General features: G+C 71.5%; 49 protein-coding genes and 1 tRNA gene (1 of these 50 only partly in view). 30 read left to right on the plus strand and 20 right to left on the minus strand.

Annotated elements, in window-relative coordinates; translation table 11 throughout:
• The coding region (locus LUU90_RS18550; RefSeq protein WP_275005188.1) for a hypothetical protein at window positions 1-549 on the plus strand (549 nt) is incomplete at its 5' end.
• Between the two features lie 280 nt (window positions 550-829).
• Window positions 830-2,140, plus strand: coding sequence for an MFS transporter (locus LUU90_RS18555; RefSeq protein WP_275005189.1), 1,311 nt, complete (start codon window positions 830-832; stop codon window positions 2,138-2,140).
• A 96-nt stretch (window positions 2,141-2,236) separates the two neighbouring features.
• Here LUU90_RS18555 and LUU90_RS18560 read toward each other — a convergent pair whose 3' ends face one another.
• From LUU90_RS18560 to LUU90_RS18570, 3 genes are all read right to left on the minus strand, one after another.
• Window positions 2,237-3,709: a flotillin family protein gene (locus tag LUU90_RS18560; protein ID WP_275005190.1), complete on the minus strand. Its 1,473-nt coding sequence runs from the start codon at window positions 3,707-3,709 to the stop codon at window positions 2,237-2,239.
• 90 nt (window positions 3,710-3,799) lie between these two features.
• Window positions 3,800-4,261 (minus strand): NfeD family protein, encoded by a 462-nt coding sequence (locus LUU90_RS18565; RefSeq protein ID WP_275005192.1) that lies wholly within the window; start codon window positions 4,259-4,261, stop codon window positions 3,800-3,802.
• Window positions 4,262-4,305: 44 nt separating this feature from the next.
• The gene (locus LUU90_RS18570; protein WP_275005193.1) at window positions 4,306-5,589 is read right to left on the minus strand and encodes an MFS transporter; all 1,284 of its coding nucleotides are present in this window, start codon (window positions 5,587-5,589) and stop codon (window positions 4,306-4,308) included.
• A gap of 100 nt (window positions 5,590-5,689) precedes the next feature.
• On the opposite strand from LUU90_RS18570, the gene LUU90_RS18575 reads away from it, so the two are divergent.
• Window positions 5,690-6,010, plus strand: a complete 321-nt coding sequence (locus LUU90_RS18575) for a GNAT family N-acetyltransferase (RefSeq protein ID WP_275005194.1) — start codon at window positions 5,690-5,692, stop codon at window positions 6,008-6,010.
• Window positions 6,011-6,204: 194 nt separating this feature from the next.
• Complete coding sequence (locus tag LUU90_RS18580; protein WP_275005196.1) at window positions 6,205-7,905, plus strand: glycoside hydrolase family 10 protein; 1,701 nt, start codon at window positions 6,205-6,207, stop codon at window positions 7,903-7,905.
• A gap of 42 nt (window positions 7,906-7,947) precedes the next feature.
• On the opposite strand, the gene LUU90_RS18585 is transcribed toward LUU90_RS18580, so the two are convergent.
• Entirely contained in the window at window positions 7,948-8,283 is a 336-nt protein-coding gene (locus LUU90_RS18585; protein ID WP_275005197.1) for a rhodanese-like domain-containing protein, read from the minus strand.
• 74 nt (window positions 8,284-8,357) lie between these two features.
• Here LUU90_RS18585 and pgm point away from each other — a divergent pair, with 74 nt between their 5' ends.
• Both pgm and LUU90_RS18595 read left to right on the plus strand, forming a co-directional pair.
• Window positions 8,358-10,052: a phosphoglucomutase (alpha-D-glucose-1,6-bisphosphate-dependent) gene (gene pgm / locus LUU90_RS18590; RefSeq protein ID WP_275005199.1), complete on the plus strand. Its 1,695-nt coding sequence runs from the start codon at window positions 8,358-8,360 to the stop codon at window positions 10,050-10,052.
• A gap of 214 nt (window positions 10,053-10,266) precedes the next feature.
• Window positions 10,267-11,235 (plus strand): glycoside hydrolase family 6 protein, encoded by a 969-nt coding sequence (locus LUU90_RS18595; protein WP_275005201.1) that lies wholly within the window; start codon window positions 10,267-10,269, stop codon window positions 11,233-11,235.
• 15 nt (window positions 11,236-11,250) lie between these two features.
• Here LUU90_RS18595 and LUU90_RS18600 read toward each other — a convergent pair whose 3' ends face one another.
• Window positions 11,251-11,946: a TetR/AcrR family transcriptional regulator gene (locus tag LUU90_RS18600; protein ID WP_275005203.1), complete on the minus strand. Its 696-nt coding sequence runs from the start codon at window positions 11,944-11,946 to the stop codon at window positions 11,251-11,253.
• Between the two features lie 125 nt (window positions 11,947-12,071).
• On the opposite strand from LUU90_RS18600, the gene LUU90_RS18605 reads away from it, so the two are divergent.
• Complete coding sequence (locus LUU90_RS18605; protein ID WP_275005204.1) at window positions 12,072-14,906, plus strand: MMPL family transporter; 2,835 nt, start codon at window positions 12,072-12,074, stop codon at window positions 14,904-14,906.
• Window positions 14,903-17,152 (plus strand): hypothetical protein, encoded by a 2,250-nt coding sequence (locus LUU90_RS18610; protein WP_275005207.1) that lies wholly within the window; start codon window positions 14,903-14,905, stop codon window positions 17,150-17,152. The genes LUU90_RS18605 and LUU90_RS18610 overlap by 4 nt, the downstream gene beginning before the upstream one ends.
• Before the next feature lie 147 nt (window positions 17,153-17,299).
• On the opposite strand, the gene LUU90_RS18615 is transcribed toward LUU90_RS18610, so the two are convergent.
• Window positions 17,300-17,674 carry a hypothetical protein gene (locus tag LUU90_RS18615; RefSeq protein ID WP_275005209.1) on the minus strand — a complete coding sequence of 125 codons (375 nt, stop codon included), beginning with the start codon at window positions 17,672-17,674 and terminating at the stop codon, window positions 17,300-17,302.
• A 75-nt stretch (window positions 17,675-17,749) separates the two neighbouring features.
• A complete protein-coding gene (locus tag LUU90_RS18620) occupies window positions 17,750-19,123 on the minus strand; it encodes a M20 family metallopeptidase (protein WP_275005210.1) in 1,374 nt (457 codons plus the stop codon).
• Window positions 19,124-19,226: 103 nt separating this feature from the next.
• Between LUU90_RS18620 and LUU90_RS18625 the strand changes: the two genes are divergently transcribed.
• Entirely contained in the window at window positions 19,227-20,843 is a 1,617-nt protein-coding gene (locus LUU90_RS18625; RefSeq protein ID WP_275005212.1) for an AbgT family transporter, read from the plus strand.
• A gap of 8 nt (window positions 20,844-20,851) precedes the next feature.
• On the opposite strand, the gene purB is transcribed toward LUU90_RS18625, so the two are convergent.
• Window positions 20,852-22,348 (minus strand): adenylosuccinate lyase, encoded by a 1,497-nt coding sequence (gene purB, locus LUU90_RS18630; RefSeq protein WP_275005213.1) that lies wholly within the window; start codon window positions 22,346-22,348, stop codon window positions 20,852-20,854.
• 219 nt (window positions 22,349-22,567) lie between these two features.
• Between purB and LUU90_RS18635 the strand changes: the two genes are divergently transcribed.
• On the plus strand, window positions 22,568-22,822 hold the full coding sequence (locus LUU90_RS18635; RefSeq protein ID WP_275005215.1) for a hypothetical protein: 255 nt from the start codon (window positions 22,568-22,570) through the stop codon (window positions 22,820-22,822).
• The gene (locus tag LUU90_RS18640) at window positions 22,819-24,372 is read left to right on the plus strand and encodes a hypothetical protein (protein WP_275005217.1); all 1,554 of its coding nucleotides are present in this window, start codon (window positions 22,819-22,821) and stop codon (window positions 24,370-24,372) included. Before LUU90_RS18635 ends, LUU90_RS18640 begins: the two co-directional genes overlap by 4 nt.
• Here the strand turns inward: LUU90_RS18640 and LUU90_RS18645 are convergent.
• Window positions 24,362-24,769: a phage holin family protein gene (locus tag LUU90_RS18645; protein ID WP_275005218.1), complete on the minus strand. Its 408-nt coding sequence runs from the start codon at window positions 24,767-24,769 to the stop codon at window positions 24,362-24,364. The genes LUU90_RS18640 and LUU90_RS18645 overlap by 11 nt on opposite strands.
• A 14-nt stretch (window positions 24,770-24,783) precedes the next feature.
• Between LUU90_RS18645 and hisC the strand changes: the two genes are divergently transcribed.
• Window positions 24,784-25,878 (plus strand): histidinol-phosphate transaminase, encoded by a 1,095-nt coding sequence (gene hisC, locus LUU90_RS18650; RefSeq protein WP_275005219.1) that lies wholly within the window; start codon window positions 24,784-24,786, stop codon window positions 25,876-25,878.
• 106 nt (window positions 25,879-25,984) lie between these two features.
• Here hisC and LUU90_RS18655 read toward each other — a convergent pair whose 3' ends face one another.
• Window positions 25,985-26,998, minus strand: a complete 1,014-nt coding sequence (locus LUU90_RS18655; RefSeq protein ID WP_275005222.1) for an acetylxylan esterase — start codon at window positions 26,996-26,998, stop codon at window positions 25,985-25,987.
• A gap of 303 nt (window positions 26,999-27,301) precedes the next feature.
• On the opposite strand from LUU90_RS18655, the gene pdhA reads away from it, so the two are divergent.
• From pdhA to LUU90_RS18670, 3 genes are read left to right on the plus strand one after another with little or no spacing between them, the layout of a single operon-like run.
• Window positions 27,302-28,471, plus strand: a complete 1,170-nt coding sequence (pdhA, locus tag LUU90_RS18660; protein ID WP_275005223.1) for a pyruvate dehydrogenase (acetyl-transferring) E1 component subunit alpha — start codon at window positions 27,302-27,304, stop codon at window positions 28,469-28,471.
• Window positions 28,472-28,476: 5 nt separating this feature from the next.
• Window positions 28,477-29,508, plus strand: a complete 1,032-nt coding sequence (locus tag LUU90_RS18665) for an alpha-ketoacid dehydrogenase subunit beta (protein ID WP_275005224.1) — start codon at window positions 28,477-28,479, stop codon at window positions 29,506-29,508.
• Between the two features lie 35 nt (window positions 29,509-29,543).
• Complete coding sequence (locus LUU90_RS18670; RefSeq protein ID WP_275005225.1) at window positions 29,544-31,025, plus strand: dihydrolipoamide acetyltransferase family protein; 1,482 nt, start codon at window positions 29,544-29,546, stop codon at window positions 31,023-31,025.
• Window positions 31,026-31,243: 218 nt separating this feature from the next.
• Here LUU90_RS18670 and LUU90_RS18675 read toward each other — a convergent pair whose 3' ends face one another.
• Window positions 31,244-31,525 (minus strand): WhiB family transcriptional regulator, encoded by a 282-nt coding sequence (locus LUU90_RS18675; protein WP_308434123.1) that lies wholly within the window; start codon window positions 31,523-31,525, stop codon window positions 31,244-31,246.
• Between the two features lie 158 nt (window positions 31,526-31,683).
• Between LUU90_RS18675 and LUU90_RS18680 the strand changes: the two genes are divergently transcribed.
• Complete coding sequence (locus LUU90_RS18680; protein WP_275005226.1) at window positions 31,684-33,729, plus strand: cytochrome c oxidase assembly protein; 2,046 nt, start codon at window positions 31,684-31,686, stop codon at window positions 33,727-33,729.
• A gap of 117 nt (window positions 33,730-33,846) precedes the next feature.
• Entirely contained in the window at window positions 33,847-36,015 is a 2,169-nt protein-coding gene (locus LUU90_RS18685; RefSeq protein WP_275005227.1) for a S9 family peptidase, read from the plus strand.
• A gap of 57 nt (window positions 36,016-36,072) precedes the next feature.
• Here LUU90_RS18685 and LUU90_RS18690 read toward each other — a convergent pair whose 3' ends face one another.
• Together LUU90_RS18690 and LUU90_RS18695 are read right to left on the minus strand one after the other, a co-directional pair.
• On the minus strand, window positions 36,073-36,417 hold the full coding sequence (locus tag LUU90_RS18690) for a hypothetical protein (RefSeq protein ID WP_275005229.1): 345 nt from the start codon (window positions 36,415-36,417) through the stop codon (window positions 36,073-36,075).
• Window positions 36,418-36,688: 271 nt separating this feature from the next.
• A complete protein-coding gene (locus LUU90_RS18695) occupies window positions 36,689-37,759 on the minus strand; it encodes a hypothetical protein (protein WP_275005230.1) in 1,071 nt (356 codons plus the stop codon).
• Window positions 37,760-38,018: 259 nt separating this feature from the next.
• Between LUU90_RS18695 and LUU90_RS18700 the strand changes: the two genes are divergently transcribed.
• Complete coding sequence (locus LUU90_RS18700; RefSeq protein ID WP_275005231.1) at window positions 38,019-38,234, plus strand: hypothetical protein; 216 nt, start codon at window positions 38,019-38,021, stop codon at window positions 38,232-38,234.
• 10 nt (window positions 38,235-38,244) lie between these two features.
• Complete coding sequence (locus tag LUU90_RS18705; protein WP_275005233.1) at window positions 38,245-40,248, plus strand: NHL domain-containing thioredoxin family protein; 2,004 nt, start codon at window positions 38,245-38,247, stop codon at window positions 40,246-40,248.
• Window position 40,249: 1 nt separating this feature from the next.
• On the opposite strand, the gene LUU90_RS18710 is transcribed toward LUU90_RS18705, so the two are convergent.
• On the minus strand, window positions 40,250-40,894 hold the full coding sequence (locus tag LUU90_RS18710) for an HAD family hydrolase (RefSeq protein ID WP_275005234.1): 645 nt from the start codon (window positions 40,892-40,894) through the stop codon (window positions 40,250-40,252).
• 57 nt (window positions 40,895-40,951) lie between these two features.
• Window positions 40,952-41,485, minus strand: coding sequence for a PTS sugar transporter subunit IIA (locus LUU90_RS18715; protein WP_275005235.1), 534 nt, complete (start codon window positions 41,483-41,485; stop codon window positions 40,952-40,954).
• 187 nt (window positions 41,486-41,672) lie between these two features.
• Between LUU90_RS18715 and ptsP the strand changes: the two genes are divergently transcribed.
• The 3 genes from ptsP to LUU90_RS18730 all read left to right on the plus strand — a co-directional run bounded on the left by ptsP (window position 41,673) and on the right by LUU90_RS18730 (window position 45,707).
• The gene (gene ptsP, locus LUU90_RS18720) at window positions 41,673-43,322 is read left to right on the plus strand and encodes a phosphoenolpyruvate--protein phosphotransferase (RefSeq protein WP_275005237.1); all 1,650 of its coding nucleotides are present in this window, start codon (window positions 41,673-41,675) and stop codon (window positions 43,320-43,322) included.
• Window positions 43,323-43,380: 58 nt separating this feature from the next.
• Complete coding sequence (locus LUU90_RS18725) at window positions 43,381-44,259, plus strand: sugar phosphate isomerase/epimerase family protein (protein WP_275005238.1); 879 nt, start codon at window positions 43,381-43,383, stop codon at window positions 44,257-44,259.
• A 311-nt stretch (window positions 44,260-44,570) separates the two neighbouring features.
• Window positions 44,571-45,707, plus strand: coding sequence for a magnesium and cobalt transport protein CorA (locus LUU90_RS18730; RefSeq protein ID WP_275005239.1), 1,137 nt, complete (start codon window positions 44,571-44,573; stop codon window positions 45,705-45,707).
• 96 nt (window positions 45,708-45,803) lie between these two features.
• Here LUU90_RS18730 and LUU90_RS18735 read toward each other — a convergent pair whose 3' ends face one another.
• Complete coding sequence (locus LUU90_RS18735; RefSeq protein WP_275005240.1) at window positions 45,804-46,415, minus strand: TetR/AcrR family transcriptional regulator; 612 nt, start codon at window positions 46,413-46,415, stop codon at window positions 45,804-45,806.
• Between the two features lie 326 nt (window positions 46,416-46,741).
• On the opposite strand from LUU90_RS18735, the gene LUU90_RS18740 reads away from it, so the two are divergent.
• A complete protein-coding gene (locus tag LUU90_RS18740; protein ID WP_275005241.1) occupies window positions 46,742-47,752 on the plus strand; it encodes a hypothetical protein in 1,011 nt (336 codons plus the stop codon).
• A 537-nt stretch (window positions 47,753-48,289) separates the two neighbouring features.
• Window positions 48,290-49,351: a pirin family protein gene (locus LUU90_RS18745; RefSeq protein ID WP_275005243.1), complete on the plus strand. Its 1,062-nt coding sequence runs from the start codon at window positions 48,290-48,292 to the stop codon at window positions 49,349-49,351.
• Window positions 49,352-49,400: 49 nt separating this feature from the next.
• Here the strand turns inward: LUU90_RS18745 and LUU90_RS18750 are convergent, their stop codons facing one another.
• Entirely contained in the window at window positions 49,401-50,120 is a 720-nt protein-coding gene (locus LUU90_RS18750; RefSeq protein ID WP_275005245.1) for a GntR family transcriptional regulator, read from the minus strand.
• 140 nt (window positions 50,121-50,260) lie between these two features.
• On the opposite strand from LUU90_RS18750, the gene LUU90_RS18755 reads away from it, so the two are divergent.
• Both LUU90_RS18755 and LUU90_RS18760 read left to right on the plus strand, forming a co-directional pair.
• Entirely contained in the window at window positions 50,261-50,560 is a 300-nt protein-coding gene (locus tag LUU90_RS18755; RefSeq protein ID WP_274994446.1) for a hypothetical protein, read from the plus strand.
• On the plus strand, window positions 50,548-50,934 hold the full coding sequence (locus tag LUU90_RS18760; protein WP_275005246.1) for a hypothetical protein: 387 nt from the start codon (window positions 50,548-50,550) through the stop codon (window positions 50,932-50,934). Before LUU90_RS18755 ends, LUU90_RS18760 begins: the two co-directional genes overlap by 13 nt.
• Before the next feature lie 124 nt (window positions 50,935-51,058).
• On the opposite strand, the gene LUU90_RS18765 is transcribed toward LUU90_RS18760, so the two are convergent.
• Window positions 51,059-51,129 (minus strand) — tRNA-Gly (locus LUU90_RS18765).
• A 154-nt stretch (window positions 51,130-51,283) separates the two neighbouring features.
• On the opposite strand from LUU90_RS18765, the gene LUU90_RS18770 reads away from it, so the two are divergent.
• The 3 genes from LUU90_RS18770 to LUU90_RS18780 all read left to right on the plus strand — a co-directional run bounded on the left by LUU90_RS18770 (window position 51,284) and on the right by LUU90_RS18780 (window position 53,640).
• The gene (locus LUU90_RS18770) at window positions 51,284-51,739 is read left to right on the plus strand and encodes a TM2 domain-containing protein (protein WP_275005248.1); all 456 of its coding nucleotides are present in this window, start codon (window positions 51,284-51,286) and stop codon (window positions 51,737-51,739) included.
• A gap of 105 nt (window positions 51,740-51,844) precedes the next feature.
• Window positions 51,845-52,420: a dCTP deaminase gene (gene dcd, locus LUU90_RS18775; protein WP_275005250.1), complete on the plus strand. Its 576-nt coding sequence runs from the start codon at window positions 51,845-51,847 to the stop codon at window positions 52,418-52,420.
• Between the two features lie 101 nt (window positions 52,421-52,521).
• Window positions 52,522-53,640 (plus strand): hypothetical protein, encoded by a 1,119-nt coding sequence (locus LUU90_RS18780; protein ID WP_275005251.1) that lies wholly within the window; start codon window positions 52,522-52,524, stop codon window positions 53,638-53,640.
• Window positions 53,641-53,713: 73 nt separating this feature from the next.
• Here LUU90_RS18780 and LUU90_RS18785 read toward each other — a convergent pair whose 3' ends face one another.
• Together LUU90_RS18785 and LUU90_RS18790 are read right to left on the minus strand one after the other, a co-directional pair.
• Window positions 53,714-54,373 carry a bacterial proteasome activator family protein gene (locus LUU90_RS18785; RefSeq protein WP_275005253.1) on the minus strand — a complete coding sequence of 220 codons (660 nt, stop codon included), beginning with the start codon at window positions 54,371-54,373 and terminating at the stop codon, window positions 53,714-53,716.
• A gap of 94 nt (window positions 54,374-54,467) precedes the next feature.
• A complete protein-coding gene (locus LUU90_RS18790) occupies window positions 54,468-55,553 on the minus strand; it encodes an NAD(P)H-quinone oxidoreductase (RefSeq protein WP_342470683.1) in 1,086 nt (361 codons plus the stop codon).
• Between the two features lie 33 nt (window positions 55,554-55,586).
• Between LUU90_RS18790 and LUU90_RS18795 the strand changes: the two genes are divergently transcribed.
• On the plus strand, window positions 55,587-57,671 hold the 5' portion of the coding sequence (locus LUU90_RS18795; RefSeq protein WP_275005256.1) for a HAMP domain-containing sensor histidine kinase. Its footprint extends 2,052 nt past the window's final position; only the first 2,085 of its 4,137 coding nucleotides appear in the window; its start codon is at window positions 55,587-55,589; the stop codon falls past the right edge of the window.

A 57,671-nucleotide genomic window follows, 5' to 3' on the forward strand; every position in this document is an offset into this window, starting at 1 on the left:
CCGGGAACGGGCAGGCCAGGGACCGAGGAGCCCGGGACCGGTGGCGGCCACGAGGGCGGTCCTGGCACTGACAAGCCTGGCGCCGACCAGCCTGGCGCCGGCGGCACCGGCGACCGGGAACGGGACGCCCAGGATCACCCCGATGAGGTGTCCGGTGGCTTCACGGTCCCCGGCGCCGTCGCCGCAGGACTCGTGGTCGGCGGTATCGCGGACGTCGTGCCGACCGCGGCCCCCGGCCACGAGAACGACGACACACCTTCGGCCGGGCCGGCCGCCGACCGGGACGTTCCCGGCGCGGGCGTCGATCTCAGCTGGGGTGACAAGGGCGGCAGCGTGCCGACGGCCTACGACGGGATCCCCCTGTCGGAAGGCCTGAGCGAGGGGCTGCGCGCCACACCTCCCGAGCCCGAGGCGGAGGCGGAGACGGCACCAGTCGTGGTGCCCGAAGCCGGCCTCGCCGAGACGGGCCACATGATCACGGGGCAGCTTTCGCTGATCTCACTCCTTCTGGGGTTGGGGATCGCAGCGCTCCGCACGCGTCGCCGGTGAGCGTGGCTCGACCACGCTCTGCCGGTTGACAACGATCCGGGTGCGGTCCTTGTTCATGAGCCATCAAGGTGACTCATGACCGAGGGTCGACCAACACCCGGGTCGGCAGGTTCGAAGGGTCGGGGCGCCGCTGGGGGGCGCCCCGGCCCGCGGACCAGGACAGTACAGAGCGGGAGCTCAGGACATCGGGGGGTGTCCTGAGCGCCCGCTCTGTCATGTGCACGAGGTGCACGTCACAGGCGGGCCGACCGGGCGCGAGCGAGGCCTACTATCGGAAACCATGCGCCATCTGCTTGTCGACACCACGCCGTTGAGGGTGTCGCCCGACTACCGGCGTCTCTGGTTCGGGCTCTCGGTCTCGAACATCGGCACCCAGGTGACCATCGTCGCGGTGGGCCTGCAGATCTACGCCCTGACCGGGTCCACGCTGGCGGTCGGCCTGCTGGGCCTCTTCTCGCTGGTTCCGCTCGTGGCGCTCGGCCTGTACGGCGGGGCGCTCGTGGACCACTACGACCGGCGCAAGGTGTCGCTCGTGTCGTCGCTCGTGCTGTGGGTGGTCGTGGCCGGCATCGCCGCGCAGGCGTGGTTCGAGCTGGAGTCCGTGCAACTGCTGTACGGGCTGGTCGCCGTGCAGAGCGCCGCCTTCGCCATCAACAACCCGGCGCGGTCGGCCATCATCCCGCGGCTGCTCCCGAAGGAGCTCATGCCGGCGGCGAACGCGCTGATGACGCTCTCCTGGAACGTCGCGCTGACCGGCGGACCGCTGATCGGCGCGCTGCTGGTCGCCCAGCTCGGGTACTCCTGGGCGTACACCCTCGACATGGTGCTGTTCCTCGCGGCGCTCTGGGCGGTGTTCCGGCTGCCGCCCGTGCTGCCGGAGGGCACGGAGGCCGACGACGGCCCGCGGAACGGCAGGAGCCGCGTCGGCGGCGTCGGCCTGCGGTCGGTCCTGGACGGTCTGCGTTATCTCGCGACCCAGCCCAACGTGCGCACCACGTTCCTCGTCGACATCTGCGCCATGGTCCTGTCCTTCCCGCGCGTGCTGTGGCCGGCTGCCGGCGTCATCTACCTCGGCGGCGGCGAGACGACCACCGGTGTGCTCGCCGCGGCCTTCGCCGTCGGCGGCATTCTCGCCGGCGTGTTCTCGGGCGGGCTGACGCGCATCCGCAAGCAGGGGCAGGTGATCGTCTGGGCGATCACCGCGTGGGCCGTGTCGATCGCTGCCTTCGGGTTCGTCCTCGTGCTCGTGGGCCGAGGTTCGCCGGACGGGCCGATCGTCTGGGCGGTGGTCGTCGCCGGGATCGCGCTGGCGCTCGCCGGTGGTTCGGACAGCGTCTCGTCGGTGTTCCGGCAGAGCATCCTGCAGACCGCGACCCCCGACCACATGCGCGGGCGGCTGCAGGGCGTGTTCATCGTGGTGGTGGCCGGAGGGCCCCGCCTCGGTGAGATGGTCCTCGGCGTCGAGGCGACCTGGTTCGGCGAGGGCTGGGCGGCCGTCATCGGCGGCCTCACGTGCCTGGTGCTGCTCTGGCTGATCGTGCGCCTGACGCCACGCTTCTGGCGCTACGACGCCCGCCACCCGGAACCCTGACCCCCACACGCGTTGAGTGCTGGGTATTTGTGGGATTGAGGCGTTCGATTCCACAAATACCCAGCACTCAGCCAGGTGGTTTGGTAAGCGGGTGGGTCAGTTCTTCGCGGCGGCGTCCGACGAGCCCGAGGCAGCGCCCCCGTTGACCGGGACCGCCAGGCTCGAGATGAGCTGGTTGATGTCCACACCGGTGAGCTGCTTGATGACGCCCTGCCCCTCGCCGAGCACCGACGCGACGTTCTTGGTGATCGCGGAGGCGCCGTCGGTGGAGATGACGGTCATGCCCTGGATCGAGCCGATCGGCTCGGCCGCGGCACGGACGATCTCGGGCAGGCGCTCGATGAGCTCCTGCACGAGCGCCGCCTCGCCGTACTTGCGCAGCGCCTCGGCCTTGGCGTCGATGGCGGTGGCTTCGGCGAGACCCGCGGCCTCGACGGCGATGGCTCGTGCCCGGCCCTCGGCCTCGACACCGGCGGCCAGGGCGACCTGCCGGTCGCGCTCGGCCTCACCGGCGCGGCGCACCGACTCGGCGGACGCCTCGGCGTCCTGCAGCGCCGCGGTCTTGTTCGCCTGGGCGATGGTCGTGCGCTTGTACGCCTCGGCCTCGGTGGCCGCGTTCTCGGCGTCACGACGGGCGTTGGCGCTCTGGACCTCCGCGTAGGCGTTGGCCTCGGCGGGCTTGCGGACCTCGATGTCGAGACGCTCCTGCTCGACGCGCGCCTTCTCGGCCATGGCCTCGCGCTCCTGCTGGGCCACGAGGCGGTCCTGCTCGGCACGAGCGAGCTGGCCGGCGGCGTCGGCCTCGGCGTTCGCCCTGTCGGTCTCGGCCTTGATGGTGGCCTTCTTGAGGTCCAGTGCCTTCTGCCGCACGGCGATCTGCTCCGCGGCCTCGATCACGGCGAACTCCGCGGCGCGGTTGGCCTCCGCCTCGGAGACCTCGGCGAGCTGACGCGCGTTCGCGGCCTCGGCGCGACCGAGGTTCGCGAGGTAGTCCGATCCAGGCGTCGAGATGTCGGAGATGTTCAGGAGGTCGACCTGGAGGCCCTGCTCGGAGAGGTCGGTCTTGGTGGACTGCACCACGCGGTCCGACAGGCCCTTGCGGTCCGAGATGATCTGCTCGATCGTCATGTCGCCGACGATCGACCGCAGGGATCCCTCGAGGGACTCCTTGATGATCTCGGTCAGCAGGTGCTGCTGGGAGAGGAAGCGCTGGGCGGCGCGTCGGACGCCCTCCTCGTCACCCCGGACCTTGAAGTTGATCGAGGCCTTGATCGCGATCTTGATGCGGTTCTTGTCGACACCCTCGACGGTGATGCCGATCTGCCGCTGCTCGAGGGAGATCGCGAAGCCCTGCTGCAGCACCGGCCACACGAAGGCGCGGCCGCCGACGACGACGCGCTGGCTCGCCATCTGAGCCTCGGACTTCCCCGCGCCGCGGCCCACGATGATCAGGGCCTCGTTCGGTGGCACACGCCGGATGCGGCTCGCGATGAACGCGAGGACGAGGAAGATCGCGAGCACACCCGCCACGACGGCGATGATGCCCACTAGTTGACCGGTCAGTTCCATGTCGGCTCCTGGGGATGCGACGGCCAGGCCCGCAGGCGGTCCCGGCCAGATATGTGGTTGTTCGGGGATGGGGGACGGTGGAGCGCTGGCTCAGCGCACCGGCTCGACCTTGACGCGCGCGCCGTGCTGCTCGACGACGACGATCCGCGTGCCCTGTTCGATGGGCTCGTCGGAGAAGGCGAGCCGGGTCTCGAGCTCGGTGGCGGCGTCGAGGGAGACCTCACCGTGGCCGCGGTCGACGTCCGACGTGACGGAACCCTGGATGCCCACGAGGGACACGGGTGTGTCGTCGTCACCAGCGCGCAGGCGCTTGAGCAGCACGTTGACCAGGACGATCACCAGGATGCCGACCACCAGGCCGGCCGGGTAAGCGACCCATGGCTCGAGGCCGGACGAGAGGACCACCATTCCGGTCGCGCCGAACAGCATGCCGCCGGCGCCCAGCGAGGTGCCCGAGAGGGCGCCGTCGGCCAGCTCGAGGAAGTCCCCGAGCAGCAGCGAGGCGACAGCGAGCGCGAGCCCGAGAAGACCGATGATGATGAAGACGAGCATCCCGGGTCCGTTCGTGAAGATTCGGAAAAGTCGGATGCAACGTATCAGGGGGACTCTTGCGATCCGGGCGTTGACCGGGGTGAAACGCTTCCCGTTCGTCGGCGCTCGCGTCGCGCAGCCGACTGCCGGCGGAGCGTGCGGCTCGCGGCGAGCGTCAGCAGGGTGGCGAACCAGCCGGCACCGACGGTGACGAGGAAGCCCGCGGCCGCCCCGGCGTCGTCCACGCGTGCCCCGGCGAACGCGGCGCCGAGCGAGGCGCCGATGCCGATCGAGGTGCCCACCCACGTCAGGGCCTCGGTGAGCTGATGCCTGCCGACCATGTCCTGCACGAGCCCGTTGCCGGTGATGACGGTGGGCGCGATGGCGAGCCCGGCGACGAACATCACCGCCGCCAGTACCCAGAGCGACTGTGCCAGCAGGAACAGGGACACGCCCGGGCCGAGCGCCGCCATCCCGATCACGAACCGGCGGTACGCCGGGCTGGTGAAGTGCCGCGCCCCGTAGGCGAGCCCTGCGACCATCGAGCCGAGCGCGAACACCGCCAGCACGACACCCGACATGCCCTTGCTGCCCAGCTCCTCCGCGAACGCCACGGTGACCACCTCCATGGAGCCGAAGATCACGCCCATCGCCATGAACACGAGCACCATCACCGGCATGCCAGGGGTGAGGAAGACCGGCCGGTGCCGCACCCCGGCGTCGGGCGCCACGACGGGCGGCTCCGTGGCGCGCTGCACCAGGAACAGCAGACCGCCCACCATGGCCGCCACCCCGGCGAGCACCAGGGCCGACGGCGCTGCGACCGCCGTGGCGAGAGTCGTGGCGAGCACCGGGCCCACGATGTAGACCAGCTCGTCGATCGAGGACTCCAGCGAGTACGCGGTGTGCAGGCGGCGAGAGTCGTCGAGCGCATGGTTCCACCGTGCCCGGACCATCGCGCCGTAGGAGCCCTGGCTGCCGCCGGCGAGCACGGCGAACGGCCACAGCACCCACTCGGGTGCGCCGAGGACCGCGGCGGTGACGAGGCCGCCGAGGCCGGTCACCGACACGACGAGGGCCGGCAGCAGCACCCTCCTCTGTCCGTGCCGGTCGACCCAGCGGCCGATCTGCGGGGCGAGGAGCGCCTGTGCCAGCCCGAGGACGGCCGCGACCCGCCCCGCCATGGCGTAGCTGTCGTAGAGGCCCTGCACCATGAGCACGGCGCCGATCCCGACCATCGACATGGGCAGGCGGGCGAGCGCGCCCGCCGTGGAGAACCTGAGTGCCCCGGGGGTGCGGAGCACTGCCGCGTAGGGGTTGGAGCGGGGCGAAGCGGCGGTCTCTGGCACGGAGCGAGTGTCCCACCGACCACTGACACGAGTCCCCAGGGTTCCACCGGCCGACGAGACGGGCTGGCATCCGGCGCCCCCGAGGGCACACGATTGCCCTATGACCGACGAACCGCAGGTGACCGTTGCTGACAACCCCGACCAGTCCCGTTTCGAGGTGAGCGTCGACGGGACGCTCGCCGGCTTCGCCGCCTACGAGATCGACAGCGGGGCGGTCGTCTTCGTGCACACCGAGGTGTTCGAGGAGTACGAGGGCAAGGGCCTGGCGGGGCAGCTCGCGAAGGCCGCGCTCGGCATGGTGCGCGAGGCCGGTGGCAAGGTCGTGGCGCTGTGTCCCTACATCCGCTCCTACGTGAAGAAGCACGCGCCCGAGTACGACGACCTGCTGCGGGACGCCTCGGAGGCCGCTCCGGAGGTGTGAAACTAAGTTTCACACTTTCGAACACGCTGCAAACTTCACATCCGAAGCGACATGTGCGAGAGTTTCCCCACGGCGTCGTCCGGTGGCATTGTTCGTCACCTCAGTGTGCCGACCGACGCCGGCCAACGTAGCAAAACCAGAACACAGAGCACCACGGCACCAACCCCCAGCAGCCAGCACCGGAGGTCACGTACGTGAGGCACCCCGCCAGCCATGAGGCGACACCCCTGCCCGCCTACGCGCGCACCACGTCGCTCCCGCCGGCACAGCTCTCAGGGCTCAGGTCGGGGCTGGGGCGCAGGGAGTTCCTCACGATGGCGGCGGCGGGTACCGCGGCGGCCGCGATCAGCGTCACCATCGCGGCGCTCGACCCGGCCACGGCGCTCGGTGCTCCGGCGATGACGGGGAACGCCACGCCGGAACCGTCGTCGGGCCTCGGCCTGAAACGTGAGCTGCGGGCCATGTGGATCGCCTCCGTCGTCAACATCGACTGGCCCTCCACGAGCGGCCTCGACGCCGAGGCCCAGCAGGCCGAGTTCCTGCACTGGCTCGACGTCGCGGAGGAGAACCGGCTGAACGCCGTGTTCGTGCAGGTGCGACCCACCGCCGACGCCTTCTACGAGAGCCCGTACGAACCGTGGTCCCAGTACCTGACGGGTACGCAGGGGCAGCACCCGGGCTACGACCCGCTCGCGTTCATGGTCGAGGAAGCGCACAAGCGCAACATCGAGCTGCACGCCTGGTTCAACCCGTACCGCGTGTCGATGCAGGCGGACCCGGCGCAGCTCGTCCCGGACCATCCCGCACGGCAGCACCCGGACTGGGTGTGGGCCTACGGCGGCCGGCTCTACTTCGACCCGGGCGTCCCCGAGGCGCAGGAGCACATCCAGCAGGCGATCCTGCACGCCGTCGAGAACTACGACATCGACGGCGTCCACTTCGACGACTACTTCTATCCGTACCCGGTGGCCGGTCAGACGCTGCCCGACGCCGCGACCTACGAGCGGTACGGCGCGAGCTTCGACACGATCGAGGACTGGCGCCGCGACAACGTCGACCGCTTCGTCGAGACGATGAGCGGCCGGATCAAGGCAGCCAAGCCCTGGGTGAAGTTCGGCATCAGCCCGTTCGGCATCTGGCGGAACTCGACCACCGACCCGCTGGGTTCGGACACCGGTGGCTCCCAGTCGTACGACGACCAGTTCGCCGATACCCGCAAGTGGGTGCTGGAGGGCTGGCTCGACTACGTCAACCCGCAGATCTACTGGCAGATCGGGCTGGCGGTCGCCGACTACGCAGCCCTCGTCCCGTGGTGGGCCGAGGTCGCGGCGCAGTCCGGCACGCAGCTGTACATCGGCGAGGCCCTGTACAAGATGACGAGCGGGGTCTTCACCGACCCCGACGAGCTCACCAACCATCTCGACCTGTGCCGGGAGGTCAGCCGCGACGTCGGGCCGATCCACGGCAACGTCTACTACTCGGCCAAGCATGTGCCCGCCGACCCGCAGGGCGGGATGTCGAAGGTCGTCGAGGACCACTACCGGTACCCGGCGCTGGTGCCGCCCATGCCGCACCTGCCGGCCGAACCCGTGGTCACGCCGGTCCTTGCGAACGTGCGCGCGGTGCGCGACGGCATCCGGATCCACGTGGCGGACATCGGTACCAAGGCGGCCAGGGCGACGTCGTTCGCGGTGTACCGCGTGGCCGGGTCCGTGGACTCCGTCGACACGAACGACCCGGCGAACCTCGTGGGGACGTTCCGCTCGGCGGGCGGACGCGTCCAGTCCTGGCTCGACACCTCGGCCCGGCCCGGTACCGCCTACACCTACGCCGTCACCGCGCTGGACCGGGTCTGGAACGAGACCGACCCGAGCCAGCCACGCTCGAGCAGGTAGCGAGCGGCTAGCGCTCCCGGGCGTCGCCCGGTGAGCGCGTCCTCAGCGCTCGACGGGCAGCCCGGCGCCCTGCCAGGCGATGATGCCGCCGTCGACGTTGGTCGCCTCGAAGCCGACCGCGTCGTTGAGCCACTGCGTGGCGCGCGCCGAGCGGCCGCCGGAGTGGCAGATGACCAGGACCGGTGAGTCGGCGTCCAGCTCGCCGTACCGCGCGGGCAGGTCGCTCAGCGGGATGTGCACGGCGCCCGGAGCGTGGCCGGCGTCCCACTCGTCCTGCTCGCGCACGTCCAGCAGGACGGACCCGGCGGGCACCGGGGAGGCCGGGTCGAGCTCGCTGGGGTGGACCGACGGAATCTCGGGCAGCATCTGCGGGAACATGTCTTCAGCCTACGACGGCGGTGCGGCCGCTCCGGCGGAGACGGAGCCGCCCGGTACCTGGCAGTATCGGTTGCATGGATGCGCGTGCCGGAACTCCCGCCCAGCCCAGCGACCTCATCGACGTCGACCAGGTGGTGGGCGCCTACTACGACCTCTCCCCAGACCCGGAGGACCCTGGACAGCAGGTTGCGTTCGGCACCTCGGGCCACCGCGGGTCGAGCCTGGACCACGCCTTCAACGAGGCGCACATCGTCGCGATCACCGCCGCGATCGTGGAGTACCGGCGGAGCCAGGGCACCGACGGACCGCTCTTCATCGGGCGGGACACGCACGCGCTGTCCCGTCCGGCCTGGCAGACGGCGTTGGAGGTGCTCGCCGCCGCCGGCGTCGACGTCATGATCGACGCGCGGGACTCGTGGACGCCGACCCCCGCCGTCAGCCAGTCGATCCTGCTGCACAACCAGACGCGGTTCGTCGAGGGGACGCCCGGCCGAGGCGCCCCGGGCGCGGGACTGGCGGACGGGATCGTGGTGACGCCGTCGCACAACCCGCCCCGGGACGGCGGGTTCAAGTACAACCCGCCGCACGGTGGCCCCGCCGACTCCGACGCGACGGGGTGGATCGCGGACCGGGCCAACGAGATCCTGCGCACGGGCGCCGGGCACGTGCAGCGGGTGCAGCTGGACGCCGCGCTGGCCTCGGACACGACGCACCGGCACGACTTCCTGTCGACCTATGTCGACGACCTCGTCAACGTGCTGGACCTGGAAGCGATCCGCACCTCCGGTGTCCGGATCGGTGCGGACCCCCTCGGCGGGGCGTCGGTCGAGTACTGGGGTGAGATCGCCGACCGGTACGACCTGGACCTCACCGTCGTGAACCCGCAGGTCGACCCCCGCTGGGCGTTCATGACGCTCGACTGGGACGGCAAGATCCGGATGGACTGCAGCTCGCCCTATGCGATGGCGTCGCTGGTGGAGCGGATGACGAGCGGTGCGGACCCGGTCGGTGGGGCACCCTTTGACATCGCCACGGGGAACGACGCCGACTCCGACCGGCACGGCATCGTCACCGCCGACGGGCTCATGAACCCGAACCACTTCCTCGCGGTCGCCATCGAGTACCTCTACGGCGGGGCCCGCCCGAGCTGGCCCAGCGGCGCGGCGATCGGCAAGACCCTCGTGTCGTCGGCGCTCATCGACAGGGTGGCCGGTGACCTGAACCGCCGTCTCCTGGAGGTGCCGGTCGGCTTCAAGTGGTTCGTCCCGGGCCTGCTCTCGGGCGAGGTCGGGTTCGGTGGCGAGGAGTCCGCCGGCGCTTCGTTCCTGCGCAAGGACGGCCGCGTCTGGTCCACCGACAAGGACGGCATCCTGCTCGCACTCCTGGCCTCGGAGATCCTCGCGACCACCGGCACGTCGCCGTCGGCGCACCACGCCGCGCAGGTCGAGCGGTACGGCGAGAGCTGGTACGCCCGGGTCGACGCCGCCGCCACGCGAGAGCAGAAGGCTCGGCTCGGCGCGCTCTCCCCGTCGGACGTCACCTCGACGACGCTCGCCGGACAGGACATCACCGCGAAGCTCACCGAGGCGCCCGGCAACGGCGCGAAGGTCGGTGGCCTCAAGGTGACGACGGCGGACGCGTGGTTCGCGGCGCGCCCGAGCGGCACCGAGGACGTGTACAAGATCTACGCGGAGTCGTTCGTGTCCGCCGAGCATCTCACCGAGGTGCAGGAGGCCGCGAAGGCACTGGTCGACGAGGCGCTCGCCTGAACGCTCGCTGATCGGCCCCCCGGTCGGGGCCCGGCTGTCCGCTGGTCAGGCCCGCCTTCCGCTGGTCGAGCCTGTCGAGACCTTCTCGACAGGCTCGACCGGCGATCTGCCTAAACGATTCGCGGGGTTCCCGCGGCGGCGGCGTCCTTCCTAGCGTCACGGGATACACCTCGACCGGTCCGGCCGGGGTGAGCCCGACTGAACGGAGAGCGCCATGCCTCGCGTACGACGTCGTACCCGAACGGCGGCCCTGGCCGCAGCCCTCGCCCTCGTGACCACCGGCACCGTCGCGGTATCCCAGAGCGCTGCTGCCGGCGTGACCAGCCTGGAGGCCGCACCCGCGGTGTCGGACCTCTACGTGGACCCCGGCACCCAGGCCTATGCCGCCTGGGAGGCGGCGAGCGGCACGGACAAGGACCTGCTGGCGAAGATCGCCCTGACCCCGCAGTCGTACTGGGTCGGCAACTGGGCGGACGCGGACCACTCCCGTGCGGAGGTGGCGGACTACACGGGCCGTGCCGCGGCCGCCGGACAGACCGGGATCCTCACGGTGTACGCCATCCCGGGCCGCGACTGCGGCAACCACTCCGGGGGCGGGGTGCCCGAGAGCGAGTACGCGCGGTGGGTGGACACGGTGGCGGAGGGCATCGAGGGCAGCCCGATAGTCATCCTCGAGCCCGACGCGCTGGCCCAGCTCGGCGACTGCGACGGGCAGGGCGACCGCGTCGGCTACCTGCGGTACGCGGCCGAGTCACTGACCGCCGCGGGCGCCCGGGTCTACATCGACGCGGGACACTCGGGGTGGCTGAGCGCGGGCGAGGCTGCGCGGCGACTGGAGCTGATCGGCTTCACGGATGCCGTCGGGTTCGCGCTCAACACGTCGAACTATCAGACGACGGCCGACACCCAGGCGTACGCCGAGCAGGTGTCCGCGCAGGTCGGTGGACGCCCGTACGTGATCGACACGTCGCGCAACGGCAACGGCTCCAACGGGGAGTGGTGCAACCCGCGCGGTCGTGCCCTGGGGGAGCAGCCGCGGCTCGTCGACGACGCGACGTCGCTCGACGCGCTCCTGTGGGTCAAGCTGCCGGGCGAGTCGGACGGCGCATGCAACGGTGGCCCCGCAGCCGGCCAGTGGTGGCAGGAGATCGCGCTGGAGCTCGCCGCGAACGCGCACTGGTGACGAGCGGGTGCAGGATCAGTCGGCGGTCGACACCAGGAGGTTGACCAGCCGGCTCAGGACGGCGGTGTCGGGTGCGGCATCGCCGTCCTCTGCCGTGGGGTTCGCGACGACGGCGCTTCGGGCGGACGACTCGTAGACGCTGAGCAGCAGATCGACCGCCGTGCGCTGGTCGACCGTGAACCGCAGGCCGAGGTCACTGAGGATTCGGTCGATCGCGGCACCCACCTCGGTGCGCAGCATCTCCTCCTGGGCAAGGAACGGACGGCCGACGGCCGGGTCCCGCATCGCGAGCAGCTCCAGCTCCGCACGCATCAGGGCCCACTGCCGGGCGTCCCCCGGGTCGGTCACCACGACCGCGAGGATGCTGCGGATCGCGTCGTGATCCACGCAGCCGCCCTGGACGATGCCGGGCTCCAGATCCTTGCGGATGGATTCCAGCGAGGCGAGCTGATGGCGCATGGCCCGCTCGGCGAGCGCGAGGAACAGCTCCTCCTTGCTGCTGAAGTTCGAGTAGAAGGCACCGCGGGTGAAACCGGCGGCCTCGCAGACGGCCTCGATCGACGCGCCGCGGATGCCGTGGTGCGCGAAGACGGTGAAGGCGGCGTCGAGCAGGCGCTCGCGGGTTCGTTCACGTCGGGGGGTCAGGGCCGTGGCGAACGCACGCTCGACGGACGACCCGGAGCCGACGTCGGGGGTGTGCTCAGCAGTCACGGAAGCTCCTCGGGGTATCGAGTGGCCAGTCTATCAATACATCTTTGTATCGGATGCATCCGTGTATCGGATACAGTGGTGCATCGTAGGTCTCTCGCCGTACCCCGCCTCGTCCAGGAGTGTGCGTGTCCTCCGTTCTCTACTCGCTCGGCCGCTGGGCCGTCCGTGCCCGCCGCCTCGTGGTGGCCCTCTGGGTGGTGGTTCTCGTCCTCGTGGGCGGTGCCGCCGGTCTGCTCCAACAGGGTCTCGACAACCAGGTATCCATCCCCGGCACCGAGTCCCAGGAGGCCCTTGACCGCCTGGCCTCGACGTTCCCGCAGGTCAGCGGCGCATCCGCACAGGTGATAGTGGTCGCGCCCGAGGGGGAGTCCATCAAGGACGAGCCCATGCGCTCCGCCATCACCGACGGCGTCGAGGCGATCAACGACGTCTCGCAGGTCGTCGCGGTCACATCGCCGTTCGACGAGCAGATGCCCGCCTCGACGTCCGACGACGAGCGCGCCACGCTCCTCACGATCCAGCTCGACGGCGACCAGGGTTCCATCACCGAAGAGACCAAGGACGCGCTGGGCGTCGAGGCCGACGCGCTGGCGCAGGCTCTGCCCGAGGGTGCCGAGGCGCAACTGGGCGGTCAGCTCTTCTCCTCCAAGTTCCCCGAGATGACGCTCACCGAGGGCATCGGCCTCCTGGTCGCGCTCGTGGTGCTGGTCCTGACGCTCGGCTCGCTCGTGGCCGCCGGCCTGCCGCTGATCAACGCCCTGCTCGGCGTCGGTGCGTCCATGGGGCTGCTGTTCGCCGCGACCGCCCTCGGACCGGTCAACTCGACCACGCCGATGCTGGCGGTGATGCTGGGCCTGGCGGTCGGTATCGATTACGCGCTGTTCATCGTGTCGCGGCACCGGGAGCAGCTCGGCACCGGGCTCGCCGTGGACGAGTCGATCGCCCGGGCCACCGCGACGGCGGGTTCCGCCGTCGTGTTCGCGGGCCTCACCGTGATGATCGCGCTCGTCGGGCTCGGCGTGGCGGGCATCCCGTTCCTCACCATCATGGGTGTGGCGGCGGCGGTGACGGTGGGTGTCACCGTGCTGGTGTCGCTGACGCTGCTGCCCGCACTGCTCGGCTTCGCGGGCGAGCGGCTGCGGCCCAAGCCGTCGCGCCGCGTCCGGAGAGCCGCGGCCAAGGAGGCCAAGGCCGCCGAGGCAGTTGCCGCCGCCGATCCGGAGGTGACCCGCACGCGGGTACCCGCCGTGGCCTCGACCGAGCCGAAGCCGAACCGGTTCTTCACCGGCTGGGTCCGGGCCGTGACCAAGATCCCGGCGCTGACCCTCGTGCTCGTCATCGCCGCCATGGGCGCGCTCAGCTTCCCGGCGCTGGACCTGCGCCTCGCCCTCCCGGACGCGGGTGTGATGGAGGAGGACGACCCGGCTCGCGTCACGTACGACCTCGTCTCGGAGCACTTCGGCGACGGCTTCAACGGCCCGCTGATCGTGACCGGGTCGATCGTGACGAGCACCGACCCGGTGGCGCTCATGAACGAGATCGGTGCGGAGATCGAGGACCTGCCGGGTGTCGCCGACGTACCCCTCGCGACGCCCAACCCCTCCGCGGACACCGGCATCATCCAGGTCGTTCCCGAGGGCGGTCCCACGTCCGCCCAGACCGAGGACCTGGTGCGTGAGATCCGCGCGCAGCACGACCACTTCCTGGACGAGTACGGCGTGGACCTCTCCGTCACGGGCTTCACAGCGGTCGGTATCGACGTGTCCGACAAGCTCGGCAACGCGCTGCTGCCGTTCGCCCTCGTCGTGGTCGGTCTGTCGCTGATCCTGCTCACGATGGTGTTCCGCTCGATCGCCGTGCCGATCAAGGCGACCATCGGCTACCTGTTCTCCGTCGGTGCCGCGTTCGGCGTGGTCTCGCTCGTGTTCGAGCACGGCGTGCTCGCCGAGGCGCTCAACGTGACCCGCACAGGGCCGGTCATCAGCTTCATGCCGATCGTCCTCATGGGCATCCTGTTCGGCCTCGCGATGGACTACGAGGTGTTCCTCGTGTCCCGTATGCGGGAGGACTACGTCCACGGTGGCAGTGCCAGGCACGCGATCACGACAGGGTTCCAGGGCTCGGCCAAGGTGGTCACCGCCGCGGCGGTGATCATGATCGCGGTCTTCGTGGCGTTCGTGCCGCACGGCGACATGAACCTCAAACCGATCGCCCTCGGCCTCGCCGTGGGTGTGGCCGTGGACGCCTTCGTGGTGCGCATGGTCTTCGTCCCGGCTGTGCTCGCACTGCTCGGTGAGAAGGCCTGGTACATGCCGAAGTGGCTCGACCGGGCGCTGCCGTCGTTCGACGTCGAGGGTGAGGGTTTGGCCCGTGAGCTGTCGCTCACGGACTGGCCCGAGCCGGGCGCCACCGACGCGGTGGCCACCGGGGACCTGGAGGTGAGCGGCCGGTCCGGCAGGATCGTCGGCCCGGTGAGCGTCCGGGTGCCCGACGGCGGCACGCTGCTCGTGCACGGTGACGCGACGGCTCCGGTGAGTGCCTTCCTGCTCGCCGTAGCCGGCCGGCTCGACATGACGGGTGGCGTGGCGAAGACCGCCGGGCTCGTGCTGCCCGAACGTGCGTCGTCCGTGCGGCACAGGGTGGCGGTCGTCGACTCGGCCGCCGAGGGCGGCCACCCCGCGGAGGCGGTCCGCCGGGCGCTGCGCGACAAGCCGGCGGTGCTCGTCGTGGACGCCACCGAGACGGTGGGCGACCTCGCAGGCCGGGCCGAGCTGGCCCAGGCGGTGGCCGGCGCACAGCGTGCGGGCATCGCGGTGCTGCTCGGCTCCACGGGCTTCGCGGCGACGGACCTGGTGCCGTCCGGCGCCCCGGTGCTGGACGTCACCCCGGGCGCCCGCGACCCCCGCAGTACAGCACGTGACCAGCAGACAGACGTGACCGAGCAGGAGGTGCGGGCATGAGCACCGCGACGAGATGGCTCCGGCCCGAGCCCTTCCGCAACCCGTGGCGCGCCGTGGCCGTGGCGCTGCTTCCCCTGATGATCCTGGGGCTGCTGATCTCGGCCCTGTGGAACCCGCAGGAGCGGCTCGACACCGTCAAGGCGGCGATCGTGAACCTCGACGAACCGGTCGAGGTCGACGGCCAGACGGTGCCGCTCGGCCGGCAGCTCGCCGCGGGCCTGGTGAGCGGCGGTGAGACGGCGGACGCCGAGGCGGGCGAGGCCGCGGCGGTGCCCGCGTCCGACGCGAGCTACGACTGGCAGATCACCGACGAGGAGGGCGCGGCCGACGGCCTCGCCGACGGTACGTACGCCGCCGTCGTCACCATTCCCGAGGGCTTCTCCGCAGCGGCGACCTCCTTCGGCGGCGACGACCCGGCGAAGGCGCGGCAGGCCACCATCGACGTCGCCACACCGGCCAACGGCCGCGTGCTCGACGACGCCCTCGCGCAGGTGGTGGCGCAGACCGCTACCGGCGTGCTCGGCAGCACCCTGACCGAGACCTACGTGGACAACGTCCTCGTCGGCTTCTCCACGCTCTCGGAGGAGCTGGGCAAGGCCGCCGACGGCGCGGACCAGCTCGCCGACGGAGCCACCGAGGCGGGCAAGGGCGCCAAGGAGCTGGCCGACGGTGCACAGCAGACCTCGGCCGGCGTGGCGGGCGTCGGCGACGGTGTGACGAGCCTCGCCGGCGGTGCCGGCCAGTGGGCGTCCGGCGCGGACCAGTGGGCCGCCGGCGCGGACCAGGCAGCTGCGGGCGTGAGCCGGCTGGCCGATGGTGCCGGGCAGTCCGCCGCGGGCGCCGCGGACCTGGCCACCGGCGCGGAGCAGCTCGCGACCGGCACAGAGGGCGTCGCGACCGGCGCGAAGAACCTGGCAGGCGGGCTCGCGGAGACCTCGGCGAAGCTCCAGGGCGCCGGGGGCGTGCCTGGTCCGGCGGAGGCTGCTTCCCAGCTGGCCGTGGGAGCGACGGATGTGTCGGGCGGGGTTGGCGACCTGGTGAGCGGCATCGAGCAGGCATGCGCGAACCCGGTCTCGGCGCCCTTCTACGCTCAGTTCTGCGCCCAGCTGCCGGAACTCAAGGAGCTGAGTGCTGGCGCGGCGCAGGTCGCCGACGGCATGACCGGCCTTGCGGGGCAGGGAGGCGCCAAGCCGACCGGGCTCTACGAGCTGACCGCCGGTATCGGCGGCCTCGCCGAGGGCGCGAACCAGCTCGCTGGTGGCGCGGAGCAGGTCTCCGGGGGCGCCTCGGAACTCGCTGCTGGCGCGGACCAGCTCTCAGGCGGTCTGTCGCAGCTGCAGACCGGTGCCGACCAGGCAGCAGTTGGCGTGAGCGAGCTGTCCGCCGGCGCCCGGGAGCTCTCCGGCGGTGCCGGCGGTCTCGCCTCCGGTGCTACGGAGCTCGCCAACGGGGTCGGTGAGCTGGAGACCGGCACCACCCAGCTCGCGACAGGCGTGGACGGCCTGGCCGACGGCGTCGGCGAGCTGGCCGGCGGCGCGACCGACCTCTCCGAGGGTCTCGGGCAGGCCACCGAGGAGATCCCCTCGTACACGGAGCAGGAGCGCAAGTCGCTCGCTTCGGTGGTCGCCGACCCGGTTGCCACCGACCGCGAGGTCACCGACCTCGACACCGGTGCGACAGGTCCGATGTTCGCGGTCCTGGCGCTCTGGCTCGGTGCGCTCGCGCTGATGATCGTGTTCTCGCCGGTCCCGCTGCACGCTCGCGGGTCGACGCGCGGCGCGCTCCGGCTCACGCTCGAGACCTTCGCCGTCCCGGCGGTGGTCGGCCTGGCCACCGGCCTCGCGACCGGCGCCGTCCTGGCCGGTATCGAGGACCTCGATCTCGGCGGATGGGCGGCGACCATGGGCTTCGGCGCACTGGTCTCGGTCGCCTTCGTCGCGGTGAACCAGGCGCTGGCGGCAGCGCTCGGTCACGTCGGCCGCGGGATCAGCCTGCTGGTGGCGGTGCTCGTCATCGCGACCGGTGTGGTCTCCACGGTGCCCGGCGTGCTCGAAGGGCTGGCGGCGTTCCTGCCGGTCGGCCCGGCTCTCGACGGCCTCGTGGGGCTGATCGAGTCCGGCGTGGGCGGCGTCGGGATGGCGATCGCGGCGACGACCCTGTGGGGCCTCGCCGGGCTCGCCGTGACGACGGCCATGGTGGCGCGGCGGCGCACGGTCCGAGTCGGGGAGCTGCTCCGGGCGGCATGACGCCGGCCACCGGGCCGAGGTAGACCTGGGGCGAGAGAGACTGCAGCATCTGCGGCCGCTCTCGCCCCAGTCGTCTCTCGCCCATTCTCTCGCCCAGTCGTCTCCCACCTGAGCGCTAGCTCACCAGGACTCGATCTTGCCGGCGTGCTACCTCGCCGGGGCGCGGCGGAGGCGCTCCGCCGTGTCGGGCCACGGGACGTCCACCCGCTTCGTGGGCGACAGCGACTTGGACAGGAACGCGTCGCGCAGCACGATCCCAGCGGGCGAGAGCTCGATGACCGTGAGCTCGGGCCCTTCGCCGTCGAGCAGCCACGGTTCCGCCAGCTCCCGCAGACCACGGTCGAGCACGAGCTCCTCGGCCGCGTGATAGTCCTGCGCCTCGCCCACGGCATGGCCGAGGCGGTTGCGCGGGATCACGTCGGCGTAGTCAGCGGTCAGCGGCTCGAGGTAGCCAACGGTCTCGCCGTCCTCCCGAGTGACGGCGAGCCAGGTGTCGATGGGTGCGATCTCCGGCGTCGTCATGGCCCGACCATAAGGGCGCCTCCTGCACGAGGCCCCCTGTTTTTGGCCGGGAGCCGATCAGCTCCGGTCCGACGTTCAGTCGAAGTACGCCGGCACGTCGACGGCGCCGCCCTCCTCGGCGAATTCCTCGTGGACGGCGGCGCGCAGACCGGCGTCGTACAGGTAGTCCAGGGCCGTCGACGCGAGCCCGGCAGCGCTGTCGACGGCTGCGGACACCGCCGCGGGGCTTGCCGCGGCGGTGGCGAACTCGGCGGTGTGCAGAGCGACGTCCGGCTCGGAGACCTGCACGAGCGGGTGGATGCCGGGGATGCGGAAGGAGAAGTTGCCGAAGTCGGTGGATGCCGCGAGCGTCTCGGACAGCACCCCGGCGGGCAGCGGGTCGCGCCCGCGGCGGCGCTGGGCAGAGACCCACCGGTCGGTGAGCCGCCGGTTGGTGCGCACCGGGAGGCTCGGGTGAGCGCCGTCGTCCCAGGTGATCTCCACGTCCGTACCGGTCATGCGGGCGGCGCCGTGCGCGATGTCGTCCAGGCGCCGTGACAGGTCACGCAAGGTGTCGGCGTACTTGGACCGCGCGTACAGGTGCACGACCGCCCGCTCCGTGATGATGCTCGGCCGGGTGCCGCCCTCCGCGATCGTCGCGTGCACCCGGTCCACCGGCGGCATCTGCTGCCGCAGGAGGCCGATGCCCTGGTAGGCGAGGGTGGCGGCGTCGAGGGCGTTGCGGCCCATGTAGGGCTGGGCGGAGGCGTGCGCGGGGCGCCCGCTGAAGGTCCAGGTCAGCAGGCGGCGACCGAGCCAGACCTGGTCGGCGACGTCGAGCCCGTACGGGTGCACCATGATCGCGGCGTCGATCCCCTCCAGGGCTCCGTTGCGGGCCAGGACCTCCTTGCCTGTGTGCCCTTCCTCGGCGGGTGTGCCGAGCAGGACGACGCGTCCGGCGGGTGCCGCACCGGAGGTCATGACCTCGTGCAGGGCGAGGAACGCCCCGACGCCGGACGCCGCGATGACGTTGTGGCCGCACGCGTGGCCGATGCCGGGCAGTGCGTCGTACTCCGCGCAGATCGCGATGGTCGGTCCGGCGGGGTCGCCGACCTCCGCCCGGAACGCCGTCGGCACGCCGTGCGCGCCGAGCTGGGCCTTGACGCCGTGCCGTGCCAGCACCTCGACCAGCGTCGCCGCGCTGCGGTGCTCCTCGAAGGCCGGCTCGGGGTCGGCATGCAGGCGTCGCACGATCTCGGCGAGCTCCGGTTCGAGCCGGTCGGCTGCTCCCTCGACGGCGGCGACCAGGTCGGCAGGCGCACCGCCGTCGGGCAGCGCTCCCGGCCTGCCGGGCTCGGTGCCACCCGCGGAGGCCGCACCGGTCAGCGCCTCTCGCCGCCCGGCGGTCTCGGCGACCAGGTGGTCCAGGTAGGCGGTGCTGGGCGGGGTGGAGCGGCTCATGCGGTCCATCGTATGGAAGGCCGTAACCTGGCCGAAAAATCACCCTCTACATTGCGATCCTAGGCTGCCTGACCGACGCCGGAGCCGAGACGCCAGAGCCAAGGGAGACCGCATGAGCACCGCAGTACCGTCCGTCCGCCCGTCGCGGGCCGACAGATTTCTGGGCGCCGTGGAGCGGGTCGGGAACAGGCTGCCCGAGCCGTTCACGCTCTTCCTCATCCTCTTCCTGACGATCGCGCTCGTCTCGACGTTCATGGCGCTCGCCGACGTGACCGTGCAGGTGCCGGGGGCCGAGGAGGTCACAGAGATCCAGGGCCTGTTCACGCCCGAGGGCCTGACGTGGTTCACCGAGAACATCGGCGCCAACTACATAGGCTTCCCACCCCTGACGACGGTGCTGACCATCTGGCTCGCTGTCGGTGTCGCGGAGCAGACGGGCCTGCTCGCCGCGGGCGTCCGGGCGGTCTTCGGCTCGGCGCCGCGGTGGGCACTGCCCTACGCCGTCGGTTTCGTGGGCGTCGGGGGCAGCGTCATGTCCGACAGCGCCTTCATCGTCATCCCGCCGCTCGCGGCGATGGTGTTCAAGGCTGCCGGCCGGCACCCGGTGGCGGGCCTGCTCGGGGGCTTCGCCGCCGCGGGTGCCGGCTACTCCACGAACTTCGCCGTGACCAGCCTGGACGCCCTGTTCGCCGGCATCACCGTGTCGGTGACGCAGATCCTGCCCAACCCGGGCGACCCGGTGAACCCGGTGTCCAACTGGTACTTCAACGTGGTCTCGGCGCTCCTGCTGTCCGTGCTCGCCGGGTTCCTGATCGACAAGGTCCTGGAGCCGCGCCTGGTGCGGCAGGGCGTCCGGGTCGAGGAGGCGCGGTTCACCGGCACGGTGGTGCCAGGCGCCGACAGGACCGTGCCGGGGGCCGACGCCGAGGGCGAGCCCGTCGGCGCCGTCCAGTCGGCAGAGCTCTCGGAGACCGAGCGGCGCGGGCTGTGGTTCGCCATCGGTTCGCTGCTGCTGGTGGCCGCGGTGCTCGCGGTCGCGTTCGTGGTACCCGCGTCACCGTGGCGCAACGAGGACGGCGGGTTCCTGCCCGAGTCGCCGCTGCTCAGCTCGATCACCTTCGTGATCTTCGTGCTGTTCCTCGTGCCCGGCGTCCTGTACGGCGTGGTGACCGGAGCCATCGCGTCGATGAAGGACATCCCGCGGATGCTGGAGCAGTCGATCAGGGACATGGCGGGGTTCCTGGTGCTGGCGTTCGTGCTCGGCCAGTTCATCGCACTGTTCAACTGGTCCGGCGTCGGCCAGTGGATCGCCGTGGCGGGCGCCGAGGGGCTCGAGTCGAGCGGCCTGACCGGCTACGGGGCGATCATCGGCTTCCTCGTGCTCGCCTCGCTGCTGAACCTGTTCATCATCTCGGGGTCGTCGCTGTGGACCATCATGGCGGCCGTGTTCGTGCCGATGTTCGCGCTCATCGGCTACGAACCCGGGTTCGTGCAGGCGGCGTTCCGCGTGGGCGACTCCGCCACGCAGATCATCACGCCGCTCAACCCGTACATGATCGTGCTGCTCACGTTCCTGCGCCGGTGGGAACCCGGCGCCGGCCTCGGCACGGTGATGGCGCGGCTGCTGCCCTTCACCGTGGCGTTCTGGCTGGTCTGGGCGGCGGTCCTGTCGGTGTTCTTCTTCTTCGACCTGCCCGTCGGGCCGGGTAACGGGATCTTCCTGGAGTAGCAGGAGACCTACTTGAGGTGGTCCCGCACCAGCTGCTCGGCCAGCCCCGTGTACGTCGCGGGGGTCAGCGCGGCGAGGCGGGCGGCGACGTCGTCGGGCAGGCCGAGGCCTGCCACGAACTCGCGCATGCGAGCGCCGTCCACACGCTGGCCGCGCGTGAGGTCCTTGAGCCGCTCGTACGGGTTCTCCATGCCGGGCACACCCGCGACGGACGCCGCGCGCATCGCAGACTGGACGGGCTCGCCCAGCACCTCCCAGTTGGCGTCGAGGTCCTCGCGCAGCAGCGTCTCGTTGACGGCGAGCCGGTCCAGGCCCCGCGCCACGTTGTCGATGGCGAGCAGGCTGTGCCCGAACGCCGGGCCGATGTTCCGCTGCGTCGTCGAGTCGGTGAGGTCGCGCTGCAGGCGGCTCGTCACGAGCGTCGCCGAGAGGGTGTCCAGGAGCGAGCACGAGATCTCGAGGTTGGCCTCGGCGTTCTCGAACCGGATCGGGTTCACCTTGTGCGGCATCGTGGACGAACCGGTGGCGCCCGCGACCGGGATCTGCGTGAAGAAGCCGAGCGAGATGTACGTCCACACGTCGGTCGCGAGGTTGTGCAGGATCCGGTTGAAGCGGGCGACGTCGGCGTAGACCTCCGCCTGCCAGTCGTGCGACTCGATCTGCGTGGTCAGCGGGTTCCAGTCCAGCCCGAGACCCTCGACGAACGCCTTCGACACGGCAGGCCAGTCGGCGGTCGGGACGGCGACGGTGTGCGCCCCGTAGGTGCCGGTGGCGCCGTTCAGCTTGCCCAGGAACTCGGCGCCCTCGATGCGGCGGAGCTGACGGCGTAGGCGGTGAGCCAGCACGGCGAGCTCCTTGCCCAGCGTGGTCGGCGTCGCCGGCTGCCCGTGCGTACGGCTCAGCAGGGGCACCGCGGCGTGCTCGCGCGCCATACCTGCCAGCTGGTCGACGACGGCGTTCGCGGCCGGGAGCCAGACGTCGCGGACCGCACCCCGCACCATCAGCGCGTACGAGAGGTTGTTGATGTCCTCGCTCGTGCAGGCGAAGTGCACCAGCTCGCTGGCCGCGGGGAGGCTGGTCGTGCCCAGCGCCTCCGGAGCGGCGGCGATGCGCCGCTTGATGAAGTACTCGACGGCCTTCACGTCGTGCACGGTCTCGCGCTCGATCTCGGCCAGCTCGGCGATCTCGTCCGCGCCGAACGTCGCGGGGATCGTGCGGAGGTAGCCGACCTCCTGCGGGGACAGCGTCGGCGCGCCGGGGACCACCGGCGCCTCGACGCCGGGCGCGCCGTTGCACAGCGTGATGAGCCACTCCACCTCGACGTGGATGCGCTCACGGTTCAGCGCGGCCTCGCTCAGGTGGTCCACGAGCGGGGCGACGGCCTTGCGGTACCGGCCGTCGAGCGGTCCGAGCGCGATGGCCGGGCTCACCTCCGCGAGGGTGACGCGGGCGTCGGGGCTGGCAGGGCTGGCGGCAGGCGCGGTCGTCTCAGGCACGTCCTCCATTCTCCCACGGGAGTTCCGCGGAGGACCCGCACAGACCCGCAGGACGGCGTCGCGCCGCCGCGAGCCCGACCACACCCGGCCGTTCCGGGTTGCTGTGCACAGGCGACCCCCACCAGCCGACGCCGACGCCCGGACCCCACCTAGCGTCGTGTTCACCAGAAGACACCAGAGGGGAGCCCGGCGGATGGGCACAGCAGGACGAGCAGCGAGGAAGAGGCGATGACGCGTGCGTGCGGGGCGCCCGCACCCGGATCAGGTGAGCCGAGCACGGCGCTCGCGGCGGCCCTGGAGCTGGTGATCCGGGGGATCGAGCAGCTGCGGGCCGCCGTCGAGGTGGAGTGGCAGGCACCTGCCGCCGAGCTGTACCGGGCAGAGGTGGCTGAGGCGGCGCTCGCCGTAGCGCGCGACCTCCTGCTGCTGAAGGAGGCGATCCGGCGGGCAGAAACCTTCCGTACCGCGGGCGGGCTCGGATGACGATCCCCTGGCCGGCGCGGCCCGGAGGCCCGCACGCGCCGTCGGACACCGTCGTGGTCTACGGGGGAGCGGGCACCACCAGCGTCGAGTCGGACTCGGTGCGCCGAGCGGCCGCCAGGGTGGCAGGTGCCGCCGACGAGCTGCGGGCCGCCGCGGCGCAGTGCCTGGCGGCGAGCGGGAACATCGTGGTGCCGGGGCTCCCGGGAACAGCTCCCGGCATGCCCTGGCCTGACGGCGGCACGGGCGGTGTCGCCACGCTGGGTCCGGTCGCCCTGGCGCTGGAGGCGGCGGCGCACGAGGCGGCGCGATCCCTCGTCGCACGTGCCGACCTGTGCGACCTGCTCGGCTGGCGCCTGCTCCGGGCGGCCGGCCTCTACGAGGAGGCGGAGTCGACGGCGGAGCGGGTGGTCGGCGCCCTGATCACCGCCGGGACCTTCGGTACGGGGGCAGCGCTGGGCAGCCTGGGCTGGGCGGGTCTCGTGGGCGTCGGTGCCGTGGGCGGCGCCGAGGTCGCCGGGCGCCTGGCCGGGGGAACCCTGACCAGCCGGGCCACCGTGGCGGTAGCGGGCTGGGCCGCATCGGGTGCGACGCGCGGGGCCGCGCCCTTCTCGGACGAGCTGTTCGCGGGTGCGGGCAGCGGTGTCGCGCTGGCTCAGGCCGGGCGGGCCGAGGGGCGCTCCGGCGTGGCCGGGGGAGCCGCGGTCCTCGCGCACGTGGCTCGCGAGGCACCGGTTCTCGGGAACGATGACGACGGGTTCCGGGTCATGCGGGTCGGCCCCGGCGACTTCGCTGACGGAGCGGTCCCCGCATGGTCCGGCCGCGGTGCGTCGTCGGTCCAGGAGGCGCTGACCAGGATCGACGACCTCTACCCCGGTACAGGCGGCGCCCCGGCGGCGACCGTGGCGGTGCAGAAGGTGGTGGGGGAGGGCGGCCAGGTGTCCTGGACCGTGCTGATCCCCGGCACCCAGTCGGCGCTGCCGGCAGACCATCCCTGGGACGGCCGGACCGACCTGGAGCTCGTGGCCGGCCAGGCCGACGGCGCCACGGCGGCGATCGAGCGCGCACTCGCCGACTCCGACGTCGGTCCCGACGAGCCGGTGACCCTCGTGGGACACAGCCTGGGCGGAATCGCGGCGGTGGCGCTCGCTTCACGAGCGGGCTTCGCCGAGCGGTACCGGGTCGGGGGCCTCGTCACCGCCGGGTCGCCCACGGGTCTCCTGGCGACACCGCCCGGCGTCCCCGTGCTGCACCTGGAGACCCCGGAAGAGCTCGTCCCGAACACGGACGGCCGCTCTGCCGCGGAGAATCCCCGTACCCGCGACCGGGTCACGGTGGTTCGGTCGTTGCGGGAGTCGACAGACCCCGGCGACCGAACGGCGTCCGGCGACGTGGTGCAGGCGCACTCGGTCACCACGCACGTCCGGACGCTCGACCTCGCGGTAGGGCTCGGTGACCCCCGGGTCGCGGAGGTGGCAGACCGGATCGGCCCGCGCCTGAGCGGCGCGACGGCGGAGACCAGGTACTACCGGGTGGAGCGCGTCAGTCGGTGATCTTGTTGGGCAGGATCGCCAGCAGGATCGTCTGCACCACCGAGATCACCAGCGCCGCGAGCACGAACCACCAGAAGCCACCGTTCACCTCGAGGCCCCAGTTGGGCGTGTCGGAGAACCACGTCTGGTTGGTGATGAGCGTTGTGATCCACAGCATGAACGCGTTGATCAAGAACGACACCAGGCCGAGCGTGAGGATGTAGAGGGGGAGGGAGATGAGCTGGACGATCGGCTTCACGATCATGTGGACCAGGCCGTAGATCACCGCCACCACCACGGTGGCGATGAGTGTGCCCAGAGCGGTGTCGTTGCTGATGATCTCCATGTGGGAGCCGAGGATCAGGGCCGACAGCCAGATTGCGAGTGCGGTGATGAGGATGCGCGCCACGAGCTTCATCTGGTCATCGTGGCATGCTGACCCCCGTGGATGAAGCATCAGTAGCGCTCCGGCCCGCCGTGTCGGCCCTGCCCGCCTACGTTCCCGGTGCGCGCAGCGGCTCGAACGCCCCGGCCTGGAAGCTCTCGTCGAACGAGAACCCGTACGCGCCGCTGCCGTCCGTCCAGGCGGCCATCACGCGCGCCGCGGCCGAGGTCAACCGGTATCCCGACATCTACGCCGACGAGCTCGTCGGCGCGCTCGCGGCACACAGCGGTGTCGCGGCCGAGAACGTCGTGGTCGGCAACGGTTCGGTGGCACTGCTGGCGCACGTGCTGAACGCGGTCGTCGACCACGGGGACGAGATCGTGTTCCCGTGGCGCTCGTTCGAGGCCTATCCCATTGCGGCGGCGGTGTCCGGCGGCAACGTCGTGACCGTGCCGCTCGAGGACGGCACCGGGCGGCTCGACCTGCCCGCCATGGCCGCAGCGGTCACGCCGCGCACCCGCGTGGTGCTGGTCTGCACGCCCAACAACCCGACCGGCCCGGCCGTGCACGCGGGCGAACTGGAGACGTTCCTGGCGGCGGTGCCGAAGAACGTGCTCGTCGTGCTGGACGAGGCGTACCTCGAGTTCGTGCGGGACCCGGAGGCGCCGATCGGCCTCGACGTGTTCCGGCGCCACTCGAACGTGCTGCTGCTGCGCACCCTGTCCAAGGCGCACGGCCTGGCCGGGCTCCGGATCGGCTACGCCATCGGCGAGCCGCGCCTCGTCGCCGGGATCCGCTCCGTGTCCACACCGTTCGGCGTCTCGCTCGTCGCTCAGGCCGCCGGGCTGGCGACGCTGGAGCCGGAGGCGCAGGGCCAGCTGAAGGAGCACGTCGAGGCGCTGGTCAGCGAGCGCACCCGTGTCGTCGAGAGCCTGCGTGGTCAGGGCTGGGTACTGCCGGAGACGCACGCGAACTTCGTGTGGTTCGACCTGGGTGAGGCGACCATGGAACGTGCCGCAGAGGCGAAGGACGCCGGTGTCCTGGTGCGCCCGTTCGCGGGCCACGGGATCCGTGTGAGCATCGGCGACCCGGAGGCGAACGACGCCTTCCTGGCAGTCGCCTCAGCCTGGCGCCAAAGCTGACGGTGGTCGGCAGGACGTCAGGTGGTCGGCATTCCGAGCGACCGATCACCTGACCTTCTGCCGACCATCCTTGCTGGGCCCAGCCCCGCTCGGCTCGGCCACGGGGTCAGCGCCCCAGGCAGTGCGCGATGTGGGCCCGGGTCGCGGCGGCGGCCCGGGTCCTGTCGTCGTGCTCACCCGGGTACTCGGCGTGCCCCGCCGGCAGCACCTCCAGCTCCAGCTCGGAGCCGGTCCGGTGGTCGGCCCGCACCGGGTCGGGCCGTGCGGCGGCCCTCACCGCGTTCGCCACGGCGAACTGCCCGGGCGCCGGCACCGACGCGTCCCAGAGGGCGCACTCGCAGCGGACGGGTACGCGGAGGTACGCGGCCGCCGTCGACGTGTCGAAATAGCGCAGCACGTCCCGGGCCTCCGGATGCTCGGCGACGTACCGGCGCACCGCCGCACCGCTGCCGGCGCACTCCACGGAGAGCCGCACGTCGTACTGCCCGAAGCTCGGCACCACCAGGGTCGCGCCCACGAACCGCCGGTCCCACGGCACCGCCAGCGCGCCGATGCCGCCGAAGCTCTCGCCCACGTAGTAGAGCGGCAGGGTGCCGGCCACCTCGACGAGGGCGTCGGCAGCGTGCCACAGGTCGACGGCGCACCGGCCCAGGGAGTAGGTGTCCACGGAGCCGATGCCGTGCAGCACGTGCTCGTCCGCCGTGTCCGGGGCGCCGACCCCGGTGTTGAGTGCCCCGAGCCCGCGGGCCACCGGGAAGACGACGGCGGCGTCGTCGGGCACGCGTTCGAAGCTGGGCGCCTCCCGGCCGCCGTACCCGTGGCTGTGCACGATGCCGACCCGGGCCGCGCCGTCGGACGGCAGGGCGAGCCAGCCGCGCAGGCGTAGCCCGTCGGCGCCCGTGTGCTCGAGCACGTAGAGGTCGTGTCCGTCCTGCCTGCCGAGCGCCGTCAGGCGCGGGTCGGGACGTACCCCGCGGGAGGCCGCGAACCAGCCGCGCCACAGGTCGCCGAATCCCGCGGGCGGCGGGACGGGCTCGACCGCGAGCAGGGCGTCTCTGTCGTGCCCGTAGGTGCCGTCGATCGGCGCGTCCGGGAACCAGCTGTCGTACGGCGGGTGCACCGGGTCAGTATCGGCCGGGGGCCTGCCGAGACGGAGGCGCCGCGCGGAGGGTCCGGGGCGGCGTGCGTCGAGACTGCGTCGCGCGGCTTGGTGGAATCCGACAAACGGCCCCCGGAGAGATTGGGCGACATCGCGGCAGACCAACCTACGGAGCCGTAGCCTACGCTTGCGTAGGCTACGAGAGCGTAGGTTGCGGATCGGCCAAATTTCCGGCTGGACCCGTGCCAGGATGGAAAGGTCCCCGGAACGGACCGGGCGTCTCCGCAACAGCGGGCGCTCGCGTCCGCAGTTGAAGGAGGAAGCGTGACTACGACCAACGGCTCCAACGAGGCGATCCCGACGTTGCAGCTACTCGACCCCCAAGGGAACCGCGTCACGACGCGCGGTACCAAGGGGTATCGCGACCGGGCCGCTGCCCTGACCGCGGAAGACCTCCGCGGCATGTACCGCGACATGGTCCTGACCCGTCGCTTCGATGACGAGGCGACCTCGCTCCAGCGACAGGGCGAGCTCGCCCTGTTCGCGCCCTCTCGTGGCCAGGAGGCCGCGCAGGTCGGCAGCGCCTACGCGCTACGGCCGCAGGACTACGTGTTCCCGTCCTACCGGGAGCACGGTGTGCTGCATGTCCGGGGCCTGGACCCGGTCGACCGGCTGCGGTTCTTCCGTGGTTCCGACCACGGTGGGTGGAACCCGACCGAGCACAACACCAGCGTGTACACGATCGTCATCGGCGCGCACACCCTGCACGCCACCGGCTACGCCATGGGCGTCCAGCGCGACGGCACCCCGCACGACAAGAACGACGGCACCGCCGTGATCACCTACTTCGGGGACGGTGCCACCTCGCAGGGCGACGTCAACGAGGCGATGGTCTACGCCGCGGTGAACGACGCACCGGTCGTGTTCTTCCTGCAGAACAACCAGTGGGCCATCTCCGAGCCGACCACCCGGCAGACGAAGACCCCGCTGTACAAGCGGGGCGAGGCGTTCGGCCTGCCCAGCCTGCGGGTCGACGGGAACGACGTGCTCGCCGTCTACGCCGCGACGCAGGAGGCGCTGGAGCGCGCCCGGCTGGGTCAGGGCCCGAGCTTCATCGAGGCGTTCACCTACCGCATGGGCGCGCACACGACGTCGGACGACCCGACCCGCTACCGCACCTCCGAGCAGGAGGAGCAGTGGCGCCGCCGTGACCCGATCGACCGTCTCGCCGCACTGCTGCGGTCCGAGGGCGCGCTCGACGACGACTTCGAGGCCGAGATCAAGGCAGAGGGTGACGAGCTGGGCGCGCAGCTGCGCGACGGCGTCCGGGCCCTCGACGGCGGGTCGGCCGTCTCGAGCATGTTCGACGACGTGTACGCGACCCCGCACGGCACCCTCGCCACCGACCGGGCCTGGTACGAGGCCTACGACGCCGGTGACCCGCCGGCGTCCCAGTATGCGATCGCGGACTCGGCCCAGGGAGGCGCACGATGACAACCATGGCGGAACGCACACACACCACGTCCGGCGCCCCGGAGCCCGCATCGGGCACCCGGACGCTCTCGTTCAGCAAGGCGATCAACGAGGGCCTGCGCGCCGCGATGCGGCACGACGACAAGGTCATGCTCATGGGCGAGGACATCGGCCCGCTGGGCGGCGTCTTCCGCGTGACCGACGGCCTGCAGGCGGAGTTCGGCGAGCAGCGGGTGGTGGACACGCCGCTGGCGGAGTCCGGCATCGTCGGCACCGCCATCGGCCTGGCCATGCGCGGCTACCGGCCGGTCTGCGAGATCCAGTTCGACGGGTTCGTCTTCCCGGCGTTCAACCAGATCACCACGCAGCTGTCGAAGATCCACAACCGCACGCGCGGCGCCGTCCAGATGCCCGTCGTGATCCGCATCCCCTACGGCGGCGGCATCGGCGGCGTGGAGCACCACGGCGAGAGCCCGGAGGCGCTCTTCGCGCACACCGCCGGCCTGCGCGTGGTCTCGCCGAGCACCCCGCAAGAGGCCTACACGATGATCCAGGAGGCCATCGCCTCCCCGGACCCCGTGCTGTTCTTCGAGCCCAAGAGCCGCTACTGGGGCAAGGGCGCGGTCGACCTCGAGGCTCCGGTCGGGACGGACACCCTCAACACGGCCCACGTGGTCCGCCAGGGCACCGACGTCACGCTCGTCGCGTACGGGCCGTCCGTCGCGACGGCGATCAAGACCGCCGACGCGCTCGCGGAGGAGGGTCGCTCCGCCGAGGTGCTCGACCTGCGCGCCATCTCGCCGATCGATACCGCCGCGGTGGTGGCGAGCGTGCGCAAGACCGGCCGCTGCGTGGTCATCCACGAGGCGCCGGTGTTCTTCGGCGCCGGCGCCGAGATCGCCGCCCGCGTCACCGAGGAGTGCTTCTATGCTCTCGAGGCGCCTGTGCTCCGCGTGGGCGGCTTCCACACCCCGTACCCGGTGGCGAAGCACGAGCACGAGTACCTGCCGAGCGTGGACCGCGTGCTCGACGCCGTCGACCGTGCCTTCGCGCACTGACTCAGGAGTGAGCAGAGAGTGAGCCGAGAGTGAGCTTGAAGAACCAGAGGTTCCCGCTCCCCGACGTCGGAGAGGGCCTCACCGAGGCCGAGATCGTCGAGTGGCAGGTCGCCGTCGGCGACTCGGTCGAGGTGAACCAGACGATCGTCGAGATCGAGACGGCGAAGTCGCTCGTCGAGCTGCCGTCGCCGTGGACCGGGACGGTCACCGCCCTGCTCGTGGAGCCGGGCACCACCGTGGACGTCGGCACCCCGATCATCGAGATCGCGGTGCCCGACGGCGCGGGCGGCCCTGCCGGGTCGACCCAGAACGGCACGGCCACGCCGGCCGGCTCTGCTCCCGGTCCGGGAGGCGCACCTGCAGGCGGTGACGCTCAGGACGAGAGCTCCGGGTCGGTGCTCGTCGGTTACGGCACCGTCGAGGCCAAGGCGAGCGGACGGCGTCGTCGGCACCAGGCGGCTCCGGCCGCGACGGCGGTGGTCGAGGCCGTCGACACCCGTGTGCAGGCAGCGCCTGCATCGGTGGCCCAGCCCGTCAAGGCTCCGGCACCTGCTGCGCCCCGGCCGGCCACGCCGGCTCCTGCGTCGGACACCGGGACCACCACCGCCGCGCGGGCCCGGGTGCTCGCCAAGCCGCCGGTCCGCAAGCTGGCCAAGGACCTGGGGGTGGACCTGGCGGGCGTGCACGCGTCGGGTCCTGGTGGCATCGTGACGCGCGAGGACGTGGTCTCCCACGCCGAGCGCTCGTCGGTGCGGACGCTGACCCACTACCCGGACGACGAGCCGTGGCTCGCCTCGGGTGTGGTCTCACCGGACGGGCGCCAGACGCGCGTCCCGGTACGGTCGGTGCGCAAGCGCACCGCCGAGGCCATGGTGGCCAGCGCCTTCACCGCGCCGCACGTGACCGTCCTGCACACCGTCGACGTCACGAAGACGATGAAGCTCGTGGCGGCGCTCAAGGAGGACCGCGACTTCACGGACGTCAAGGTGACGCCCCTGCTGGTCGCGGCCAAGGCGGTGCTGCTCGCGGTGAAGCGGCACCCGCAGATCAACGCCTCGTGGGACGACGCCGCGCAGGAGATCATCTACAAGCACTACGTGAACCTGGGCATCGCCGCGGCGACGCCGCGCGGGCTCGTGGTGCCGAACATCAAGGACGCGCACACGCTCGACCTGCTCGGCATCGCGAAGGCGCTGGCCGGGCTGACGGCGACGGCGCGGGCCGGACGTACGTCGGTCACGGACATGTCCGACGGCACCATCACGATCACCAACCTGGGTGTCTTCGGGATCGACACGGGTACGCCGATCCTCAACCCGGGGGAGGCGGGGATCCTCGCCTTCGGCGCGATCCGCAAGCAGCCGTGGGTGCACAAGGGCAAGGTGAAGCCGCGGTGGGTGACGCAGCTGAGCTTCAGCTTCGACCACCGGCTGGCCGACGGCGAGCTCGGCGCCCGGTTCCTGTCCGACGTCGCGCGGGTGCTCGAGGAGCCGGCGCACGGCCTCGTGTGGAGCTGAGCCGCCTCGTGTGGAGCTGAGCCCCGAGGCTCCCTAACGTGTCAGACCCCCGGATCACCGCAAGGTGACCCGGGGGTCTGACACGTCGTGCGACCGGGGCAGTGCGCTCGTCCGGATCCGTCTGGGAGATCCTCGGTGCGGAGAGCGCACTGCCTCGGTATCTCACGACGACTGGCCTCGATCGCCGTGCCTCAGGCAATGTCCTGTGGTCACGTGGCTCACGCCACGCGCATGCCGCCGATCGACCGGGGCCGACCGCGACGCCGCTTGCGGCTCCGCACGGTGCCGTCCACGACGATCTCGCCGCCCCAGACGCCCCACGGCTCGCGGCGGGCGAGCGCGCCCGCGAGGCACTGGGCCTTCAGCGGGCAGACCGCGCACGCGCGCTTGGCCTCCTCGAGGTCCGCAGGATGTTCCGCGAACCAGAGCTCGGGCTGTTCCGAGCACGGCACGGAGTCGTCGGTCTCGGTGATGATGTTCGCGAGGTCCACACTGGTCACAACGCAGAAGAGGGCTAAAGGGTTGGGTTTGGTGCATAATCCGACCGAACTTTTCCTGAGCTTCGTCGAAATGTCCGGTTCGGGGATGCTTGCGGCGTGGTCAACCGGACACCCGCAGACGGTCAGAACCGCATCGCGGCGCGCCTAGGCTGGACCGCGTGACCCCGACCGACGCCCGGAACAGGGCCAGCAGAACCGCCCGGACGAGCCCCGCGACCGGCCCGACGAGCCCTTCGTGGCTCGTCGCCGCCCTACCGACGGCGGTGCTCGTGGCGCTGGCCGCCCTCTTCGCCGCGGGCGCGTTCTCCGGTGCCTTCACCGCGTTCGCCAACTTCGCCGACCCGGGCGTCATCGTGCGCTGGGGCATGCCGGTAGCGACGGTCGCCACCGAGCTGGCCGTGGCGCTGACCGTCGGCGCCCTCGCTCTGGCGGCCCTCGTGCTGCCGCGCGGCCCCCTGGTGGACCGGGCTCTCGGGGTCGCGGGCGTCTCCGCCGGTGTGTGGACCCTCGCGGCGCTGGTCCAGCTCGTGCTGCGGTTCTCGTGGTCCACCTACCTGCCACTGGACGCGCAGGGGTTCGGCCCCGCCCTGATGGAGTACGTCACGACCATCTCCGTCGGGCGCACCTACCTCGGGATCATCATCGTCGCCGCGCTGACGGCGGCCGTCGCGCTGCTGGTCCGCGGCCCGGTGGGTGCGCTGTGCACCAGCGCGCTGCCGCTGGTCGCCCTCGGCATGCAGTCCTCGACGGGCCATGCGGCCGGCGCCGCGAGCCACGATGTCGCGATCTCCGCCCTGTTCCTGCACCTCGGCGGAGCGGCCCTCTGGATCGGCGGGCTGGCTGCCATCGTGTTCGTCGGTCTCCGGTACGCGGCCACCGCCGACGTGATCCGGCGCTACTCGGAGATCGCGTTCTGGTGCTTCGCCGCCGTGGCGGTCTCCGGCCTCGTCAGCGCGTGGATCCGGATCGGCTCGCTCGACGGGCTGAGCACCGACTACGGGATCCTGCTCGTGGTCAAGGCCGCGCTGCTGATCGTCCTCGGCAGCCTCGGCTACCTGCACCGCAGCACCGTCGTCGCCCGGCTCTCCGCCGGGACCACCACGAGGAACGCGGCGATCGGCCTGTTCTGGCGGCTCGCGGCCGTCGAGGTGGGGGTGATGGGCGCCGTGTCGGGCGTGGCGGTCGCCCTCGGCTCCACCGCACCGCCCGTTCCCGACGAGGCCATCGCCGACCCGACCCCCGCCGAGCTCGTCACCGGCCACCCCCTGCCGCCCGAGCCCACCGCGCTGCGCTGGTTCACCGAGTTTCAGTGGGACGTCATCGTCGCGTTCGCGTGTGCTGCCGCCGTTCTCGTCTACGTGCGGTGGACGCTGCGGCTGCGGCGTCGGGGGGACGCCTGGCCCGTGGGCCGCACCATCTCGTGGTGCCTCGGCATAGTGGTCCTGTTCTGGGCCACCAACGGCGGTGCGGCCGCCTACGGGCACGTCCTGTTCAGCGCGCACATGGTGCAGCACATGGTCCTCGCGATGGTGGTGCCGCTGTTCCTCGTGCTGGCCGCACCGGTGACCCTGCTCGTCAGGGCCGTGCCCGCGCGCAAGGACGACTCCCGCGGGCCGCGCGAGTGGGTGCTGGCGCTGGTGCACTCCTCGATCGGCCGGTTCATGGCCAATCCCGTGGTCGCCGCCGTGCTCTTCGCGGGCGGGATGATCGTCTTCTACTTCACGCCCCTGTTCGAGCTCGCGCTGACCACCTACGCGGGCCACCTGTGGATGATCGCCCACTTCACGCTCGTCGGGTACCTCTTCGCGAACGCCCTGATCGGCGTCGACCCCGGGCCGTCCCGTCCCGGGTACCCGCTGCGGCTCGTGCTCCTGTTCGCCACCATGGCGTTCCACGCCTTCTTCGGCGTCACGCTGACCTCCGGCACCGCTCTGCTCGTGCCCGACTGGTTCGGGCTCATGGGCCGTCCGTGGGGACCCAGCGCCATCGAGGACCAGCAGAAGGGTGGCGCCGTCGCCTGGGGCATCGGTGAGCTGCCGACCCTGCTGCTCGCGGTCGGCGTGGCGATCTCCTGGGCGCGGTCCGACGCCCGTGAGGCCAAGCGGAACGACCGCAAGGCCGAGCGGGACGGCGACGCCGAGCTCGAGGCGTACAACAAGATGCTCGCCGAGAAGGCGAACGAGGCGACCAGGCACGGCGACTGACCTCTCCTCGTCCGGACCCCCTCGTCCGGTGGTGGGCGCGATCGTCGCGCCCGAACCGGGCGCGCGTTCGCAATAATCACGCCCACGACCAAGGGCTGGGCGTGATAGGTGTGGCGCGTGAGCGAATCTCCGCAGACCCCGTTCCACGACCTCGACCACTACATCGCGATCCCGCGTGTCGCCGGCCTCACGGCCAGCCAGGACGGCACGCGCCTCGTCGCCACCGTCCAGACGCTCGACGACGAGCGCACCGGCTACCGCACCGCCCTGTGGGAGGTGGACCCGGCGGGCGAGGTACCGGCGCGACGGCTCACCCGTTCCGCCAAGGGCGAGTCGGCCGCCGTCTTCACCCGGGCGGGCGACCTCCTCTTCACCTCGGCCAGGCCCGACCCGGACGGCAAGGAGGGCACCGAGCCGACGTCGGCCCTCTGGCTGCTGCCCGCTCGCGGCGGCGAGGCCCGGGTGGTCGCCGCCCCGCCGGGCGGCGTCTCCGGGGCGCTCACCGCCCGCGACGCCGACACGGTGAGCGTCGCCGCCTCCCTCCTGCCCTCCGCGAAGGGACTGGCGCAGGACACCGAGCTTCGCAAGGCCCGCAAGGACCACAAGGTCTCCGCGATCCTGCACACGGGCTACCCCGTCCGGTTCTGGGACCATGACCTCGGGCCCGACCAGGTACGGCGCCTCGCCGGTGACCTCGCGACCCTCGCGGACGAGCCGGCGTCGCCGCTGCCCGGTGCCGCCGAGGCGAAGGGTGAGACCCCGGACGAGGAGAACCCGTCGTCGGGCAAGCACCTCGACCTGCGCGACCTCACGGGCGCGGGCCGCCACCTCGAGGAGCACTCCGCGGACCTCTCCGCCGACGGCGCCACGCTGGTCACGACCTGGAACGTGCCCGACGCCGGTGCCGCCACCCGGAGCACGCTCGTCGTCGTCGACACGGCGACCGGTGACCGTCGGGTACTCGTCGACGACCCCGACGCTGACGCCGGCGGCCCGCGCATCTCGCCGGACGGCGCCTGGGTCGCCTACGTGACCGAGTCGATCTCGTCCCCGGACGAGGCACCGGTGATCCGCCTGGCCCTGGTGCCGACGGACGGCTCCGCGGAGCCGGTGGTCCTCGCGGACGACTGGGACCGCTGGCCCGGCCGGCCCACCTGGCTCCCGGACGGCAGCGGCCTCCTGGTCCAGGCCGACGACGACGGCCGCGGCCCGGTCTTCCTGCTCACGTTCTCCGGTGCGCTGCCCGGCAGCGACGTGCTCGTCGAGAAGCTGACCGCGGACGACGCGGTCTTCTCCGACCTCGCCGTCACGCCCGACGGTGCCACCGTGTTCGCACTGCGCACCTCCTACGCGGCCCCGGCCGAGCCGGTGCGGATCAACCTGGCGGGCTTCCTCGCCTCGGGCGCACCGGGGGAGCGGACGCCGGTCGCCGCGACCCTGCTGCGCTCACCGGTCGCGGCTCCCGCACTGCCTGGTCGGCTCACCGAGATCGAGACCACCACGGAGGACGGCTTCCGGGTGCGTGCCTGGCTGGCGCTGCCCGCCGACGCGGGCCCCGAGACCAAGGCCCCGCTCCTGCTGTGGATCCACGGCGGCCCGCTGGGCTCCTGGAACGCCTGGAGCTGGCGCTGGAACCCCTGGCTGATGGTGGCCCAGGGCTACGCGGTGCTGCTGCCCGACCCGGCGCTGTCGACCGGGTACGGCCAGGAGTTCGTCCAGCGTGGCTGGGGCGCCTGGGGCAAGGCGCCGTTCACCGACCTCATGGCGATCACGGACGCCGCCGAGGCGCTGCCCGAGATCGACGAGACACGCACGGCGGCCATGGGTGGCTCGTTCGGCGGGTACATGGCCAACTGGGTGGCCGGGCACACGGACCGCTTCAAGGCGGTGGTGACGCACGCGAGCCTGTGGGCTCTGGACCAGTTCGGTCCCACCACCGACGCGGGCTACTACTGGGCCCGCGAGATGACGCCGGAGATGGCATTGGAGAACAGCCCCCACCTGGCGGTGGGCGACATCCGCACCCCGATGCTCGTGATCCACGGCGACAAGGACTATCGCGTCCCGATCGGCGAGGGCCTGCGGCTGTGGTTCGAGCTGCTGACGAAGTCGGGCCTCCCGGCGTCGGACGACGGCGAGACCGTGCACCGGTTCCTGTACTACCCGGACGAGAACCACTGGGTGCTCACACCGCAGAACGCCAAGGTCTGGTACCAGGTGGTGTCGGCGTTCCTCGCCGACCAGGTGCTCGGCGAGACGCCGGAACTGCCGACGACCCTCGGCTGAGCAGGCGGGCATGCTGAGGTGGAGCGCCCCCGCGGCGCTCTGCCTCGGCTGCTGCTCTCAGCCCGCCCGGACGGCGCCCACGACGCGCACGCGTACCGCTACGTCGTTGATCTCCTCGGGCACCTTGTCCACGAGGCCAGGGTCGGTCACGTTCACCTGGAGCACCCAGCTTCCACCGGGGCCCGTCACCTGCTCGACCGAGACCTCCTCGGCGAGCACCTCGACCGGCGATCCACCGGACGTGCCGGGTTCTGCGTGCTTCCGTGCTGGGTACTCGCGCACGGGCTGCCCGAGGGACGTCGTGAACTCAGGGGCGACGCCAACGCCGATCACGCCGTCAAGCCCGGTCACTTTTTCCCGCAATGCGGCTTTTGCCGACCGAGCCTCGTCGAGTGTTGCCATCCCGATCACCTCCTGGTCATCCATTGTGTCCCCCGTGTCTACCCCCTTGCATGTGGTTCGGGGACGGCCGAACACCTCCTTGCGCACCCACAGGTGGTTTCGCAGGTCAGCCGGGTTTCGGGGCGCGACGCGCCGTCCGGACACGCCCGTGCTCCAGCCGTCCGGAACGACACGCCCGGCGCTGGAAACGCTGGTGCGCATACCGAACGTCACTCGAATGCGGGCATTCTGCACCCGGATGCATGCATCCTTTCGCAGACGTGTGCACCGGTCACTCGAACGCGCCCTGCTGCTCCCGGGCCAGCTCGACCCCCAGGATCTCGAGCACGTGATCGATCGGGTTGGCGTACGTGAGCCCCTTGCCGCTGTGCCCGCCGGACTCCGACCCGGCGAAGAGGAGGCCGAGCGCCACGCCGTCCTCCCGGTACACGAGGGCTCCCGAGTCGCCGCCACGCGAGAACGGTTCGTCGTCGAGGCTCTCGATCTCGATCTGGTCGTCGAAGCTGAGCGCACCGAGGTCCTCGTAGCCCACGATGACGTCGTCGAGCTCGATGGCGGTGACCCGGCCACGCGTGACCGACGTCGTGCGGCCCACCTTGCCGACGGTCTCGCCGCCGAGCGCTCGCGCCGTCTTCACCACACGGCCCACGGGGTACTCGAAGTCGACCGGGACCCGGTCGAGACGCGCGATCGCGGCGTCCGTGAAGGCGGGCTCGAACGTGTCCAGGTCCACCACCTGTGTCAGCTCGCCGATCCGGTCGCCCGGCGCCAGGCCGCCGTCGGCGGGGCCGGGCTGCAGGACGATGTCGCCCGGCCGGGCCTCGGGCGATCCGGCCAGCACGTGGTAGTTCGACAGCGCGTACAGCTGGCTGTCCCCGGCGCGGCCGCCGCCACCGTTCGCGCGGGTCACGAACGCCCCGAGGGTGCCCGCCGTGACCCCCACGTGGCCGATGGAGATGCCGGGCCGCAGCGGACGGCGCCGGTCCGTGTCGCCGTCGGCCTGCGACGTCGGTGCGGGCGGACGCGGGCCGAGCTCGCTCACGGGGCGGATACGCCCGGTGCGCCGTACGTCGACGTCGGGCCCCACCTCGGCTGAGACCTTGCGCACGATCGAGCGGGCCCGCGGGATCCCGAGGCGATAGCGGACGGCGATGCCGAAGCCGCCCTCGGCCTGGGGCACGAGGCCGAGGGCGAGCGTGGGAGCGCGTACGACGTCGGCAGCCTCCGACACCGTCCGACCGCCCAGTGACCGCGGTGTCGCCACGACTCCATGCTTCTCGGCGAGCTCTCTGGCGAAGGCTGCGAGCTGCTCCTTCATCTTCCTGGCCTGGTCGCGGTCCATGCCCTGATCCTCTCCTCACCCACCAACACACACGGCACCCACGGTGGCGACACGCCGGTCTGTCCCAGAAAGTCATCCGATAGGCGGATATCGCCCCGCCAGGTTTGCGCGGTACGTTCCTCTGCTACACCCAACCATGGCCGGGTGAAAGCCAGGAAGACCTGGGATGTCACAAAACATCCTCGGATGACCTCCTGAATCGTTGGCGGCGCCCGTTCCGGGCGCCGGAGAACACGGAACGGCGAGAATGATCGGGACGATGGACGAGACGCGGAGCGTGCGGGTGACGCGCGCCGACGTGCGCGAGGCGCTCATGTGGGCCCTCGAGCGGGACCGCCCCGCTCTGCTCGCGCACCGGGCTGCCGTGCACTCCAGCAAGAGCGAACTCACGCGTCGGCGGGCCGACAAGGCCCTGGTCGCGCAGTGGCGTGCCCGTAGGCCGGACAGCGGCAAGGACAGCGCACCCCGGGAGTGACAATGGGCCGGTGAGTACAGGAGTCCAGAACCTTCCCCGGGTCCGTGCGTCCGAGCTCGTCGGGCGCGGCTGGTTGAACACCGGCGGCCGCAGCGTCACGCTCTCCGAGCTGCGCGGCAAGGTCGTCGTGCTCGACTTCTGGACCTTCTGCTGTATCAACTGCCTGCACGTCCTCGACGAGCTGCGCGAGGTCGAGGAGCAGCACCGCGACGAGCTGGTGATCGTGGGCGTGCACTCGCCGAAGTTCGAGCACGAGGCCGACCCGGACGCGCTCGCCGCGGCGGTCGAGCGGTACGAGGTGCGGCACCCGGTCCTGGACGACCCGGATCTGGTCACCTGGGGCGCGTACACGGCACGTGCCTGGCCCACGCTCGTGGTCATCGACCCCGAGGGCTACATCGTGGCGCAGATGGCGGGCGAGGGGCACGGCTCCGCGATCGCGGCGCTCGTGACCGACCTGATTGCCGAGCACTCCGCGAAGGGCACGCTGTACCGGGGCTCCGGGCCGTACGTGCCGCCCGCACCGGTGTCGGGCACGCTGCGGTTCCCTGCCAAAGCCCTCGTTCTGCCGGGCGGCAACCTCCTCGTCGCGGACGCCGGGCACCACTCGCTGGCCGAGCTCGCGCCCGACGGCGAGACGCTCGTGCGGCGGATCGGCTCCGGCGAGCGCGGGCTGGTCGACGGCGGGCCGGACGAGGCACGGTTCTCGGAGCCCAACGGGCTGTGCCTGGTGCCGGACGAGCTGCGCACCCCACTCGGCTACGACGTCGTGGTCGCCGACACGGTGAACCACGCCCTGCGTGGTGTCCGGATCGCCGACGGCGTCGTGGTCACCCTGGCGGGGACGGGTCGGCAGTTCATGGTGGGCGGCCAGGAGAACGTGCTGCGCTCCGGTCATGTCGACGAGAGCCCGGTGGTACCCGGTGCCCGGCTCGTCCCGGAGGTGAACGGTCCTGCTCTGCCGTTCGACTCCAGCGAGGACTATCCCGCGCGCATCGTGAACCTCTCCTCGCCGTGGGACGTCGAGTGGTCGCCAGAGCTCGGAGCCTTCGTCGCGGCCATGGCCGGCAACCACACGCTCTGGGCGTTCGATCCTGTCGCACGCGAGGGGCACGGGAGCGTCCGCCTCCTCGCCGGAACCATGAACGAGGGACTCGAGGACGGGCCGGGCACCGCGGCCTGGTTCGCGCAGCCGTCCGGGCTCGCACGGGCCGCGGACGGGACGATCTGGCTCGCGGACGCGGAGACGTCGACGCTGCGCCGGATCCTCCCGGAAGGCGGCGACGGTGTGGAGATGCGGACCGCCGTCGGCCAAGGCCTCTTCGACTTCGGCCACCGGGACGGCGCCGCCGACCAGGCGCTGCTGCAGCACCCGCTCGGGGTCGCCACCCTGCCCGACGGCTCCGTCGTCGTCGCCGACACGTACAACGGCGCGCTGCGCCGGTACGACCCGGCCACCGCCGAGGTGACGACCCTGGCCAAGGACCTGGCGGAGCCGTCGGACGTGCTCGTCGAGGTCGCGGACGATGCCGTGCACCTGGTCGTCGTGGAGTCGGCGGCCCACCGCCTCACCCGCGTGGCGCTCCCGGCGAGCCTGGCGGGCGAGGTGCTCGACGGCGGCGCGCACCGGGTCGCCCGGCCCGCCACCGACGTCGGCGCCGGTCCGCTCCGGCTGGACGTGCCGTTCGCTCCGGCACCGGGTCAGAAGCTCGACGACCGCTGGGGACCGTCGACGTCGCTCCAGGTCAGCGCCACTCCGCCGGAGCTGCTGCTGTCGGGGGCGGGGAGCGGAACCGACCTGTTCCGGGACCTCGTGATCAACCCCGAGGTGACCGAGGGTGTGCTGCACGTGACCGCCAAGGCGGCGTCGTGCGACGAGGTGCCCCTGCTACCGAACGGCGAGCCGGATCCTGGCGTGTTCCCGGCCTGCCACCTCGCCCAGCAGGACTGGGGCGTCCCGGTCCGGGTGGTGCCGGACGGGGACGCCGGGCTCACGCTCCCGCTCCGCGGCTGACTCAGGCGGCCAGGACCCCGGGCAGCTCGCTCAGCGAGTTGATCACCGTCGTCCGTGCGGCCTCCGCGCGGAGCGCGTGCAGATAGCCCCACGGGCCACGGCGGAGCAGGATCGGCCGCATCCCTGCCTCCGCGGCAGGCAGCACGTCGTTGTCGAGCCGGTCACCGACGTAGGCGATCTCCTCGGGCGCCACACCCGACAGCTCGGCGACGCGCGCGAAGAACTCGGGGTCCGGCTTCTGCACGCCCCATTCGTCAGAGGTCCGGATCGCGCTCGCGGGCAGGTCCATCGCCTCCAGTGCGGCGCGTGCCTCGGGCGGCTGGTTGCCCGCGATGACGACGTCGAGGCCCGCCTCCCGGAGCGCCGTCAGGGCGGGCCGGACGTCGGGGTACAGGTCGTCGGCGTCGAACCCGTTGCGCAGGCCCGCCGGGTCGTCCTGGGCCCACCGGGCGATCTCGGCCTCGACGTCCAGTCCCGGGCGCACCATCTCGAACGCGTCCCGGTGCGGCAGGTCGAGCGCGGCGCAGCCGCCCAGCAGGCCGAGGAACGTGAGCGGCGGGACGCCGAGCCGCTCGGCCCACCGGAGCCAGATCCGGGACTCGTCCACGAGCGTCTCACCGACGTCGAACACCACCGTGCGCACCATGCCCCCGACCCTAGGACGCATGCCGCCGAACAGGGTAACCGTCGCCGTGGACCGAGATCAGGGCAGGCGGAACAGCGCGTCGCCGGCCTGCACCCGCGCCCCCGGACGGACCAGCTCCTCGAGCCCGCGGGGGCCGAGGTCCAGGGCGACGACCGGTACGAGGGGCGAGCGACCGCCGTCGGACACCTCGGTAGGGGACCAGGCGACCAGCTCCTGGCCGGCCACGACGGTGTCGCCCTCCGCGACGAGCAGGTCGAAGCCCGCGCCCTTGAGCTGGACCGTGTCGATGCCGAGATGCACCAGGACACCCCGACCGGCGGCCGGTCCGGACCGCGCCGTCGGCTCGGGAGGGGCTTGTGGCTCGGCAGCCGCCGGCGGCTCGGCGGGTGGGGCCAGCAGCACGAAGGCGTGGGGGTGCAGCTTGACCACCACTCCGGCGCACGGTGCGACCACCCGCCCACCGAGCTCGGGGTCCGGGTCGATCGCGAGCCCGGGGCCGACGATGCTCTCTGCGAAGACTGGATCGGGCACGTCGCGCATCGCGACGACCCGTCCGACGACGGGGGATCCGACGATCAGGGCCTCGGCCATGGGGTCATCTTGTCAGACCGCGGACTCCTTCGAGGGCGACCCTTTGCCTGCACCCGGCCGGGCGTCCGTGCTCCCCGCGGTCCTCCGGGGTACCGGCCCTTCCGACCAGCCGGAACCTCGCTCGTCGGGGCGCTCGCGTGTAACGTTCCCAGCGCACTCGACGACGAGCCTTTGGGGGAGCGTACGGATGACGAGCGAGAGGCTCACGGGGGTTCCGGCGAGCCCTGGGCGCGCAGCGGGACCGGTGGTCCGGATGCCGGCCCGCGTGCCCGAGCCGAGGACGACCCGCCTGTCGGGTTCGGCCGACGAAGCCGTTCGCGCTGTCGAGGAGGCCGCCGCCCAGGTGGAGGCTGACCTGGCGGAGCGGGCGAGCCGAGCCTCGGGAACCGCGGCGGACGTGCTCGCGGTCACCGCCGCCATGGCCGCCGACCCGACCCTCGCCGCGGGCGCCGCGCGCCGGGTCCGGGAGGACCGGCTCACCCCTGAACGCGCGGTGTGGGACGCGGCGGGCTCGGTGGCGACGCAGCTCGAGGCGCTCGGCCCACCCATGTCAGAACGCGCCCGCGACGTCCGGGACGTCCGGGACCGCATCGTCGCGGCGCTCACGGGCGCGGCCCCGCCCGGCGTCCCCGATCCCGGCCACCCCTTCGTGCTCGTCGCGAGCGACCTCGCTCCCGCGGACACCGCGATGCTCGACCCGGCAGTGGTGACCGCGGTCGTCACGGCCCGCGGCGGACCGACCTCGCACATGGCGATCCTCGCCCGCGCCCTCGGCATCCCCGCGGTCGTGGCACTGCCCGGTGCGGGGAACCTCACCGACGGCGAGGAGGTGGTGGTCGACGGCACCATCGGCACCGTCCTGCGGACGCCGTCCCCGGCGGACGTGGAAGGCGCCCGACGCCGGATCACCGACGCCACCTTCGACGGCCGTGGCGTCACCCGCGACGGGTCCGAGGTGGAGCTGGTGGCGAATGTCGCGGACCCCGCGGCGGCCCAGGCCGCCGCTGCCGCGGGCGCACGGGGCGTCGGCCTGTTCCGCACCGAGTTCTGCTTCCTCGGGCGGGGCGAGGAGCCCAGCGTCGAGGAGCAGGTGACCGCGTACCGGGCGGTCCTGTCCCACTTCCCGGGTCGTCGGGTGGTCGTCCGCACGCTCGACGCCGGTGCCGACAAGCCGCTCCGCTTCCTCACCCCGGACCACGAGGACAACCCCGCGCTCGGGGTGCGCGGTCTGCGCACCGCCGTCGCGCACCCCGACGTGCTGGACCGCCAGCTGGACGCGATAGCCCAGGCCGCCGCGGCCGAGACGGCCGAGGTCTGGGTGATGGCGCCGATGGTGGCGACGGTGGACGAGGCGCGCGACTTCGCGGCCGCCTGCGCGGCGCACGCCCTGGAGCAGTCGGGCGTGATGATCGAGACGCCCGCCGCCGCGCTCCAGGCGCGCCACGTGCTGGCGGAGGTGTCGTTCGCGAGCCTCGGCACCAACGACCTCACCCAGTACACGATGGCGGCGGACCGCGACCTGGCCGGCGTCGCCGCGCTGTCGACGCCCTGGCAGCCGGCCGTCCTGGAGCTCGTCCGGGTGGCGTGTGAGGGCGGTGCGATGCATGGTGCTCCCGTGGGCGTGTGCGGTGAGGCAGCGGCTGACCCGTTGCTCGCCCCCGTCCTGGTGGGGTTGGGCGTAACGTCACTGTCCATGACGCCCCGCGCACTGGCCGACGTCGCGAGCACGTTGGCAGGCGTGTCCCGCAACGAGTGCGTGGAGCTGGCACGGACCGTGCTCGACTGCTCGACGGCACAGGCGGCGCGCGCCGTCATGCAGGAACGTCTGCTCGCCTGAACCCCATCTGAACCCACTGGTCACATCACAGTCACGTAGGCGCTTTAAGGTGGCCCGCATGCCCGAATCGATCCGGACCGAACCGCACGAGCCGGCCGCACCCGAGGTGCAGGTCACGCTCTCGACGGCGTCGGTCTTCCCACGCCGTGTGCCGCTGGCCTTCGAGGCGGCCGCGGAGCTCGGCTACGACGGGGTCGAGGTCATGATCTGGTCCGAGGAGGTCACCCAGAATCCTCGTTCCCTCGCCAAGCTGTCCGCCGACACGGGCATGCCCGTGCGCTCGGTGCACGCGCCGACGCTGCTGGTGAGCCAGCGGGTCTGGGGCCGCTCCCCGGTGGCGAAGCTCGAACGGACCGCGGAGATGGCCCTCGAGCTCGGTGCGGGCACCGTCGTGGTGCACCCGCCGTTCCGCTGGCAGTACAAGTACGCGCGGCAGTTCCAGGACCAGGTGCGCGCGCTGAGCGAGACGACGGGCATCACGATCGCCGTCGAGAACATGTACCCGTGGCGTGGCGGCAAGCGGGAGTTCCAGGCGTACCTGCCCGGCTGGGACCCGGCGGAGCACGACTACGACGCCGTCACGCTCGACCTGTCGCACGCCAGCGTGGCGCAGCAGGACGCGCTGATGCTCCTGGACACGTTCGGCGACCGCCTCCGGCACGTGCACCTCGCGGACGGCAACCACGGCCCCCGGGACGAGCACCTGGTTCCCGGTCGCGGCAGCATGCAGGCCGAGAAGGTGCTCCAGGAACTGGTCGCCCGCGGCTGGAGCGGCGACGTCTGCGTGGAGATCTCCACCCGGGCGGCCCGCACGGCTGCCGAGCGTCACGACGACCTGGCCGCGTCGCTGCAGTTCGCGCGCGCCTACCTGTCGCCGACGCCGCACGAGTTCCACACCCCGCCGGGGGCTAACCACCGTCCGCACGACGCCTGGTGACGAGTTGTGTGATCCTGCTCTCGAAAGGGTTCGATTCTGCGCCTCGGCGTGGCTAGACTGGGCCACTGTCGAGAACGTACGGCGCGGCGATCTGCCGCAGGGACCAAGGAGGTGGCGCGCATGACCCGCAGCGAGCCTCCGAGTAGTCCGAACCGCAGCTGAGCTGACGGTTCCCTCCCGCGTGTTCGCGGGTTCTCGCGCACCGGTGCGCTCCGCCCTTCCCGGGGCGTGAGGTCCACCGGTCGTTCGGCCGTCTCTGCTGCGGTGTCCGTTCGCAGTCCTTTTCCTGCGCTCGACCCCAGGAGTTCCCCATGGCTACGTTCCTGCCCTCCCGCCCCTCCCGTCCGCTGCTGGGCGCCCTGCGCCCGCGCCGCGCCGTCGATGTCGTGCCCGACGTCGCCCCGCGTCCCGCCGCGCCCGCGCCCCGCTCGGCGGTGGTCGCCGCCGCGATCTACGACGACGGCATCCGCAGGGCCGGCTACGACAACCTCGCGGAGACGTTCAGCGCGCTCCGCTCCCGGCCCGGTGGCATGGCCTGGATCGGGCTGGAACGGCCGGACGAGTCCGAGCTGACATCGCTCGCGCGGGAGTTCGACCTGCACCCGCTCGCCATCGAGGACGCCATCCAGGCGCACCAGCGGCCCAAGATCGAGCGCTACGGCGACACCCTCTTCGTGGTGCTCCGGGCGGCTCGCTACCTGGACGACGCCGAGGAGGTCGAGTTCGGCGAGCTGCACGTCTTCGTGGGCCCCGACTTCGTGGTGACCGTGCGGCACGGCGCCTCGCCCGACCTGGCGGCCGTGCGGAGCCGTCTGGAGTCCGACCGCGAGATGCTCTCCCGCGGGCCGGAGGCCGTCCTGTACGCGATCCTCGACAGCGTCGTGGACGGGTACGCGCCGGTCGTCGCCGGACTGGACCACGACATCGACGAGATCGAGTCCGACGTCTGGGGCGGTGCCCCTGACGTGTCACGGCGCATCTACGAGCTGTCCCGCGAGGTCATCGACTTCCAGCGCGCGGTGCGGCCCGAGCAGGGCCTCTGCGCCTCGCTCGCCAAGGGCGCGGACAAGTACGGCGTGGACCCGGAGCTGCAGGCCTACCTGCGCGACGTCGCGGACCACCTCACCGAGGCCGCCGACCGCATCGAGGTCTTCCGGGCCGCGCTGCGCGACATCCTCACCGTGGCCGCCACGCTCGTCGCACAGCGGCAGAACGAGGAGATGAAGCACCTGTCGGAGGTCAGCATCCGGCAGGGCGAGGAGGTCAAGAAGATCTCGGGCTGGGCGGCCATCCTGTTCGCCCCGACGCTCGTCGGCACCGTCTACGGCATGAACTTCGACGTCATGCCGGAGCTCGACTGGGCGTACGGCTACCCGGCGGCGCTCGTCGCGATGCTGGCCGTGAGCGTCGGCCTCTTCGGCGTCTTCCGTTGGAAGCGCTGGATCTAGCGCACCTTTCCTGGTTGTGGGCGCGACCGTTGCGACGACGTGCCCGCTGTCGGCGCGATGATCGCGCCCACAACCAGGGGGACCAGGCCGGGAGGATCAGGCCGGGACGGGTTCCGGTACGCGTGCGCCGACCGCGCGCAGCACGAACGACTCCGCGGCGCGGATGGTGCGTTCGCGAGCCGCGGGCTCGTCGGGGATGAGCCGGCCGGACAGGCAGGCGTTGACGAGGTGCACCGTCGGCTCGATGTCCTGGGGCGGGAACGTCCCCGCATCGATCCCCGCGGCGAGGATCCGACGGAGGATCGCCTCCACGATGTCGGCGTGCTCGCGCAGCCGCTGCTGCGTGGCACGGGACAGGACCGTACGCAGGTCCGGGCCTGGGGCGAGATGGAAGACGCGAGTGAGCTGAGCCTGCTGGCGGATGTAGGTACGCAGCTGTTCCACCGGGTCGTCCACGCCGTCGAGCGCTCGCTCCAGGGTGTGGGCGTACTGCTCGGTCTCATGCGTGATGAACCCGAGGAGCAGCGCTTCCTTGTCGTGGAAGTGGTTGTAGACGGCAGTCCGGCCGACGTGCGCCGCCGCGGCGATGTCGGCCAGCGTGATGGTGTCGAACCCGCGCTCCGCCATGAGGGTGGACAGAGCGGTGAACAGCTTGTGCCTGGTCATCTGGCGGTGCTCGTGCAGGCTCTTGCCGATGATCTTGGGCATGCTGACATCATATGCACGAGTCGTCAGGTAACTGGAACGCCGGATCGCGGCCCGGCCGCGAGCGGCGCGGCGGCGGAGCCCGGCCTTGTGGCGAAGATGACGTTAAGTCGACCTACGCGGTCTTTGCAGCGGTTGAACGACGCGTCGTTCGCCTGGTTGCACTGAGACTCAGTCGCCAATGAATATCCAAAGGCATGCATATTGGGTCGCGTCGAAATAAGGATCGTCAGGTGGCTTAATGGCCTACGCCTGGTGTCACGAGCGTGTTTCCTCTTTGTAACATGCCTGCATCATGGCTGAAAGTGACCGGCAGTAAAGTGCTTCGCATGACATTTCTGGCGGGTGTGATTCCAGCGGAACACGCCTCGGGCCACATTCTGATCCTGCCCAGCACGAACGGCCCCGTCGCGGTCAGCGAGCTTGCTGCCGCGTGGTTCTCCGATATCGAGTGGCTCCGAGAACCGACCCGCACGTCGAGCTCTCGACGGATGGCCGGTGCCCGGTTCCGGGGTATGGCGCAACCTGACGCGCTTGTCGCCGGTGTCATGCGGCTGGGTGAGGATCACGTGGCGACCGGCCCGTTCGAGGTCGGCGAGGCGCAGCTCGCGGAGCTCCGGATCTCCGCCGCGAAGGCGGAGGCGTACTCGGTGTCCCGCGCGGACGGCCTCCGGGACGTCCGCGGCGCGGCCCCGACGTCGTACGACGACCGGGACGGCATCGCGCGCGCCTTCCCTCACTCGTTGCCGCAGGGTGAGGAGCTGCGCATCGTGCAGTGGATGGTCGCGGCGGCACGCAAGTCGGGTGGCGGCGTGCTCGCGGACGGCAGGCAGCCACTGGTTCCCGACCCTGCGGCGTCGGTCAACCTGGCGCTCTACGCGGCGCACGCACTCCTGCCTGGTGACGTGCTGCCGATGCTTCGGTCGCTCATCGCCACCGCGGACGTCTCCGCCGAGCAGATGACGCCCGACGGGTCGCCCCGCTACACCCTCGCCGGCAGCACCGCGTACGACGGCTCGTTGGTCATCGACATGGAGCGTGTCGACCGGGTGCCGCGCGCGCTCGGCTCGTTGGACTGGCGCAGCTACGGCCCGTTCGCCTACCGCATGAGCTGGGTCCCTGCCGATCCCTACGAGCTGGAGCTCGAGCAGGCGTCCGGGCTGCACGTGATTGCCCGGGCTCGCATGCGCGCCTCGCTCGCCCGCCTCGCGGTGGCGATCCAGAGCCGCATCGGGGGAATCCTCGTGGACGACGGCGGCTTCATCGCCGTGCCGGAGGAGCTCGACGGGCGCAACGACTCGACAGCGGGCGGCGCCCCCGGATCACGCGCCTGGGTGTGATCAGCTTTTCGGTTATCCACAGATTTTGTCCACAGCCCTGTGGGTGATGTGGGAATTCCGGGGCTGTTCCTGTGGACAGAACTGTGGGCGAAGATCGGGTGAAAATTACAACGGTGGAGCGGTTGCCGCCCTTACGACACGCGGATAGAAACGAGGCAATGGTTCGACGATTCGGGTGCAGATTCGGTGCGCTGCAGCAGTACCGACCGGCCTGGACATCGGACACATGGTTGACCGGAGAACGACAGGGCATCCCGTGCCGCGGTACGGGCTGTGGATGACGCCACAGGTTCTTGTACGGGGCCGGAAGACCGCCCGCGTCCGAACGTCCGTGGAGAACAGGCCTGGTGCTCCAGGTCTGACGGACGGTTCGGGGTCGTGACGTCGACACGGCGCTCTGGTCCTCACCGAAGGCGGACCACGGGTACGCGGTGATGCCAGGGCCCCCGGCCTGCCCCGGGGGCCCTGGCTTGCCCGCCGGACGGCCCGTCCCCGGGGTCCTGGGCCCGGCTCCCCACCTGGATCTAGGCTCTGCCCATGAGCAACCTCGAGACCCGGCCGGCCGAGCAGGTCTGCACCGCCGGCGAGCAGGGTGACGGCATCGAGCTCCTCGCCCCGCGGGAGGTACCGCTGGGCGGGCCGCGGGCGATGAACGTGCGGCGCACCATCCCGCAGCGCGCCAGGTCTCTCGTGGGGGCATGGTGCTTCAGCGACCACTACGGTCCCGACGACGTCTCGTCCAGCGCGGGCATGCAGGTCCCGCCCCACCCGCACACCGGGCTCCAGACGGTGAGCTGGCTCTTCGAGGGCGAGATCCTGCACCGCGACTCCGTGGGGTCGCTGCAGACGGTCCGACCAGGCGAGCTGAACCTCATGACGGCTGGGGTGGGCATCTCGCACTCGGAGGAGTCGCCGGCGGAGGGGCGCCCGCCCCTGCTGCACGGTGTGCAGCTGTGGACGGCGCTGCCGGGGGTGGCCCTGGGGATCGACCCGCACTTCGAGCACCACGGCGACCTTCCGGTGGCACGGCACGACGGCGCCGTCGTGCAGGTGTTCATCGGACGCCTGGCGGTGGCCGGCGAGGAGCTGGACTCGCCCGCGACGACGTACACGCCGCTCGTGGGGGCGCAGATCGACCTGGAGCCCGGTGCGGAGATCCGGCTCGACGTGGACCCGGGGCACGAGCACGCTTTGCTCGTGGACTCCGGCGACGTGACGTTCGAGGGGTCAGCGGTGCCGCGGTACAGCCTCGGCTACGTCGCGCCCGGACGGTCCGCCGTCGTGGTGCGCGCCGCGGGGGGTGCGCCGGCGCGAGCGGTCCTGATCGGCGGCCTGCCCTTCGCCGAGGACGTCATCATGTGGTGGAACTTCATGGGCCGCACGCACGAGGACATCGTCAGGGCTCGCGCCGACTGGATGGCTCTCGTCGCGGAGCTCGGGCCGGAGAGTGGCTCCGGGGCGGCCGGCGCGACGGGATATACCGGCGGCGCCGCCGGGCGCCGCTTCGGCCAGGTGCAGGGCTATCCGGCCGGGCCCTTGCGTGCGCCCGCCCTGCCGGACCTCCGCCTGAAGCCCCGGGCGCGGCCGGGGCAGAGCTGATCGGGCCCGCCGGGCCGGGGCCTGACAGGCCGTCGCTGACGGGCCGGGTTCAGTCGATGTCGTACCGGAGCATGAACTCGCCGGCGTCGAGCACCACGTAGCTCACCTCGACAGGGGTGTCGTCCTGCGTGAACGCGGTGCGCGTGACGGCCAGCACCGGCGTTCCGGGTTCGATCCGCAGCTCCTCGATCTCCTCGATCGTCGGCATCCGGCCCACCACGTCCTCACGGAACCGCACCGGCGCGTGGCCGGCCTCGGTGAGACGTGCGTGCGTACCGCCCGGCCCGACCTGCTGCTCCGCGATCGGTGTCCCGGCCGCGATCGACGCGGGCAGGTAGGACGTGGCGAACAGCACGGGCTTGCGCTCCCGCAGGTGCAGCCGCTCGCGCACGGTCACCTTGTCACCCTCGGCGAGGCCGAGCGCCGTCCGGACCTTCTCGGGCGCGTCGGCCTCCGCCGTGACGGCCAGCGTTCGGACGGTGAGCCCCGCGCCGGTCTCGTCGATCTCGGCGGTCACCGTGGACTCGTCAGTCTGGCCGCCGGTGGTGTCCCGCACGATCGGCTCGAAGGCACGCACGAACACGCCGGAGCCGTGCCGTGTCACGGTCAGCCCCTCGTCCTTGAGCATGGACAGCCCGTGGCGCGCGGTCATGCGCGCCACGCCGTAGTTCGACATGAGCGCTGCTTCGCTCGGAAGGCGGTCGCCCGGTTTGTAGGTCCCGGAGCGGATCGCGGCACGAAGATCCTTGGCGATGCTTGCGGCAGTCACACGTCCCTCTCTAGACACGGAACCCACCTAACCCGCAGCCAGTGCGTATACGCAACTTTTCGGCGTAGCGGTTGCGGTGCCCAGTTCACCCGCAACAGGCTGTCTATGCGCCTAGAGGTAGGCGCGGAGAGGTGGGAGAGATGGCGACGATTGCGGGCAGCCTGGCCGATTCGGCGGCCGGTGCGGCGGACCTGCTGGCGGAGGTAGGGGACGCACGGATCAAGTGGGTCGAGGTGTTTCGCGACCATCTGGTCGTGCACCCGGCACGGCTGGCCGAGGGGGCGGAGATCGCGGAGCAGCTCGGGATCACCGTCGCGACGGACTACCCGGCGACCAAGCCGGGCTTCACGGTGTGGACCGGACGTTGGAACGGCATGGAGATGTTCGTCTACGCGGAGCTGCGGGGGACGGCGCGAGCGATCCGGGCGTGGCCGACATGACCGAGGGCTCCTGCGACGCGGGCCCGGCCGCCGAGGGCTGCCCGATGCCGGGTGCGCACCTCGCCGAGCTCGTCGGGGTCACCGCGCTGATCGCGCACATCTTCGACATCCACACGCTGGACGTCCGGGCGGGGGTGGACCACCTCGATCTTGAGGACGACGTGGTGGGCGTGCTCACGGTCGACGTCGTCGCTGCCCGGGTGCCCGACGCGGTGCGCCTCGCGGGAATGCTCCACCTGGCGGAACGGCAGGGACACCACGACGGCGAGGGCCCCCCGGTGTGGCGGTGCTGGAGCGGTTGGGTTCCCTCGTCCGAGCGCGGCCTGGCGGTCTCGCTGCATCTGACGGCGCCGGTGCGGGTGGTGCGGGCCTGAGCAGCGTCGGACGGGACGGGCACGTGCCTGGCGCGGGCCTGGCACGAGGACCGTGTCGGCGCTTGCCGAACGAAGAACGCCCCAGGTCGGGATCTGCATCCTGACCTGGGGCGTTGCTCTGGGGAGCGGGTGACGGGAATCGAACCCGCGCTATCAGCTTGGGAAGCTGAAGTTCTACCATTGAACTACACCCGCATCGTCCGGTTCTGCCGGGTATCTGCTGTTCGCGAAGCCCGCTAGGGTTCCGCAACAGCGCCCGTGAACCTGGCGCGCGACCCGATCATACCCAACCTCGCCCGGATGCCCGAACCGGATACGGAGCGAGTGTCGCCGAGCAGCCGGAGCAGCAGTGAGCGAGCACCCCAGCGAGAAGCCCACCGAGCCCATCTACCAGGAGACGAAGCGGCTGCCACCACGCGCACCGAGCCCGTCAAAGCCCCCGCCGCCGCCGGGCGAGACCCGCGCCATGAAGACCCCCGGAGGCAAGATCCCGGGAGGCGGTCCGGCGAACTACCAGCAGCAGTACGACTACGACCGCCCTACGCCGCCGGTGGAGCACGTGCCGGGGCACAAGTCCCGGATCACCGCGGGTCTTCTCGGGATCCTGCTGGGCGTCGTCGGAGCGCACCGGTTCTACCTGGGCTACAAGGGCCTCGGCTGGATCATGCTGCTCATCACGGCGGTGTCACTGGGAAACGCGTGGTTCGTGCCGGCGATCTGGGGCGGCATCGAGGGAATCCTGTACCTCGTGATGCGCAAGGGCTACTGGTCGGTGGACGCGAAGCACAAGCCGCTGCAGTGGTGACCGTCGCCCGGTGACCGTTGCCCGGTGGCCCGGCACGGACACCCTGTAGCGGTGCCGCCGGGCCACGGGGCGGCATCGTCCCGTGGCGGCCAGTACCGTATCCGGGTGCTCCTCTCCGACCGCGATATCCGTGCCGAGCTCGAGGCCGACCGCGTAGTCCTCGACCCGTACGAACCGTCGATGCTGCAGCCGTCGAGCATCGACGTGCGCCTCGACAAGTACTTCCGGCTCTTCGACAACCACAAGTACCCGTTCATCGACCCCGCGACGGACCAGCCGGAGCTGACCCGCCTGGTGGAGGCGGACAACGACGAGGCGTTCGTGCTGCACCCCGGCGAGTTCGTGCTGGGCAGCACCTTCGAGGCGGTCACGCTGCCCGACGACGTCGCCGCCCGCCTCGAGGGCAAGTCCTCCCTCGGGCGGCTCGGCCTGCTGACCCACTCGACGGCCGGCTTCATCGACCCCGGATTCAGCGGGCACGTGACGCTGGAGCTGAGCAACGTCGCGACGCTGCCGATCAAGCTGTGGCCCGGCATGAAGATCGGGCAGATGTGCTTCTTCCGGTTGTCGTCGGCGTCGGAGCACCCGTACGGGTCCGACCTGTACGGCTCCCGTTACCAGGGTCAGCGCGGTCCGACAGCCTCCCGATCGTCGAAGAACTTCCACCGCACCGAGGTCTGATCGCAAGCGCTGGGCAGCGGCCTCGACGGGTGCCCACCGAGCGGTAGGCTCCCGGGTGCCCGGCGCGGACCGGGCATCCCCCCACGTCAGAAGGGACCCCGATGGCCGCTCCTCAGCTCCCGCTCTTGCCGCGCACGGCGGCGCAGGCACACCAGGCACGGCACGTACTGACCGTGCCCGGCGACGTGGAGCTGGACGAGATCGAGGTTCTCGCGCTCTCCCGCTTCTCGGCGACCCGCTGGGACGTCGTCCCCGCGGGCATCCTTCCGGGCAACGTGGCGGGCGCGCCGCAGGTGCGCCGCGCGCAGGGCAAGGAGGTCGGGGTGCTGCGGGTCTCGCGGCACGCTGTGATGAACGGCCCTTACCTGCCCGCGGGCGAGGGCTTCGACCTCGGTGTCCCGCCGGGAGCCGCGATGGCCTTCGACATCATCTGCCACCGGGAGCGCGGGGAGGTGCCGTTCCCCGCGGGTGACCGCGACGGCATCGGGCGCGCCTTCGCGGCCGGTATGCCCGAGCGCGAGGAGCGCCGGCTCGTCGAGTGGCTGGTCTCGGTGGCGCGCCGGCTCGGTGGTTCCCTCCGCCTGGACGTGGGCGGCATGTGGGACGCACCGGGTGGACCGACGGCACAACCGGGCGCCGGCGTGGTCCTCACCCCGGACGCCGGTGCCGCCATCGACATGACGGTCTACTCGGACGTCTGGCTCGACCCGCAGGCAGCGCACACCATCCTGCAGAAGGTTCACCCGCGTGCCCGCCTCCACATGGAGGGCAAGGAGTGGGGTGGCCCGCCACAGGGCATCGCCGACAAGCCGCTCTACCCCGGCGACCCCCTGGACCCCGAGCTGCGCAAGAAGCTGCACGCGGCCGCCGACGACTACGACATCAAGGCCCTCACGGGTCCGCGTGTCCTCGACGGGTACGGACTGATCGTCGACCTCGACGTCGACGGCATCGTCTCGGTGGAGATCTCCGGCGAGGAGAAGCTGCCGCGCCTGCTGCGCGGCCTGCCGTGGGCGGAGCAGGGCGCGGTGCGCTACTGGGTGCACTGGGAGCCGCACGACCTGGTGGAGTCGCAGCGTGAGTTCCCGTCCATGGAGCTACGAGTCGCGCGGAAGCGCGCGGCGGAGCTGGTGGCCCGGCTTGCCGGTGCCGTCCACGCCGCCGCGGGAGGCGAGATCGCCGACGAGGATGGCTTTCTGGTAGACCCCTCCGACCTCTGAGAGCCCCGGGCTTTACCCGCTGTGCCGGCCTCGTGCGGAGGCCCGGCACCGCGGTCGTGCCAGGACGGGCAGGTCAGAGGTACTGGCCGGGGGCCCGGCGTTCGCCACCCGGCTCGTCCTCGTGGCTGCCCGGCAGGGTGGGTCCGCCGGGGCCACCGGGACCGAACGCCCCGGAGCCGGGCGGCAGCGCACGGCGCATCTGCGAGAGCTGCGCCTGCGCCGCCATCTGCTGGGCCACGAGCGCCGTCTGGATACCGTGGAACAGGCCCTCGAGCCAGCCCACGAGCTGGGCCTGAGCGACCCGGAGCTCGGCGTCGGACGGTGCGGAGTCGTCGGAGAACGGCAGCGTGATCCGGTGCAGCTCGTCGACGAGATCGGGGGAGAGGCCGTCCTCGAGCTCGTGGATCGAGCGCTCGTGGATCTCGGCCAGGCGGGTACGGGCGGCCTCGTCCAGCGGCGCGTCACGTACCTCGTCGAGCAGCCGCTTGACCATGCCGCCGATGCGCATGACCTTGGCCGGCTCCTCCACCTGGCCCACGACGGCCTCGGCCTCGTCGACCTCTTCCTCGGCAGAGCCCTCGGGGCGGCGGTCCGGCGGCACCGCGGCACCGTCGGGCGTCACCACCTGGGGATGCACGGTGGACGGCCCGTCGGGGCGCCCGGACCGGTCCCGCTGGTCGGTGTTGTCGTCGTGTCGCTCGTCTGACGGGGGGTTGGCTCGCTCGTCGGTCATGGGTCCAGTCTTGCCCGGATTGCTTGTCGTCCGCATGGCAGCGACCGTGCGCGGTCGAAATTGTCGACCATGCCTATATATAGGCACGGGATGATCAGGGGAGCAGGAGAACTTTGCCGAAGGCCTCGCCCGACTCGAGCAGCTCGTGCGCGGACTGCGCCTCGGCGAACGGTATGCGGGCATGTATTACCGGCCGGACCCGCCCGTCCGCGACCAGCGGCCAGACGTGCTCCTCGGTGTCGGCGACGATGCGCGCCTTCTCGTCCGCCGGCCGCGACCTCAGCAGCGTTCCGGTGACGGTCCCGCGGCGGGCGAGAAGGTCGCTGAGGTCGAGCTCGCCCCGCCGCCCCTGCTGCATGCCGATGACGACCAGCCGGCCGTCCTGCGCCAACGCGCGGACGTTGTCGCCCAGCGCGCCGCCGCCGAGGAGGTCGAGCACGACGTCGGCCCCGCGGCCGTCCGTCGCCCGTCGCACCTCGTCGACGAAGTCCTTCTCCCGGTGGTCGATGACCAGGTCCGCCCCGAGCTCGGCGCACCGTGCGGTGCGCTCGGCGCCGCCGGCCGTCGTGGCGACACGTGCGCCGAGGGCCTTGGCGACCTGGATCGCGAAGCTGCCGATGCCGCCCGAGCCGCCATGGACCAGCACCCACTCGCCGGAACGCAGCCGGCCGACGTCGACGAGGTTGTTCCAGACCGTGCACGCGGCCTCGGGAAGTGCCGCCGCGTCGACCAGGTCGACGCCGTCGGGCACCGGGAGCACCTGCGTCTCGCGGACCACGACTTCCTCCGCATAACCGCCCCCTTCGAGGAGCGCGACGACCCGGTCACCGGCGCGCCAGCGCGACACGCCGTGTCCGACACGCTTCACAGTTCCTGATATCTCAAGACCTGGCCAGTCGGGCGCACCCGGCGGAGGGGGGTAGGATCCGGCCCGTTGGAGCAGGTCAGCACGGTTGACGCCGGCAGCGGCGACGGTGATCACCACGTCCCTTTGGCCAGCAATCGGGGGATTCAGGGAGGAAAGGGAGAGTTTCCCTGATGGGCCCGGTCCAGATATCGTGACGGCTCGCACATCGATGAAGCCTACTTCCGTACGGCCCGCGTTGGTCGCCAGCGGAAACCAGGTGCCGGTAACTTGTACGCAGCACCGAGGGATGCTCGGCGGGCACACGCACGCCACCCCCTTCCGGATCAGTGATGGAGAGAGGTACGCATGTTCCGCAGGTTGGGAGTGCGCGGGAAAGTTCTTGCGACCCTGGTCACGCCTGCCATCGTCCTGGTCATCGCAGCGGCGTACATCATCGGCCTGTCTGTGGTCGACGCGATGCGCGCGCAACAGACGAGTGATCTCGTCGCCGCGCTGAAGTACCAGGACGAGGCAGGAACGACGTTCGCGCAGGAACGGTCGTACAACATCGTGGCGATGATCGACGACGGTCCGTACGGTGACCAGGCCCGCCTCGCGCTGCTGCAGGGAACGCCGGAGATGGAGGAGGACGGCGTCACCCAGGCGACCAACAAGGACGGCACCCCGAAGTGGGCGGCCCCGGCGGCCCAGGCACAGACGATCAAGGCACTCGACGAGCGCGACGAGGCGCTGCTCGACATCGACATCTCGATGCTGGACCAGCGCGTCAAGAACGCCGTCGCGCAGACCATCGAGGACCGCGCGGCGATCACCGACGTGCAGAAGCAGGTCGCCGACGGGCGTCTCACGGAGCAGAGGGCGACCAAGGCCTACGGCGGGTACATCGACGGTGCCCTCGAGGTGATGGACGCCATCGCGGACACGTCCGAGGACCGCGATCTGGGCACCCGTCTCGAGGCGTACCACTCGATGGACGAGCTCATGCTCACGAACACCTACGAGCGCCCGGTCGTCTCCCTGGCCCTCGGCATCTTCACGCAGCACCCGCAGGGCGAGGAGGCAGCCCGGACCATGGCGCTGCGCGCCGCGGACCTGGTGAACCTGGGTGACCGTCAGTGGGACGAGACGCAGGACCTCTACGACCGCATCCCCGGTGACTACCAGGTCCCGGGCATGGACGGCGTCTACGGCACCGTCCGCGGCTACGTGGCGCGCGGCGATCTCGGCTCGATCCAGCCGGCCCAGATCGAGGCGTTCTCGAACGAGTCGGCCAAGTGGGTCGAGGAGGGGCGCATCGTCCGTGACGCGGTCCGCGAGGACGCCGCTGCCTTCGCGCAGGAGCAGGCCGACATCGCCGCGAACCGCGCCTACCTCACCGGTGGCATCGCGATCGCGGCCCTCGGCTTCTCGATCATCACGGCGCTCGTCATCGCCCGCCGCCTGGTCTCCCCGCTGCGTCGCCTGACCCAGGCCGCCGGCGTGGTCCGTGACCGCCTCCCCACCCTGGTGGAGCAGGTGTCGGTCCCCGGGCAGGGCCCGAGCATCGACCTCGACCCGATCACCGTCGAGTCGTCGGACGAGATCGGCCAGCTGGCCGCCGCCTTCAACGACGTCAACAGAACGACCATCGACGTCGCCCGCGAACAGGCGGCCCTCCGTGGCTCCATCGCGGAGATGTTCGTCAACGTGGCCCGGCGTGACCAGGTGCTGCTCAACCGGCAGCTCGCCTTCCTGGACGACCTCGAGCGTTCCGAGGAAGACCCGTCGACGCTGTCGAACCTGTTCCGTCTCGACCACCTCGCGACCCGGATGCGCCGCAACGCCGAGTCCCTCCTGGTGCTCGCGGGCATCGACTCCGGTCGTCGTGTCCGCCAGCCCATGCCGGTCTCCGACGTCATCCGTACGGCGTCCTCCGAGATCGAGCTGTACGACCGGGTGCGCCTGAACCTCGTCGTCGACCCGATGATGCTGGGCCACAACGCGCTGAACGCGGCGCACCTGCTGGCCGAGCTCCTCGAGAACGCGACGATGTTCTCCGAGCCCCACACGCCGGTCGAGGTCACCACGGCCCGTGACGAGCAGTTCGTCACCGTCGTGGTCCGCGACCACGGCCTGGGCATGAACCCCGACGAGGTGGCAGAGGCGAACCGTAAGGTGCTCAGCCACGCCGCGTCGGACGCCGTCGGTGCCCAGCGGCTCGGCCTCTACGTGGTCGGTCGTCTGTCCGACCGCCTCGGCGCCCAGGTCGAGTTCGGCGTGGGCGAGGGCGGCACGGGTACCGAGGTGACCGTCCGTTTCCCGGCGGTGCTGTTCATGCCGGACAACGCCATGCCGCTGCCGATGCCGACGGACCCGCTGGAGGCCAACACGCAGGCGGCCGCCTCGCAGTTCAACGGTGGTGTGGCCACCGGCCCGGGCACCGGTGCCATG

This window comes from Promicromonospora iranensis (assembly GCF_028994775.1).
In the GTDB taxonomy this organism is placed as follows: domain Bacteria; phylum Actinomycetota; class Actinomycetes; order Actinomycetales; family Cellulomonadaceae; genus Promicromonospora; species Promicromonospora iranensis_A.

Bases quoted from the DNA above. Each gene is read 5' to 3' on its own strand.
- LUU90_RS18555 (WP_275005189.1), top strand. From the start codon at position 830: ATGCGCCATCTGCTTGTCGACACCACGCCGTTGAGGGTGTCGCCCGAC.
- LUU90_RS18560 (WP_275005190.1), bottom strand. From the start codon at position 3,709: ATGGAACTGACCGGTCAACTAGTGGGCATCATCGCCGTCGTGGCGGGT.
- LUU90_RS18565 (WP_275005192.1), bottom strand. From the start codon at position 4,261: ATGCTCGTCTTCATCATCATCGGTCTTCTCGGGCTCGCGCTCGCTGTC.
- LUU90_RS18575 (WP_275005194.1), top strand. From the start codon at position 5,690: ATGACCGACGAACCGCAGGTGACCGTTGCTGACAACCCCGACCAGTCC.
- LUU90_RS18585 (WP_275005197.1), bottom strand. From the start codon at position 8,283: ATGTTCCCGCAGATGCTGCCCGAGATTCCGTCGGTCCACCCCAGCGAG.
- pgm (WP_275005199.1), top strand. From the start codon at position 8,358: ATGGATGCGCGTGCCGGAACTCCCGCCCAGCCCAGCGACCTCATCGAC.
- LUU90_RS18595 (WP_275005201.1), top strand. From the start codon at position 10,267: ATGCCTCGCGTACGACGTCGTACCCGAACGGCGGCCCTGGCCGCAGCC.
- LUU90_RS18610 (WP_275005207.1), top strand. From the start codon at position 14,903: ATGAGCACCGCGACGAGATGGCTCCGGCCCGAGCCCTTCCGCAACCCG.
- LUU90_RS18615 (WP_275005209.1), bottom strand. From the start codon at position 17,674: ATGACGACGCCGGAGATCGCACCCATCGACACCTGGCTCGCCGTCACT.
- LUU90_RS18620 (WP_275005210.1), bottom strand. From the start codon at position 19,123: ATGGACCGCATGAGCCGCTCCACCCCGCCCAGCACCGCCTACCTGGAC.
- LUU90_RS18625 (WP_275005212.1), top strand. From the start codon at position 19,227: ATGAGCACCGCAGTACCGTCCGTCCGCCCGTCGCGGGCCGACAGATTT.
- purB (WP_275005213.1), bottom strand. From the start codon at position 22,348: ATGGAGGACGTGCCTGAGACGACCGCGCCTGCCGCCAGCCCTGCCAGC.
- LUU90_RS18635 (WP_275005215.1), top strand. From the start codon at position 22,568: ATGACGCGTGCGTGCGGGGCGCCCGCACCCGGATCAGGTGAGCCGAGC.
- LUU90_RS18640 (WP_275005217.1), top strand. From the start codon at position 22,819: ATGACGATCCCCTGGCCGGCGCGGCCCGGAGGCCCGCACGCGCCGTCG.
- LUU90_RS18645 (WP_275005218.1), bottom strand. From the start codon at position 24,769: ATGAAGCTCGTGGCGCGCATCCTCATCACCGCACTCGCAATCTGGCTG.
- hisC (WP_275005219.1), top strand. From the start codon at position 24,784: ATGCTGACCCCCGTGGATGAAGCATCAGTAGCGCTCCGGCCCGCCGTG.
- LUU90_RS18665 (WP_275005224.1), top strand. From the start codon at position 28,477: ATGGCGGAACGCACACACACCACGTCCGGCGCCCCGGAGCCCGCATCG.
- LUU90_RS18690 (WP_275005229.1), bottom strand. From the start codon at position 36,417: ATGGCAACACTCGACGAGGCTCGGTCGGCAAAAGCCGCATTGCGGGAA.
- LUU90_RS18695 (WP_275005230.1), bottom strand. From the start codon at position 37,759: ATGGACCGCGACCAGGCCAGGAAGATGAAGGAGCAGCTCGCAGCCTTC.
- LUU90_RS18700 (WP_275005231.1), top strand. From the start codon at position 38,019: ATGGACGAGACGCGGAGCGTGCGGGTGACGCGCGCCGACGTGCGCGAG.
- LUU90_RS18710 (WP_275005234.1), bottom strand. From the start codon at position 40,894: ATGGTGCGCACGGTGGTGTTCGACGTCGGTGAGACGCTCGTGGACGAG.
- LUU90_RS18715 (WP_275005235.1), bottom strand. From the start codon at position 41,485: ATGGCCGAGGCCCTGATCGTCGGATCCCCCGTCGTCGGACGGGTCGTC.
- ptsP (WP_275005237.1), top strand. From the start codon at position 41,673: ATGACGAGCGAGAGGCTCACGGGGGTTCCGGCGAGCCCTGGGCGCGCA.
- LUU90_RS18725 (WP_275005238.1), top strand. From the start codon at position 43,381: ATGCCCGAATCGATCCGGACCGAACCGCACGAGCCGGCCGCACCCGAG.
- LUU90_RS18730 (WP_275005239.1), top strand. From the start codon at position 44,571: ATGGCTACGTTCCTGCCCTCCCGCCCCTCCCGTCCGCTGCTGGGCGCC.
- LUU90_RS18735 (WP_275005240.1), bottom strand. From the start codon at position 46,415: ATGCCCAAGATCATCGGCAAGAGCCTGCACGAGCACCGCCAGATGACC.
- LUU90_RS18740 (WP_275005241.1), top strand. From the start codon at position 46,742: ATGACATTTCTGGCGGGTGTGATTCCAGCGGAACACGCCTCGGGCCAC.
- LUU90_RS18745 (WP_275005243.1), top strand. From the start codon at position 48,290: ATGAGCAACCTCGAGACCCGGCCGGCCGAGCAGGTCTGCACCGCCGGC.
- LUU90_RS18755 (WP_274994446.1), top strand. From the start codon at position 50,261: ATGGCGACGATTGCGGGCAGCCTGGCCGATTCGGCGGCCGGTGCGGCG.
- LUU90_RS18780 (WP_275005251.1), top strand. From the start codon at position 52,522: ATGGCCGCTCCTCAGCTCCCGCTCTTGCCGCGCACGGCGGCGCAGGCA.
- LUU90_RS18785 (WP_275005253.1), bottom strand. From the start codon at position 54,373: ATGACCGACGAGCGAGCCAACCCCCCGTCAGACGAGCGACACGACGAC.